The sequence below is a fragment of the Nostoc sp. FACHB-888 genome, assembly GCF_014696655.1.
In the GTDB taxonomy this organism is placed as follows: domain Bacteria; phylum Cyanobacteriota; class Cyanobacteriia; order Cyanobacteriales; family Nostocaceae; genus Nostoc.
In genome coordinates, this window is the sequence record NZ_JACJQM010000001.1 from 57672 (window position 1) to 115342 (window position 57671).

The 57671-nt window shown below is 41.8% G+C and carries 46 protein-coding genes and 1 other RNA gene (2 of these 47 cut by a window edge); 21 read left to right on the top strand and 26 right to left on the bottom strand.

Features of this window, described 5'->3' with window-relative positions:
- The 3 genes from H6G26_RS00235 to H6G26_RS00245 form a co-directional block, all read left to right on the top strand.
- On the top strand, positions 1-166 hold the 3' portion of the coding sequence (locus H6G26_RS00235; protein ID WP_190727348.1) for a DUF2085 domain-containing protein. The gene continues 359 nt to the left of window position 1, outside the view; only the last 166 of its 525 coding nucleotides appear in the window; the start codon falls outside the window, past its left edge; the stop codon is at positions 164-166.
- A 328-nt stretch (positions 167-494) separates the two neighbouring features.
- Positions 495-764 carry a DUF2171 domain-containing protein gene (locus tag H6G26_RS00240; RefSeq protein WP_190727349.1) on the top strand — a complete coding sequence of 90 codons (270 nt, stop codon included), beginning with the start codon at positions 495-497 and terminating at the stop codon, positions 762-764.
- 225 nt (positions 765-989) lie between these two features.
- Positions 990-1769 carry a hypothetical protein gene (locus tag H6G26_RS00245; protein WP_190727350.1) on the top strand — a complete coding sequence of 260 codons (780 nt, stop codon included), beginning with the start codon at positions 990-992 and terminating at the stop codon, positions 1767-1769.
- A 234-nt stretch (positions 1770-2003) separates the two neighbouring features.
- On the opposite strand, the gene H6G26_RS00250 is transcribed toward H6G26_RS00245, so the two are convergent.
- The 3 genes from H6G26_RS00250 to H6G26_RS00260 all read right to left on the bottom strand — a co-directional run bounded on the left by H6G26_RS00250 (position 2004) and on the right by H6G26_RS00260 (position 6450).
- On the bottom strand, positions 2004-2408 hold the full coding sequence (locus tag H6G26_RS00250; protein WP_190727536.1) for a response regulator: 405 nt from the start codon (positions 2406-2408) through the stop codon (positions 2004-2006).
- Positions 2409-3511: 1103 nt separating this feature from the next.
- On the bottom strand, positions 3512-4612 hold the full coding sequence (gene galT / locus H6G26_RS00255) for a galactose-1-phosphate uridylyltransferase (RefSeq protein WP_190727351.1): 1101 nt from the start codon (positions 4610-4612) through the stop codon (positions 3512-3514).
- Entirely contained in the window at positions 4591-6450 is a 1860-nt protein-coding gene (locus tag H6G26_RS00260; protein ID WP_190727352.1) for a glycoside hydrolase family 2 TIM barrel-domain containing protein, read from the bottom strand. Before H6G26_RS00260 ends, galT begins: the two co-directional genes overlap by 22 nt.
- Positions 6451-7389: 939 nt before the next feature.
- On the opposite strand from H6G26_RS00260, the gene H6G26_RS00265 reads away from it, so the two are divergent.
- Entirely contained in the window at positions 7390-8199 is an 810-nt protein-coding gene (locus H6G26_RS00265; RefSeq protein WP_190727353.1) for a phytanoyl-CoA dioxygenase family protein, read from the top strand.
- 207 nt (positions 8200-8406) lie between these two features.
- Positions 8407-9402, top strand: coding sequence for a glycoside hydrolase family 43 protein (locus H6G26_RS00270; protein ID WP_190727354.1), 996 nt, complete (start codon positions 8407-8409; stop codon positions 9400-9402).
- A gap of 94 nt (positions 9403-9496) precedes the next feature.
- Here H6G26_RS00270 and H6G26_RS00275 read toward each other — a convergent pair whose 3' ends face one another.
- A complete protein-coding gene (locus H6G26_RS00275; RefSeq protein ID WP_190727355.1) occupies positions 9497-10225 on the bottom strand; it encodes a DUF4142 domain-containing protein in 729 nt (242 codons plus the stop codon).
- 812 nt (positions 10226-11037) lie between these two features.
- On the opposite strand from H6G26_RS00275, the gene glf reads away from it, so the two are divergent.
- Positions 11038-13494 (top strand): UDP-galactopyranose mutase, encoded by a 2457-nt coding sequence (glf, locus tag H6G26_RS00280; protein WP_190727356.1) that lies wholly within the window; start codon positions 11038-11040, stop codon positions 13492-13494.
- Positions 13495-13579: 85 nt separating this feature from the next.
- Here glf and H6G26_RS00285 read toward each other — a convergent pair whose 3' ends face one another.
- On the bottom strand, positions 13580-13867 hold the full coding sequence (locus tag H6G26_RS00285; RefSeq protein WP_190727357.1) for a hypothetical protein: 288 nt from the start codon (positions 13865-13867) through the stop codon (positions 13580-13582).
- 322 nt (positions 13868-14189) lie between these two features.
- Here H6G26_RS00285 and H6G26_RS00290 point away from each other — a divergent pair, with 322 nt between their 5' ends.
- From H6G26_RS00290 to uvsE, 3 genes are all read left to right on the top strand, one after another.
- Complete coding sequence (locus H6G26_RS00290; RefSeq protein ID WP_347242410.1) at positions 14190-16424, top strand: family 1 glycosylhydrolase; 2235 nt, start codon at positions 14190-14192, stop codon at positions 16422-16424.
- 125 nt (positions 16425-16549) lie between these two features.
- Positions 16550-17536: a UDP-glucose 4-epimerase GalE gene (gene galE, locus H6G26_RS00295; protein ID WP_190727359.1), complete on the top strand. Its 987-nt coding sequence runs from the start codon at positions 16550-16552 to the stop codon at positions 17534-17536.
- Between the two features lie 104 nt (positions 17537-17640).
- Entirely contained in the window at positions 17641-18597 is a 957-nt protein-coding gene (gene uvsE, locus H6G26_RS00300) for a UV DNA damage repair endonuclease UvsE (RefSeq protein WP_190727360.1), read from the top strand.
- 152 nt (positions 18598-18749) lie between these two features.
- Here uvsE and H6G26_RS00305 read toward each other — a convergent pair whose 3' ends face one another.
- Complete coding sequence (locus H6G26_RS00305; RefSeq protein WP_190727361.1) at positions 18750-20057, bottom strand: chloride channel protein; 1308 nt, start codon at positions 20055-20057, stop codon at positions 18750-18752.
- A gap of 202 nt (positions 20058-20259) precedes the next feature.
- On the opposite strand from H6G26_RS00305, the gene H6G26_RS00310 reads away from it, so the two are divergent.
- On the top strand, positions 20260-20457 hold the full coding sequence (locus H6G26_RS00310) for a hypothetical protein (protein ID WP_118166258.1): 198 nt from the start codon (positions 20260-20262) through the stop codon (positions 20455-20457).
- A gap of 965 nt (positions 20458-21422) precedes the next feature.
- On the opposite strand, the gene H6G26_RS00315 is transcribed toward H6G26_RS00310, so the two are convergent.
- Complete coding sequence (locus H6G26_RS00315) at positions 21423-22100, bottom strand: response regulator transcription factor (protein WP_190727362.1); 678 nt, start codon at positions 22098-22100, stop codon at positions 21423-21425.
- A gap of 1 nt (position 22101) precedes the next feature.
- Positions 22102-23205 carry a HAMP domain-containing sensor histidine kinase gene (locus H6G26_RS00320; protein WP_190727363.1) on the bottom strand — a complete coding sequence of 368 codons (1104 nt, stop codon included), beginning with the start codon at positions 23203-23205 and terminating at the stop codon, positions 22102-22104.
- A 323-nt stretch (positions 23206-23528) separates the two neighbouring features.
- On the opposite strand from H6G26_RS00320, the gene kdpA reads away from it, so the two are divergent.
- The 5 genes from kdpA (at position 23529) to H6G26_RS00345 (ending at position 29357) form a co-directional block, all read left to right on the top strand.
- Complete coding sequence (gene kdpA, locus H6G26_RS00325) at positions 23529-25214, top strand: potassium-transporting ATPase subunit KdpA (protein ID WP_190727364.1); 1686 nt, start codon at positions 23529-23531, stop codon at positions 25212-25214.
- A gap of 101 nt (positions 25215-25315) precedes the next feature.
- Positions 25316-27385, top strand: a complete 2070-nt coding sequence (kdpB, locus tag H6G26_RS00330) for a potassium-transporting ATPase subunit KdpB (RefSeq protein ID WP_190727365.1) — start codon at positions 25316-25318, stop codon at positions 27383-27385.
- Between the two features lie 32 nt (positions 27386-27417).
- Positions 27418-27606, top strand: a complete 189-nt coding sequence (locus tag H6G26_RS00335; protein WP_190727366.1) for a potassium-transporting ATPase subunit F — start codon at positions 27418-27420, stop codon at positions 27604-27606.
- Positions 27606-28187: a K(+)-transporting ATPase subunit C gene (gene kdpC / locus H6G26_RS00340; RefSeq protein WP_190727367.1), complete on the top strand. Its 582-nt coding sequence runs from the start codon at positions 27606-27608 to the stop codon at positions 28185-28187. The genes H6G26_RS00335 and kdpC overlap by 1 nt, the downstream gene beginning before the upstream one ends.
- A 48-nt stretch (positions 28188-28235) precedes the next feature.
- Entirely contained in the window at positions 28236-29357 is a 1122-nt protein-coding gene (locus H6G26_RS00345) for a sensor histidine kinase KdpD (protein WP_190727368.1), read from the top strand.
- A 108-nt stretch (positions 29358-29465) separates the two neighbouring features.
- On the opposite strand, the gene H6G26_RS42265 is transcribed toward H6G26_RS00345, so the two are convergent.
- Together H6G26_RS42265 and H6G26_RS00350 are read right to left on the bottom strand one after the other, a co-directional pair.
- Positions 29466-29630 (bottom strand): hypothetical protein, encoded by a 165-nt coding sequence (locus H6G26_RS42265; RefSeq protein ID WP_242053535.1) that lies wholly within the window; start codon positions 29628-29630, stop codon positions 29466-29468.
- Positions 29630-30058, bottom strand: coding sequence for an NTP transferase domain-containing protein (locus H6G26_RS00350; RefSeq protein ID WP_242053536.1), 429 nt, complete (start codon positions 30056-30058; stop codon positions 29630-29632). The genes H6G26_RS42265 and H6G26_RS00350 overlap by 1 nt, the downstream gene beginning before the upstream one ends.
- A 531-nt stretch (positions 30059-30589) precedes the next feature.
- Between H6G26_RS00350 and H6G26_RS00355 the strand changes: the two genes are divergently transcribed.
- The 3 genes from H6G26_RS00355 to H6G26_RS00365 all read left to right on the top strand — a co-directional run bounded on the left by H6G26_RS00355 (position 30590) and on the right by H6G26_RS00365 (position 38610).
- Positions 30590-35953, top strand: a complete 5364-nt coding sequence (locus H6G26_RS00355) for a translocation/assembly module TamB domain-containing protein (protein ID WP_190727369.1) — start codon at positions 30590-30592, stop codon at positions 35951-35953.
- A 469-nt stretch (positions 35954-36422) separates the two neighbouring features.
- Entirely contained in the window at positions 36423-37163 is a 741-nt protein-coding gene (locus H6G26_RS00360) for a cytochrome c biogenesis protein CcdA (RefSeq protein ID WP_190727370.1), read from the top strand.
- Positions 37164-37209: 46 nt separating this feature from the next.
- Positions 37210-38610 carry a cytochrome c biogenesis protein gene (locus tag H6G26_RS00365; RefSeq protein ID WP_190727371.1) on the top strand — a complete coding sequence of 467 codons (1401 nt, stop codon included), beginning with the start codon at positions 37210-37212 and terminating at the stop codon, positions 38608-38610.
- A gap of 213 nt (positions 38611-38823) precedes the next feature.
- On the opposite strand, the gene queF is transcribed toward H6G26_RS00365, so the two are convergent.
- From queF to gorA, 7 genes are all read right to left on the bottom strand, one after another.
- The gene (gene queF, locus H6G26_RS00370; protein WP_190727372.1) at positions 38824-39237 is read right to left on the bottom strand and encodes a preQ(1) synthase; all 414 of its coding nucleotides are present in this window, start codon (positions 39235-39237) and stop codon (positions 38824-38826) included.
- A 143-nt stretch (positions 39238-39380) separates the two neighbouring features.
- Positions 39381-39779 (bottom strand): hypothetical protein, encoded by a 399-nt coding sequence (locus tag H6G26_RS00375; protein ID WP_190727373.1) that lies wholly within the window; start codon positions 39777-39779, stop codon positions 39381-39383.
- A 138-nt stretch (positions 39780-39917) separates the two neighbouring features.
- A complete protein-coding gene (locus H6G26_RS00380; protein ID WP_190727374.1) occupies positions 39918-40304 on the bottom strand; it encodes a phasin family protein in 387 nt (128 codons plus the stop codon).
- Between the two features lie 25 nt (positions 40305-40329).
- An RNA gene (gene ffs / locus H6G26_RS00385) (signal recognition particle sRNA small type) lies at positions 40330-40426 on the bottom strand.
- 37 nt (positions 40427-40463) lie between these two features.
- Positions 40464-40730: a YciI family protein gene (locus H6G26_RS00390; protein WP_190727375.1), complete on the bottom strand. Its 267-nt coding sequence runs from the start codon at positions 40728-40730 to the stop codon at positions 40464-40466.
- 314 nt (positions 40731-41044) lie between these two features.
- Positions 41045-42391, bottom strand: a complete 1347-nt coding sequence (locus H6G26_RS00395; RefSeq protein ID WP_190727376.1) for an erythromycin esterase family protein — start codon at positions 42389-42391, stop codon at positions 41045-41047.
- Positions 42392-42640: 249 nt separating this feature from the next.
- Complete coding sequence (gorA, locus tag H6G26_RS00400) at positions 42641-43984, bottom strand: glutathione-disulfide reductase (protein WP_190727537.1); 1344 nt, start codon at positions 43982-43984, stop codon at positions 42641-42643.
- A gap of 421 nt (positions 43985-44405) precedes the next feature.
- Between gorA and H6G26_RS00405 the strand changes: the two genes are divergently transcribed.
- On the top strand, positions 44406-44924 hold the full coding sequence (locus H6G26_RS00405) for an HAD hydrolase-like protein (protein ID WP_190727377.1): 519 nt from the start codon (positions 44406-44408) through the stop codon (positions 44922-44924).
- Positions 44925-45036: 112 nt separating this feature from the next.
- Here H6G26_RS00405 and H6G26_RS00410 read toward each other — a convergent pair whose 3' ends face one another.
- From H6G26_RS00410 to H6G26_RS00425, 4 genes are all read right to left on the bottom strand, one after another.
- Entirely contained in the window at positions 45037-46482 is a 1446-nt protein-coding gene (locus H6G26_RS00410; RefSeq protein WP_190727378.1) for a PQQ-dependent sugar dehydrogenase, read from the bottom strand.
- Between the two features lie 201 nt (positions 46483-46683).
- Entirely contained in the window at positions 46684-48030 is a 1347-nt protein-coding gene (locus H6G26_RS00415) for a DVUA0089 family protein (RefSeq protein WP_190727379.1), read from the bottom strand.
- Positions 48031-48523: 493 nt separating this feature from the next.
- A complete protein-coding gene (locus tag H6G26_RS00420; protein WP_190727380.1) occupies positions 48524-49330 on the bottom strand; it encodes a pentapeptide repeat-containing protein in 807 nt (268 codons plus the stop codon).
- A 10-nt stretch (positions 49331-49340) separates the two neighbouring features.
- Positions 49341-49982 (bottom strand): hypothetical protein, encoded by a 642-nt coding sequence (locus H6G26_RS00425; RefSeq protein WP_190727381.1) that lies wholly within the window; start codon positions 49980-49982, stop codon positions 49341-49343.
- Between the two features lie 769 nt (positions 49983-50751).
- Between H6G26_RS00425 and H6G26_RS00430 the strand changes: the two genes are divergently transcribed.
- Complete coding sequence (locus H6G26_RS00430) at positions 50752-51744, top strand: DUF1350 family protein (RefSeq protein ID WP_190727382.1); 993 nt, start codon at positions 50752-50754, stop codon at positions 51742-51744.
- Positions 51745-51971: 227 nt separating this feature from the next.
- On the opposite strand, the gene H6G26_RS00435 is transcribed toward H6G26_RS00430, so the two are convergent.
- The 3 genes from H6G26_RS00435 to H6G26_RS00445 form a co-directional block, all read right to left on the bottom strand.
- On the bottom strand, positions 51972-52181 hold the full coding sequence (locus H6G26_RS00435) for a hypothetical protein (RefSeq protein WP_190727383.1): 210 nt from the start codon (positions 52179-52181) through the stop codon (positions 51972-51974).
- 130 nt (positions 52182-52311) lie between these two features.
- Entirely contained in the window at positions 52312-53283 is a 972-nt protein-coding gene (gene argC, locus H6G26_RS00440; protein WP_190727538.1) for an N-acetyl-gamma-glutamyl-phosphate reductase, read from the bottom strand.
- 318 nt (positions 53284-53601) lie between these two features.
- Positions 53602-53781, bottom strand: a complete 180-nt coding sequence (locus H6G26_RS00445) for a hypothetical protein (RefSeq protein ID WP_190727384.1) — start codon at positions 53779-53781, stop codon at positions 53602-53604.
- Between the two features lie 588 nt (positions 53782-54369).
- Between H6G26_RS00445 and H6G26_RS00450 the strand changes: the two genes are divergently transcribed.
- Positions 54370-55656, top strand: coding sequence for an MFS transporter (locus H6G26_RS00450; RefSeq protein ID WP_190727385.1), 1287 nt, complete (start codon positions 54370-54372; stop codon positions 55654-55656).
- A 113-nt stretch (positions 55657-55769) separates the two neighbouring features.
- Here the strand turns inward: H6G26_RS00450 and glpK are convergent, their stop codons facing one another.
- Together glpK and H6G26_RS00460 are read right to left on the bottom strand one after the other, a co-directional pair.
- The gene (glpK, locus tag H6G26_RS00455) at positions 55770-57305 is read right to left on the bottom strand and encodes a glycerol kinase GlpK (protein ID WP_190727386.1); all 1536 of its coding nucleotides are present in this window, start codon (positions 57303-57305) and stop codon (positions 55770-55772) included.
- A 179-nt stretch (positions 57306-57484) separates the two neighbouring features.
- Positions 57485-57671: the 3' portion of a PAS domain S-box protein gene (locus H6G26_RS00460; protein ID WP_190727387.1), read on the bottom strand. 983 nt of this gene lie beyond the right edge of the window; only the last 187 of its 1170 coding nucleotides appear in the window; its start codon lies off the right edge, out of view; the stop codon is at positions 57485-57487.

Below are 57671 nucleotides of genomic sequence, written 5' to 3' on the forward strand. Positions count from 1 at the left end.
GATGGCTTATCCTTTGGAATTGGCAGCACAGATTTTCGGTTTATGGAGTTTTAATAATTATTTGGTTATGCCTTTTGGGTTGATTACGGGTTTGGCGTGGGGATTGTTTACTATGCCGATATTGCATGGGTGGCGAGGTGCTAAAATCAGCTTGGATGAATTGTAGTAAAGCTTTTCCGGCATTTAGTAAATAATTTGGGATAATTTACTTGCTCCAATGCAATGCGTTTGTAGACCACCGAACTTAGTATTTCTTTTTAAGTGCTTTTTTGGGGTTTGTCGTTCTTTCTTTGATGAGTGATTAATGTAACTTCAGCCATCACGGTGACCCCCTGCCTTCTATCCCCAACATCATCTGTCTGTAGAATGAAGCACATCATTAAGAATGCAGCGTATTCTCTAATGTAATTGAATAAAAACCTACCTGCTTACAAACAAAACTATTTAGTAAGATTCAGGTCTAACTTTTTACCAATTCATTTAAGAGGTACAAAATGGATTTATCACAAATTAAAGAACATCTGCCAGTTTATGCAGAAGGCCCAGGCGGTTTATCAGGGGCATCTGACACCCATATTGGGAATATCGACTCCGTGGAAGGAGGTAAATACATCAAATTGACAAAGAATAATGCTCCTGATGGACAACACCACTGGTTTCCTATTGACTGGGTAAGGGCAGTAGATGAACGAGCCGTTTATCTGAAAAAAACAGTGAATGAAGTGATAGAAGAATTGCTTAATGAGCAGCCTGCTGGTGTTTAAAATTGTTAGTTTTTGAGTAGATAGCGCTGCATTATCTTCTATAGAGGCAGCGCTTCCCTATCTAGCATCTAGAATCAGTAAGCTAATCGTCATTTAAATTGCACCATTTTCATAGTAATAAAACCTGCAAACCCTCTCCCTTGCTCCCTGCCCCCTGCAATCTCAATGTGCAAATTAAATGCTTAACAGCTTATCTTATGTCCCCTATCTCACCAGCGAACCTAAATGGCTAATAAAGAGCTAGAAACGCTCCAAAAACTAGCTTTTGGCCAATCTGAACGCAGTTCAGAACAGCCGTTGTCACCAGCAGACTCCAGCGCTAGCTTACCCAAAGAAAAGCCTAAGCGAAATATGAACTGGTGGCTTCTAAAGATAGCGTCTATTACAGGATTATTCTATTTACTCTTTATCGTACTTACTCCTACCCCAGTTTCTCAAGAAAACCGTAGGATTGGAAATACAGAAGTGATTATATTTAGTTTGATTTTGCTGTTTAACTCTGGTTTGCTAGATAACATAGATGATATCTCAATTTCAGGTACAGGAATTGCCTTAAAGAGACTCAAGCAAGAAGTTCGGGACGATATCAATAAGTTGCAAGATGAGCAAATCGACGAACTAAATAGACAACAAAAGCGGATTGACTTGCTTCAAGAGCAACAATCAGCAACATTGCAATTTCTAGTTAGATATTTAATTGATGGTAATGAACTTAAGCATCTGATTAAGCTTAATTCTCAAAAAGAATTTAACTTTAAATTTGACAATGATTTAGCAAGGGAACTGAAGCATCTTCGAGCTATGGGATTTATTAATAATTTCGTGGGCAGAGGAATTGAACAAGTTCAACAACAGGGAGAAGGAGATTTAAAAAACTATTTTCAAATTACAGAAGAAGGTAAATCGTATTTAGCTTTGAGAAAAACCTTAGGAATCAATGAAATTCCTGGGCTGGGTGAAGATGGACGATGGCATCGAGACATTAGGGATTCAGCAAAATATTGAAGTATAGAACTTTTAAAAAAATAGTAAATTATCTGTCTTAAAATGGCGTTGTTGCACCAATCGGGAAAAATAGTAAATTATACTTAATTTTTTTGTTACTTTTACCTAAATCACGAAAGCCAAAGCCAACAAAGTAAGTTCGTAACAGGCACTCTTACAATGCAGCACTCAAGCACCAAAGCAGTCTGACTTTTTGGGTGAGTGAGGAAGTAATTGAACGATGACGCTTCATAATTACCAATTACAAGAACCAACTAAACTAGCCACTATCTCAACTAGTTCTTCAGGATCAATCGGTTTAGATACATGAGTGTCAAAGCCACCTTCCAAGGCACGGATACGATCTTCACTATCAGCAAAGGCTGTTAAAGCAATAGCCGGGACTCGTCCACCATTCTTTGGATTGAGCGCACGAATTTTGCGGATGAGAGTATAGCCATCCTCCCCAGGCAACCCGATATCAGAAATTAAAACATCGGGTTGCGATTCGGACAATACTTTGCGTGCCGCATCTGCTGATATCACTGCGATAACTTTTGCTCCATCCATTTCCAACACAGTAGTGATGAAGAAGCGAGTATCATCATCATCCTCAACTACCAGAATATCTAAACCAGCAAGAGTTCCAGAAGCTTCCATAAATGACATTTTATTCTAACTTTCTGTGACTTTTACCCGCTAATGAAAAAATCAGGGCTTGAGAAACCCTCAAAATGACTTTTTTCAGATGCCCTGAAAAGTCAGAAATATATAATCAATAGTAAAACAAACAGAAGACGACTTCTAATCAATTTTAATAATTTATTGTATCTAAATATACATCTAATTTAAAATAAAGAATCCTCCAAATGGTAGGTATAATTTATATTTATTATTTTTATTCTAGAAGGACTGCCAGAAAACAAGTTTATTTTAATGTATGATTATTCTAATTATAATCGTGAAATCGTTTTAAACAAATGTTGAATTTTAAATAGATTGAATATTGGTTTTACCCATAAACAAATAAAAATTTTATTCAAATATATATATTTATTTACTAACATCAAGCTTTTAACTTAATGGCAATAGATAATTCTGACTCATTTTCTATAACTATTAGTATTATGATTATGTCTCGGATTCGGTATTAAAAAATCTTTGCATAGGTAGTTTTATATATTAAACCATAAGCTCATGCGCGCCTAAATTGTATGAACACTCTTTACGGTCGTTAACTGTTGACGGTTAACGGTTAACGGTTAACGGTTATCAGTTATCAGCATTCATAAAATGTTCAAATTAAATGCGTAACAGCTTATCACTTGGTATTATTTATAAATATAGCAATCTTAAATTATCCGTGAAAATCTCCGATTCCTCTCTCTGCTTTTTCTACACCTCTGCGGTTAATTTATATTTTACAAATGATTTGGGGCTGCTATGAGAAAACAATTCATGAGTCTGTAAAAATTTTGGCATCTTTTTTACTATCTCTAAAAAGCTGTTTGGATTAGTCAAAACAAGGCATAAGCGCCATCGATTGATTGACGATTACACCCAACAAATTTGGGCAAAATCTTCTTAAGTTGATACCTATGGGCATTGCTGTGCCTATTTGTATCATTATTATTAAAGTGAAATGGGATTACAAAAAAGTTAAAACCGTCCCCAATTAGAAGGAACGGTTAAGACAATATGTTGATGTACTAATTCAAGAGGCGGACAAACAGAAATAAATTAAGTTCCAGTTTCAAACCTTGTTATGCCGAAATCGGTTCTTCAATATTTACTATTACAGCTTGTAGCTCTTTAGCTTTCTCTTCTGGCAAAGCATCATTGGCAAACATTCCTGCTGCAAGTTCAGTTCCCGCTAGATACTTTAGCCTTTCACTTGTCCGATATGGTGGAAAAAACTCGGCGTGTAAATGCGCTTCTGGATGGGCTAAACCGTCAGTTGGTGCTTGGAACCAAGCCATCAAGTAAGGAAATGGGCGATTCCACAAGCCGTCATACTTGAGAGTGACAGTTTTTAACGCCTTAGCAAGTCCCCAACGTTGCTCTGGAGTAAGATCCATAAAAGTGCCAACTGGTTCTTTAGGAGCAATCCAAACTTCATAGGGGTAACGAGCGCATACTGGGACAAATGCGATCGCATACTCATCTTGATAAATAATCCGTTGATTATCTGCAATTTCCTCTTGAATCAAGTCTTGCAGTAAACCCCGTTGATGCTCTTGATAATACTGCTGCTGCATTGACAGCATCCGCGCCGGAACAGGTGGGACGAAAGGATAGGCGTAAATTTGCCCGTGGGGATGGTGCAAAGTCACGCCCACCTCTACACCCTTGTTTTCAAAAGGCAACACGTACTGAATTTGGGGGTTTGCTCCTAATACGCGGGTGCGATCGCCCCACACTTCCAACAGCAAATCAAGGTGTTCCAGTTCCAAAGAACTAAGGGAAGCTTGAGCATTTTGAGCAAAAACCACCACTTCACACGCCCCATTAGCAGGCAATGTTTCCACAATACACTCTGGCGGGTCGTGTGCCGTTTGAGCCATTGAGGGGAAGCGATTATCAAACACTGCTACATCATACTTACCTGGGGGTAGTTCTGTAGGAAACTCCGGTTTAGTAGTGGGTGCAAGGGGGTTATATTCCGGGGGCGGCATGAAAGTCCGCCCTTGACGGTGAGAAGCGTAAGCAACCCATTCGCCGCGCAATGGATGCCAGCGCAGGTGGGGATTTGCCTGTACTGGTTCATTACTAGGGCTAGTGGCGATGATATTCTCGGCAATCGGGTATCGACTGTATAAGGTCAGTGGGCGACCATCCGGCTTTAACAGCTTGTGGGAGTACATAATCCTTGTCCTGAAAGGGTCGCAGCGCGGATCGCCTCAATGGGAAATTTAGGTGTGCGATCGGCGTATAATAAACCGTTAGCTTCTTGGAAAGTATCTGTAAATTGGGTGTAGCAAAATCCGCTAAACAACTCGATATCATTAATCGTTTCCAGCAGAGTAGCGTATTTCATTTCTAGCTCGGAAATATTGGAGCAACGCTCATATCCCCAAACTTTATCTGCATCGGGGTTATCAACAGCAGCATAGGCAATGCCACCAAATTCAGTCAGCATCACTGGCTGTCCCTGATGCGGAAAGTTATCCAGTGTCAAAATGCGCCCTCCAGGACGCTTCCGGTCAAACAAATCTGATAGCTTTACTTCTGGCCCATAGCGATGACCTAATCGTTGTGGATGAATGTCGTAGTCATGAATAGCCAGAATGTCTGTATCCGTACTTTCCCAGCCATCGTTGGCAATCACTGGGCGGCTCGGATCGAGAGTTTTAGTTAAGTGAAACATTGCTAAAACGTAGTTTCGGTGAGCCGCAGTCTCAACCAGATTCGGAACTCCCCAGGATTCATTAAACGTTACCCAAGCTACTATACAGGGGTGGCTGATATCCCGCCTAATCACCTCAGCCCACTCTCGCGTCGTGCGTTCCACTGCTTTAGGTGTGAAACGATATGCACTGGGCATCTCCTCCCATACTAACAACCCCAGCTTATCTGCCCAATACAAAAATCGCGGGTCTTCAATTTTCTGGTGCTTACGGACTCCGTTAAAACCCATTGCTTTGGTGAGTTCAACATCGCGCCGTAATGCTCCATCGTCCGGTGCTGTCATTAGCGAATCGGGCCAGTAGCCTTGATCCAAAACTAAGCGCAAATAATAAGGACGACCATTGAGCATAAAGCGATCGCGCTGTATCCCCACAGTTCGCATTGCTGTATAGGATTTTGCTTCATCCAAAAGTTCATTGTTATGCCAAAGTTCAATGTGGGCATCCATTAGGGTGGGCTTTTCTGGACTCCACAGCAATTCGTTGCGGTAGTCGTCGATACCTGGATCGGAAAGGGAGATGCGACGCCCAATTTCTCCGTTAAACACTTCGTAGGTATCGTTTGCCAGCACGTTATTGCCAATGCTCAGTTTTACCTTGATTTGGATACCAGCAGGGGCATCACCTGCGATCGCAGCATAACAACCAACTTCCCAGCGCTCGAAATCGGGACTCCACCGAATACTATCGATGTAAGTTCTACCTACGCGCTCAATCCAGACTGTTTGCCAAATACCACTGGTGCGAGGATACCAAATACTGTGCGGTTCCAATTGCCAATCCTGCTTTCCTCTAGGCTTGGCAAGATCACCAGGATCATCCTGGGCCCAGACTGTTACTTTAGTTATGCCAGTGTCATTCAAAACTGCGGTAATATCCAGCGTGAAAGGAGTATGTCCCCCTTCATGCTCTATCATATATTGACCATTCACCCAAACACGGGCGCGGTAATCCACAGCCCCAAAGTGCAGTAATAATCTGCCGTCACCTTCAGGCGTTTCAAATTCTCGCTCATACCAGCAGTTTGGATGAAAACCTGTATCACCAATACCACTTTTGGTAGATTCGGGAGCGAAGGGAACTTGTATATGATGAGTCCACCCCTGGATATCGCCTGGTTGAACGCATTGCCCTTCATCATCAAATGCGAACTTCCACAGACCGTTTAAATTTAGCCAGTGCGATCGCTGTAACTGTGGACGTGGATACCCTGCTTCTGGAAAGCTAGAAACCCTTTGATTATCAGTATTAGAGGGGAATTCAACCTTATGCTTTTGTATATCCAACAACTTCATTAAAACCTCTTAATGTAACTACAAAAAATAGAACAAATTTTTTTGTGCTTTCGGTTTAGACTAAACTAGGCTGTTTTGAGACATTTCAGGAGTTTTTCTCCTTCCTCTGTAAGCAATATAACTTTATACCTGTACTTGCATCACACTATTTATCGCTTAATAGTAAACATAAAATAGATCAAACGCCCTAGTATTGGAGCTATAAAATTAGGTATAGACTGTTGACTCGTGACATTATGGCACACATATCGTGAATATTTGCCAAGTCGGCAGGAAAAAATCAGGTAAGCTGTTCCATATTTAAATTGCATCTATTGGGCGGGCAAAACGCCCACCCCACAACAGTTATGCTAAATTCGGTTTTACAAGTTAACTCTATTGCCCTATAACGCTGGAATTTTTTTTTAACTAATTCTGGGCGTTTAAGTCAAGATAAATTCCAAGTGGCGGGGTGTGTCTTGCAAAATCTACATTTTAGGAAACTTCTGCTCCGGTTTGGCGCTAAATCTCAGTTACAAAACTTAATTAAATATTACAAATTATTTTAATTTTTGAATTACGGAGTTTTAGCTAATTTTTAGCAGTTATGGTATGGATTTACGGCGAAAACTCCCATCTTGGCAACAAAGGCTGCAATTTTTGCCTTCAGTAGTTTTATCACCTCTTACTAGACTTATAGTATCACAATTTGGGCAGTGAACTAGCTTAAGAACCATTGCTGTATTTCCGATTCAGCACCTTACCTCACAATCGGAAAACCCTGGAAACTAATCAACATAAAGCCTTATCTATAAAGAGATTTGGATAACCTAAATCTACAAAAACTGATAAGTCAATTCCAGAAATGGTGCGCTATTATCGACGAACAATTGCAAAAACTGCTATTGAGAGTCCGATTTAAATTCGACTTTAACATGATGAATTGACGAGGATAAGAAAATGGTTCAAAGTATAGGTAGAGTAACTAAATATACAGATACTGATCTAACCCGATTTGCCGAAGACCTGAATCGAGACGGAATTTGTGTGATTCCCAGTCTTTTTGATAAAGAATTAATTGGCGAGTGGGCAAAAGCTTTTGATAATTTATTTCGAGAGCGTCAAAATCAACCAGGTGGACTGGCTCCCCGTGAAATTGCTCGTTACTATCTAACATTGCCTTGGGTTTCCCCCTTTGCCAATGTGGAAGTTTTCGCTAATCCCGTGATTATGGGTGTGCTGGAGCGAGTATTTTTTCAAGAATATGTGATGGTTCAGTTGGGAGTTGATCTCCCAGTGGAAGGTTCGGATTATCAGGAAATTCACCGGGATTATCGCCCTTTATTTTCTGACCAAATAGTAACGCCACTCTACGCCCTAGCAGTTAACTTCCCACTTGTGGAAGTAACGGCAGAAAACGGGCCGTTCCAGATGGCGCGTGGTACGCATATCTTGCCGCGTGAAGAGGGACTAAGGAAAATTGCCACTGGTGAAATTCCGATGGAATCTTTTCATATGCAGCTAGGGGATGCGATGATTCGGACACCTTTGGCGCTGCACCGGGGTTCACCAAATCGGACTAATCAGCCAAGACCAATGGTAGTTATGGGCTATGCTATGCATTGGTTGCATACGCCGAAGGTGGATTTAACTCTCCAACGGGACTATTATGAGAGCCTGCCAGAGAATTTAAGGCAGATGATTCGGTGTCAGGTGGTGGAACAGTTGCCAAAAGAGAAGGTTGAAACTTACGTGAATTTCAAGTATTAGGAACTTTCAAAAAAAATTATCCAGCAGGGTGCATATAATTTGTAAGGGCACAGCATTGCTTGTGCCCCTACAGTATGGTCTATTTATGTAGTTTACCGCCGTAGGCATCGCAGAAGAATTAAGAAAAGCCGAACCAGCATAAAGATAGTTGTTTTTACGAGCGCACTTCTTCAAAATTTGAGTTAACACGCTATAGCGATCACCGAAATGTTAACTTATACCAATCCAGTCTACAAAGGCTATTTTGCCGATCCTTTTGTTTGGGAATTTGAGGGTGTATACTATGCGATCGGCACTGGTGCAGCCGAAGCGGAAGGAACAGTAGACGAAATCGCAAAACTACATGTTTTCCCTCTATTACGCTCCTTTGATTTCGTAAATTGGGATTTTGTAGATAACGCACTGTTGCGGCCAGACCCCTCCCTTGGCGATAATTTTTGGGCCCCGGAAGTTGCTTATTGCAATGGCAAATTTTACCTTTACTACTCTGTAGGACACGAGGATAAAAACCATCAGTTACGTGTTGCCACGAGCGATAATCCTTTGGGGCCATATAAAGATGTTGGTGAGCCACTTGTAGACCCCAAATCTTGCTCCTTCGCCATCGACCCCCACGCATTCCGTGATGACGATGGGCAGTGGTATATATTTTATGCTCGTGATTTTTTAGACACTGAGGGCGGTGTGCGGGCTGGTACTGCCCTTTTTGTAGATCGGCTCCAAGATATGACCAAACTTTGCGGTATCGGCAAAGTCGTCTTACGGGCACGTTCCGACTGGCAAAGATTTCTAGCTAATCGATTGATGTATGGTGAACATTTTGATTGGCATACCTTGGAAGGCCCCTGTGTCCGTAAACATGCAGGTAAATATTATTGCTTTTATAGTGGTGGGCGCTGGGAAACAGAGGACTATGGCGTAGATTATGGTGTTGCGGATAGTGTAATGGGGCCTTACTCTGATGTGGGTAACGAAACGGGGCCGCGGGTGCTGCGATCGCTTCCTGATCGTGTCAAAGGGCCTGGACACAATTCAATCGTTGTAGGCCCCGATGGTCAGACTGAGTACATTGTCTACCATGCGTGGGATGTAAACATGGATGCGCGGCGAATGTGCTTGGATAAACTCATTTGGTCGGCAGATGGGCCATATTGCGAAGGCCCCACCTGGACACCACAGGCGATCGCTTGCAAATCAATTTAATTTCTTTAACACCAATTCACGAAAACCTTAATACATAAAAATTTATCGTAGGGGCATGGCAATGCCATGCCCTTACTTTGTTGCACTATTCTACCTATTTATTCTCTAGAGGTAGCCGAGTGCCTCCTCCTGTAGGGGAAGGATTGTTTTCAGGTAGGCTATCGCCTCCTTCTGTACGTCTAGTATTGCCTTGAGGGGTTGATACACCAGAATTATTAGGCAGATTATTGTATCTCCGCGCAACCTGGCCAAATTGATATTTTGTGATGGCGCTAGCAGTGTTAAAGTGTTTTCTGATGGTTGGTAATCCTCGATTCGCTAGTGCTACAAGGTCGGGGTTTTGCCCAAGCGCGGCTTCGCGTTGGAAAAGGGCTGCGTTTTCTAGATGAGCATTTACACCGCCCTCATCCATATACGCTTGCTCAAAGCGATCGCCCTCTAACTGAGACAGTCGCGCCAGTGATGCTTGAAATTTTGGTGCAGGAGTGCTGGGAGGAGTTACACCCAATCGTGAACCAATCCGTGTCAAGTCATTTTTCACCTGTGTTTGCTCTTGAATCTCTGCTGTGGCAAATTGTTTGACTTGAGGATTAGTCGAACGCTGCAATGCTAATTCCCCCAGCGCGATGTTACCTAAGCCTGCTTGACCTGCATCTATAAAGAACTGCCGATCAACCTCGTTAACTTGAGTATTTTGGGTTGGGGTTGTTCGATTTGTTTGAGCGTTCACAAACTCACTATTTGGAAGTAATGCTGAGTATCCCAATGAGACGAAAAATCCGACTGCAAGGAGAGCAATAGTAACTAAGGTTCGTTTAATCATGATCAATTCCTAAGAAAGCTTGGCTCAACCGACGTGTATTTCCATTAGATCATTTGCTCAAAGTTTTTTTGGCAAGATTGATGAGCTTGCAAAGAACTTGATATGTCTAGAAAAGTACACTATCTCCAATAATCTTCTCCTTGCGATAAATATCCATCTTTCTTGAGGTGTGTTTAGAACCCTAAATAAAAAGTAATTTTTTCTTAGATCGGCTTTATCCAATCAAACGATATAAACCATAATATTGAGCAATTGCTCAATATTTACACTCTAAAGCCGGAAATTTGTACAATTCTAGTTAGTTTAGGTGAGCGGCAAAAAGTCTAAAGCTTTGATAAATAAGATTTAAATGTCTTTAATTTTGAATTGTTAATCTTCTATTAGTTGAAGGATAAATATAGTGAGAACCTTGGCTAAACTGGTTTGATATCAGAATTATATTAATAATTTTTGGACTCGACATCATCAGATATTTCTGAACAGTAACTATAAAACGTCTATAGTAGATACTTGAGTAAACTACATTTTTTATCTTTTTAATTTAGTTTGTTTTAATCTTTACTTACAAAATTAAGACTGATGTAAGCCTTTTGGCGTATATCTAATTATATATTTAGCTAAATTTGACACGTTCAGACACATAATTAAGTGTTGCTAACGTTATAAATTTAATACTTAAGAATAATACAACAATTTTGAATTACTATATTTAGATAGATGAATATGTAATTAAAAAAAGCAAATAATAAGATTAATTCTTACGAAAAAGATAACTTGTTAGTCCAACATTCTGCAAGTTGAGTTAATAATCTATGTCAAGTAATAAAGTGCAACAAAACAACGGTGTGAGTCATAGCGTGTCACCAACGGTAAATGAAGCAAAATCATCCGAGACAGCGAAATCGCAATCTCTAGGGACATCAATAAATTTATCCTCATTTAACAAAAACTCTCGGTCAACAAAAGCTTTTACCGATACACCTGATATAGTTTGCTTATCTCATCTGCGTTGGAATTTTGTATATCAAAGACCACAACATCTTTTAAGTCGCTGCGCTCAAAAAAAGAGAGTGTTCTTTATCGAAGAGCCAATTTTTAGCCGGGAACCATTGGGGCGATTGGACGTTAGTGAAGACAAAAGTGGAGTGATAGTTGTTGTTCCATATCTACCTGAAGGTCTAAGTGAAGAAGCAGTAAACGCAGATATCAAAGTACTGCTTGATAGGTTATTTGCAGAACATAATATTTCTAAGTACATTTGTTGGTACTATACGCCAATGGCGATCGCATGGGCAAGCCATTTAGAACCGGAAGCTGTTATCTACGATTGCATGGATGAATTGTCTGCCTTTAAAGGAGCATCGCCTACTTTAAAGAACTACGAAGCAGAGCTATTTCGTCGGGCAAACCTAGTATTTACAGGCGGGCAAAGCCTTTACGAAAGTAAGGTAAACCAGCATCCAAACGTTTATGCCTTTCCTAGCAGTGTAGATGTACCCCACTTTGGACAAGGAAGAAACGTTAAAGAAGAACCAGCAGACCAAGCAAATATTCCTCATCCGCGCCTTGGGTTTTATGGTGTAATTGATGAGCGGATGGATATTGAATTATTAGCTGGGATTGCCGAGGCTCGTCCTGATTGGCATTTAGTCATAATTGGGCCAGTTGTGAAAATTGACCCAGCAACTCTGCCACAGCATGAAAATATTCATTATCTCGGTAGTAAAGACTATAAAGACTTGCCTGCATATCTAGGGGGTTGGGATTTGGCAATGTTGCCGTTTGCGCGAAACGAGTCAACACGTTTTATTAGCCCAACTAAAACACCAGAGTATTTAGCCGCAGGTAAACCTGTAGTCTCTACCACGATTCGAGATGTGGTACGTCCTTATGGAGACTTAAAGCTAGTACGAATTGCAGACACTGCTCAAGAGTTTGTCGCCGCCGCAGAACAAGCGTTGCAAGAAGATACTCCAGCATCAGGATGGTTGAGTCGGGTAGATGCATTCTTAGAGCAGATTTCTTGGGATCGGACTTGGGGATCGATGATGCAGTTGATAGATTCTGCGATCGCAACCACACCAGATACCACAACTAATGGTAATGGTAAAAATGGGAAATCTCCCATCTCAACAGATATCCCAGAAGCACCAAGCATCATTACCAGAGACTTCATATTTGATTACTTAGTTGTTGGTGCAGGTTTCTCTGGTAGCGTTCTCGCGGATCGCTTGGCGAGACATTCCGGTAAAAAAGTATTGGTTGTAGACAAGCGCAATCACATCGGTGGTAATGCTTACGACCATTATGACGACCACGGAATTCTCGTACATAAATACGGCCCTCATATCTTTCATACCAGTTCCCGCGAAGTATTTGAATACCTCTCACAGTTCACTGCCTGGCGTTCTTACGAGCATCACGTTCTAGCCAGCGTAGATGGACAACTCGTCCCCATCCCCATTAACCTTGAAACCATCAATAAACTCTATGGAATGAACCTCAACTCATTCCAGGCGGAAGAGTTTTTTCAGTCAGTTGCAGAACCGAGAGAACACATCCGTACCTCTGAAGATGTAGTAATTAGTAAAGTTGGTCAGGAACTTTACGAAAAATTCTTCAAAAACTACACTCGTAAACAATGGGGACTCGATCCTTCAGAACTGGACAAAACAGTAATTGCCCGAATTCCTACCCGGACAAACCGCGACAGCCGATATTTCACAGATAGTTACCAAGCAATGCCATTGCACGGCTTTACTCGGATGTTTGAAAATATGTTAAATCATCCGAATATTAAGGTAATGCTCAACACCGATTACCGCGAAATCGAGAAGGCTATACCTTGCCGCGAGATGGTTTACACTGGGCCAGTTGATGAGTTTTTTGATTGTCGCTACGGTAAACTACCCTATCGCTCATTGGATTTCAAACACGAAACGCATCACACCCCTGTGTTTCAGTCAGCGCCAGTGATTAACTATCCTAACGAACAACTGTATACCCGTATTACCGAATTTAAGTACCTAACCGGGCAGGAACACTCCAAAACTAGTATTGTTTACGAGTTTCCCAAGGCAGAGGGCGACCCCTATTATCCAGTGCCACGTCCTGAAAATCAGGAAATTTACAAACAATACAAAGCCCTAGCTGAGTCAACACCAGGTGTGCATTTTGTGGGACGGCTAGCTACATACAAGTATCTCAATATGGATCATTGTGTGGCGCAGGCTTTAGCAACGTACAAACAAATAGCGGTTAAGGCTTAAGTTTGTTGATGTTGATCGTGGGCAGGTGCTGCCCAGCCTACAATTTTTTAAAGTAGAGACGCAATGGATTGCGTCTCTACAAAAGTCAGGTTGGCAATTTTATGTGACTGGCAGATGATTTAGTGGTTACTAAGCACAGCATTTCATTAATTCGTAGCGAATTAAATTTGGCAATACCCTGCAATGCCAACGCATCGGCTGACAATGCCAACGCATCGCCTAACAATGGCAATGTATCGACTGACAATGCCAATGCATCGCCTAACAATGCCAACGCATCGGCTAACAATGCCAACGCATTGGCTAACAATGCCAATGCCTCGGCTGACAATGCCAATGTATCGGCTGACAATGCCAATGCGTCCCCTTGCATTAAAAACGCAACGCTACGATTTTACGCAAAGCTGTACTAAGCGACTGTTGGATCTGAGTATTCCACTAATTGATTTTAAATTCTGTATTTTTCTTCATGCTTTTGTGGTCAACGATCCGCAAATACTAGATATTATATCTGCGTTATCACAATGTGGAAATATTCAAGTAGAACTTACGCAAAATTACACGCGCTCTGAGGCAATTCAAGAATGCTCCTACCTGAAAAAAGGTTTTGGCTATTGTTTGCGTAAGTCTTGATAAAGGTAATAAAAGCTTTGGTTGTGTAAATAATGTCTTTTTTCTTTAACTCAAGTAAAGACGTGACAAATAACGTTTTGAGAGAGAATAATTCACAACTCCCCTTGGAAGTGTGGGCTGGTGTAGAGTGTACAGTTAATCGCGTGGGTGATGAGTATTTAGACCAGTTGGAACGCAACGGTCATGCAACGCGCTTAAATGATTTAGATTTGTTTGCAGAACTAGGGATAAAAGCCATCCGCTACCCTGTATTGTGGGAGAAGATAGCACCTAATGGGATAGAAAATGCTGATTGGTCGTGGGCGGATGAGCGATTGGGGCGCTTGCGTGAACTCGGCATCCTTCCGATTGTAGGATTAGTGCATCATGGTAGCGGTCCGCGTGATACAAGTTTGGTAGACCCAGAATTTCCAGAAAAACTAGCAGTGTTTGCTCGTGCGGTTGCCGAACGTTATCCTTGGGTAACACATTACACGCCTGTAAACGAGCCACTGACAACGGCGCGATTCAGTGGAATGTATGGTCACTGGTATCCTCATGGACGGGATGATTTAACTTTTGCTCGTGCTTTGTTGGGAGAGTGTCGCGCAGTAGCCTTGGCAATGAAGGCAATTCGAGAAGTCAACCCTAGCGCTCAACTAGTGCAAACCGAGGATTTAGGTAAAACTTACAGTACACCTAAACTAGAATATCAAGCAGAACTGGAGAACGATCGCCGTTGGTTGAGCCTTGATTTATTATGCGGTCGAATCAACCCAACTCATCCAATGTGGGGTTACTTAAAGAAGTGTGGTATTAGCGAGGCTGAACTTGAGACATTTTTGCAAAATACCTGCCCCCCTGACATCATTGGGATTAACCACTATTTAACCAGCGAACGCTTTTTGGATGAACACACAGAAAATTATCCAGCTTGGACGCATGGGGGTAATGGGCAGGATAAGTATGCAGATGTAGAGGCGGTGCGAGTTTGTGCTGAGGGATTGGCAGGCCCACGCACATTGCTACTAGAAACATGGGAACGCTATCACCTGCCTCTTGCTGTCACCGAAGCTCATATTAGCTGCACCCGTGAGGAGCAGCTACGCTGGCTTTATGAGGTGTGGAATGCGGCGAAGGAATTACAAGCTGAGGGTGTAGATATCCGCGCTGTCACTGTTTGGGCGCTCCTTGGCAGCTACGATTGGAATAGTTTAGTTACAAAAGCTAACGGCTACTACGAGCCAGGTGTATTTGATTTGCGATCGCGTAGCGTCTCCTCTGGAGAATCGCCACATCCTCGACCAACAGCGATCGCAAAAATGGTGCAGGATCTAGCAAATGGGCTTCAACTAAATCATCCGCTACTTGAAACCCCTGGCTGGTGGCATCGACAAGAGCGCCTGTTATACCCTGCAATAAGTTGCAGTGCAATGATAGGAGAAGCAAGGAAAAAAACTTCCCTAATGCCCCTTACCTCCCCTCGTCCCCTAGCGATCGTCGGTGCCAGAGGAACTCTCGGAAAGGCTTTTGCTCGGTTGTGCGAAGTCCGCGGAATTTCATATCACCTGCTGACGCGCCAAGAGATGGATATTACCGATCCTGCCTCTGTGGATGCGATATTTACCCAGTTGAAGCCGTGGGCGGTTGTGAACGCTGCCGGATACGTGCGGGTAGACGATGCCGAACGGGAACCCCATGTTTGTATACAAGTGAACGCCGAAGGCCCAGCGATTCTAGCTGCTGCTTGCGCTCAACATAACGTACCGCTATTAACTTTCTCGTCAGATTTGGTATTTGATGGTGCTGTGTCTAATCCTTATGTCGAAACTGATACCGTTGCCCCTCTTAATGTATATGGGTGCAGCAAAGTTTTGGCAGAAAAGCTGGTATTGCAGGCTTATCCCGCATCACTGGTGATTCGCACAAGTGCATTTTTTGGACCGTGGGATGAGTATAATTTCGTCACGATCGCTCTGCGTCAGCTTAGTGCTGGTAATAATTTCATTGCCGCCGAGGATGGAATTGTTTCACCTACGTATGTACCAGATTTAGTTCATGCCAGCCTAGATTTATTAATTGACGGCGAGTCTGGGCTGTGGCATTTGGCGAATAAGAGTGCGATCGCCTGGGCTGATTTCGCGCGATTAGCGGCTAAACAAGCTGGAGTTAGTGTCACCAATCTGATTTCTGTACCCACAGAACAGCTTGGTTTAACTGCTCCCCGCCCAACTTACAGCGTTCTTGGTAGCAGCCGAGGTGAATTTATGCCATCCCTTGACAATGCAATTTCTCGCTACCTAGAAGAAAGAATCTAGTCCCGCAAGGCGGAAGTCAAAAGTCAAAACGATTACACTGTAAGCGTTTTGTTCGTTTGGAATGGGTTGTTTATTTCCGCCGCCCTGTACTAGTAACTAAATCTACATATCCCCAATCCCCAATTATGTCTACCATTTTAGTAACAGGAGGAGCCGGATATATTGGCTCCCATGCTGTATTAGCTCTGAAAAATGCAGGTTATGGAGTAATTGTTCTGGATAATCTTTCCAATGGACATCGCGAACTTGTAGAAGAAGTTTTGCAGGTTAAGTTGATTGTTGGCGATATGAGCGATCGCGCCCTGCTTGATAACATATTTTCAACTCACAATATAGAGGCAGTAATGCATTTTGCTGCTTATATTGCCGTAGGTGAATCTGTCACCGATCCAGCTAAATATTACCAAAATAATGTTGCAGGCACTTTGATACTTTTAGAGGCAATGGTTGCTGCGTCAGTTAAGAAATTTATCTTTTCTTCTACCTGCGCCCTTTATGGTGTGCCAAAGTTTGTTCCCCTTACCGAAGAACATCCACAAGATCCCATTAGTCCCTATGCTACTAGCAAGTGGATGGTAGAAAGAATTTTATCTGATTTTGATACAGCTTACGATTTAAAATCTGTACGTTTCCGTTACTTTAACGCTGCCGGTGCTGACCCCAATGGATTGCTAGGTGAAGACCATGAACCTGAAACTCACCTTATACCATTAGTACTATTAGCTGCTTTGGGTAAACGCGAATCTATCTTTATTTTCGGCACTGATTACCCTACCCCAGACGGTACTTGTATCCGAGATTATATTCACGTAACTGATTTAGCACAAGCTCATATTTTGGGTTTAGAATATCTGCTCAAAGGCGGAGAAAGTGAAGTATTTAATTTGGGAAATGGTAGTGGTTTTTCAGTTCGAGAAGTGATAGAAACTGCTCAGGAAGTGACAGGGAAAGAAATCAAAGTTGAAGAGCGCGATCGCAGACCAGGCGACCCTCCTATTTTAGTTGGCAGCAGCGACAAAGCAACTGAAGTTTTGGGTTGGCATCCCCAGTATCCTAACGTTAACGAAATCCTCACCCATGCTTGGCAATGGCATCAAAAACGACATAAATAAAGGCACGTATGGTAAAAACTTCATTCTTTAGGTACTCGTAAGGCAGTGGCAGAACTTGTTTAAATTAAATAATGGCTCAAAACAGCAACAGTTAGTATTAGTTAATGACCGCAATCGAGTTTCAAAATTTACCTAATGCACAACAGTGCCAAAAAAGTACACTGCCCTATTTGGGGCTAGTTTGCATCACCTCTGACAAACAAGTGCGCTTTCGGACAATGACACGCACTCGATACTTAAAACTTTCCCAAAGCGATCGCGAAAGTGCCCTGAGTGAACTGTATCGGCATAACTTAGAACGCTTGCATGACGCTCTCTCCTTTTGTGAGCAGAATAAAATTCTGCTTTATCGGATGTCTTCTGCTTTATTTCCCCTAAGTGACTTAGAAGACGAAATCGGCGCAAATATATTAGAGGCAATGAGCGCTGATTTAGCAACAATCGGTGAACGAGCGAATGCATTGAGCATAAGAATGGTGTTGCATCCAGATCAATTTGTAGTGCTGAGTTCTGATTCTCCTGAAGTGGTACAGGCAAGTATAAATAATTTAGCAGGACATGCACGTATACTTGACTTACTGGGCTTACCGCGATCGCCTTGGTCATTGATGAATATTCATGGTGGCAAATCTCAACGTCCTGAACAACTAGTAAAAGTAATTTCCGAGCTACCAGAAAATATTAAAAGCCGCTTGACGCTAGAAAACGATGAATACGCCTATAATGCCGATGAAATTTTAGCAGTATGTCAGCAAGCTGGTGTGCCGATGGTATTTGACGCCCATCACCATATTTGCCACGAAAATTTAAATAGCTACGATCATCCAAGTGTAGCATCCATGTTTTATGCAGCACGAGAAACTTGGACAAATCCCGATTGGCAATTAGTCCATATTTCCAATGGTGAGCAAGCTTTCAACGACAGAAAACACAGTGACTTGATTACCGATATGCCCAACGTATACCACCAAGCACCGTGGATCGAAGTCGAAGCCAAAAAAAAAGAAGAAGCGATCGCACTTTTGCGTTCTAATTGGCTAGTGGAAAATAATTGTACATAAATTAAGGACTTATAGTTAACTTAAACCTAAGAAATGGAATTCGCGGTTACACAGGCAAAGTCCGCCTCCGCGAACTAAGAAAAATTAAGGCTTTGAAACCCACGGAGGTGGGTAAAGTTTACTGTAGACGCGGTTTCTAACCGCTTTTTTAACTAGCTACCCTTTAATTCAGTAGCTTCTATTTGGGATTTTAATTGAGATGCAATCAGGGGAACTTTGGGCGCGAGAAAAAATCCAATTAAACTGGCAAAAAGGATTGGCGTAAAAGGACTCAAATTAGCCAGTTTTGACAGTAGCAAAGTCGTACTTATAGGTGTACGCGTTACGGCAGCATTGATAGCCGCCATTGTACAAATCATGGCAAGGGCCGGGTTAAGTCCCGGAATTAAGATTGCTACTGCTTTACCAATACAAGCACCAGTGAAAAACAGGGGAATAATGAATCCACCGCGCCACCCACCTGTTACCGTAATACTAATGGCAGCCATTTTACCGAAAGCAAGAGTTAAGAGAAAAACAGCACCAAAGTTATTAGTGAGGACTGACTCTAATTCTTCATGTCCAAAATAACGGGTTAGGGGTAATAATACCGCTAAAGTCCCAAGCCCTAACCCTGTTAATGTTGTGCGTATATAAATGGGGCCGGGAATTCGAGCAAACAAATAATCGCAGCCCCGAAAAATGCCCATAAAAAGCCATCCCGCCACCGCCCCAATGATGCCGAACATGATAGCGATCGCAAAATCATCAATCTTGTCTAGGTGGTACTGGGGAAAATGCCAAGTCGGCGCAATTCCTAATTGTGTAATTGCTGCAAATACCAAATAACTAGCGCAACTTGAAACAATAGCTGGCATCAAGGCTTCGTAATATTCCACAATATGCTGATGATGCAAAATCTCTAAGGCGAACATTGCACCGCCAAGAGGTGCGCCAAACAAGGCAGTCAAGCCAGCCGCCATCGCTGCTAAACTCATGGTTCTGAGGTCTTCACCTTGGAGATTTAGGCGATCGCCAACCCAAGTACCAAAAGAACCTGTTACCTGTACCAGTGGCGCTTCTGGGCCAGCACTACCGCCTGCCAATATGCTGATTAGAGAAGCAAGAATCATTGAGGGATTTTTGCGAGCATCTAAGCGTCCACCACGAAAATGGATATTATCAACAATCACGGCGATTTCACCGGGATTTCCCAAAAAATGAATCACCAGCCCGATAACTAAACCGGCTAGTGGCATGACTATCAGAAGGCTAAAACCTTCAAATCGTTGCAGGTGGTGAGTTAAAAGTTCTAAAACATTCCAGTATAAGGCAGCAAATAGACCACCAGCAGTGCCCACAACTACCCAACGGAGTACCCACCGCGAAATCATGAAGGGATTACGTTTTACCAGTCCAAAAAGTTGAGCAAATGTCCAGCGTTGAGTTTGATTAGTAACGTGGGGCTTCTTTGGTAACACTGCTTATTTCCTATTTATGAAACGGAGAATACAGAATATTTACGTTTTTTATAGTAAAGGCTATTTAGTTTAGTGAATCATTTTTGGTCTACAAGGGGCAATCGCCTTTTTTACTTACCTCTGGATGAAATTAAGTCTCAAGATAGTGTGTACCTCACCACAGAAGAACTTAAGCTTGGCGTATAAGTTTGGGGAAATAGTAATGAATAAGGAAACAGTTCCTAGTCAAGCTGAAAAGTCTAGTCCAGAAGGCGATCCATCGCAACTAGATCCAGAGGTACTGGACAAAATCAAACACCCTGCGAGAATAGACGATGTTATTCGGGAGCAATCACCAGAAGAACGTAAAAGTAACCCAGCTTTAGTACCAGAAATGATCGATGATCCAACTGATGATTGATTGGGTTTGCGAAAGAGTAATCGAAACGTCAAGATTGCCAACTTCTCTAAAAGGGTGTTTATAACTAAATTTCTCCTTGAGAATTTGTACTCGCAGTGTCACAGTAGTATTTATAGTGTTTGCTTGCTCGGATCAAAAAAGTATTTTATGGACGAGTAAGCTTTTTCTAACTACAAATTACCCATAAAAAAGAACCCCACCCCCAACTCCTCGCCACTTGCGGGGAACTCGGTTCCCGTCTGGGGATTCTACGGTGTACACACAAGTATGACCAGCATAGGTTTCAATTCTAGGAGTTTCGTCGTGGCGTAACAAGTTCGCCGAAATAACAAATGGGTACCCCGAAATAGCAAATGGGTACGCCGAAATAACAAATGGGTACGCCGAAATAACAAATGGGTTCGCCGAAATAACAAATGGGTTCGCCGAAATAACAAATGGGTACGCCGAAATAACAAATGGGTACGCTGAAATAACAAATGGGTACGCCGAAATAACAAATGGGTATGCCGAAATAACAAATGGGTACGCCGAAATAGCAAATGGGTACGCCGAAATAGCAAATGGGTACGCCGAAATAACAAATGGGTTGGCGTAGACTGCTCGCTGTAGGCATCGCCATGATTGCAGCAATTTAGCTTTGTCACGCCAGCGTAACGCACAGCAATTCTTTGGTGGATGAAGTTTTTCCGACTTGTGTGTACACCGTAGCTCTGGGGATTAGGGGCAGGGAGACAAAGCACAGCTTTGGCGGGGTGGGGTTCTTCGGGTTTAATAAGTAATCAAGCGAACATGATATAAAAACTTTGTGGACAACCCCTGCACTCTTTCCGCATCCATTACATAGTACCTGATCATTTAAGAGCGCACCCTGTCCACTGCTTCATGGCCATTAAGACAGACCTGTAATGCTTGTCTTTCTGTACTTTGAGCTTTTCTTAGTGCTATTGGATTCAAGGTGATTACTATTCTTCTACAATCAAGTCGCTTTTAATTAGGCGTTTTTGTAAACCAACAACAACAGCCTGAGCGCGATCGCTCACTTCTAGTTTATGTAAAATAGCATGAACATGAACTCTGACAGTTCCAGGAGTAATATATAGTTCTAGGGCAATTTGTTGGTTAGTTTTTCTCGCGGCCAAAAATGACAAAATTTCTTGTTCACGCTGAGTCAAAGGATTGGCAGATTTAGATATATTTTCTGAATACGGCTCAGAGGCAAAACTAGAACGAATTTCATTTGTTGCTGTTTGATCCCACCAAGATGCTCCGGCAGCCACAGAACGCAGTGCTAATACTAATTTTTCCGCAGCAATTCCTTTAAGGCAATAACCTTGAGCGCCAGCCGCAATCAACTGTGCAATCAGGGTCTTTTGGGAATGAGAAGTTAAAACTAAGATTGGTAAATGGGGATTTTGCTGCTTGATTTGTTTACACGCCTCAAGTCCGCCAATTCCTGGTAATCCCATATCTAACAGCACCACGTCCAGAGCGTGTTGACTAACTAACTCAATAGCTGTTTCACCATCTTCAGCCTCAGCAACGATTTCTAGCCCAATTTCTTCTTGCAATCGCACACGCAAGCCTAAACGAAATAGTTCATCATCCTCAACTAGGAGAATTTTAATGGGGGTAGACAGCATCTCACACAGTTAGAGAGGAGTGGAACGGGCATACAGGGAGCTTAAAAGCAAACATAGCTCCAACAGGTAATCTATTTTCTGCCCAAATTATACCGCCGTGGGCAACAATAATTTGGCGAGATAAATAAAGCCCCAATCCTGAGCCTTTAGTTTGGCGTTGGCTATGTCCTTGGTAAAATCGCTCAAATAAATGAGAAAACTGTTCAGGCTGGATACCCGCACCTGTATCCAAAATTTTTACCACTTGATAGGCAGGTTGCGATTCTAACACAACTTCTACATGACTATTGCGCGGCGAATGGTTGATGGCGTTGACTAAGAGATTGATTAAAACTCGTTGCAGTTGTAAAGCATCACCTTTCACCCACAAAGATTGTCTCCAATCAGATTCACCATAGTTAAGCGAGAGATATACACGCCGATTTGCTGCTAACTCGGTGAGAGTGCTAGCCGCTTCTTCTGCCAGGACAGTTAAATCTATAGGTGCTAAATGAAGGTCTAAACCTTCAGTATCATTACGGTAGATATCTAATAAAGTTTCTAACAATTGCAGTGAAGTTTGATGACTACGCGCCATTGTGGCTAAGACTTTTTGCTGTGCTGGTAATATGGGGCCAAACTTTTCGCCTTCAAAAGCTTTGAGAGTTTCAATTGCTCCTAATAAGGGCGTTTTCAGATCGTGGGTAAGCGTGGAAGCAAAATCTTCTCGGACTCTGACTAATTCTTCTTGTGCTTCTAATTTGGCATGAGTTAAAGCGATCGCTTCCTCAGAACGACGCAAGCGATCGCTCAACACACCTGTGACAATCAAAGCCATTGCTGCGATCGCTCTACTAGCAATTGTCGAAGCCTTCATCACTTCACCTCCTGGTACTACAAGATTCAACATAGTTAAAAACACAGCTACAAAAGTGGCTTGAAAAGTTGCACGCCTACCCAACCAAGAATTTGTCAATAAAAGCGGGCCTGTGTAGAGATATCCAAAAACGTAAGGAATTGGTGTACAAAATTCCAAAACCAGTACAAATATATATAAACCAGTGATGATGAAACGTTTGCCCCAAAGCGATTCCTGATTAAAACCTTTAGCTATAAAGTGTTTCATCCATTAACTTAACTATTACTAATTAAAAAACTCTTTTTTAGTTCGTAGTGAATGGTTTAGTACTCATTATGATATACGCGTTGCATTAGAAATATTTTAGGATATTTCTTCTGTTCATAGAATTTATTACAACGTTTAGCTAAAAATAAACGCTTGTTTAGTCTTATAGATAAACACTAAGTATACCAAGATAAACTCCATTTTATATCCTTCTATTCCTTGTTCTAGTTGAAAAAATAATTAATTATATAAATTATTCCCAACTACTGTTGCATTTTCTTAATAAGCCATTCAAAAACAACAGATAAGGAGCTTTTTACTTCATGTTAGAAGGATGGATGCAAATAGCCTTAACCTTGCTAATCATCATCGCCATAACTCCTTTGCTAGGAAGCTATATGGCACAGGTTTTCATAGGAGAACAAACACTAATTAACCCAATAATTAATCCTATAGAAAGAGTAATTTTTGCCATTAGTGGAGTGCGTACTCAGGAAAATTTTACAGGCTGGCAATATGCCAAAGAATTGCTGTACAGCAATCTTGTTATGGTAATTTTCGTGTACTTAATCCTGATGTTTCAGGGATGGTTACCACTCAATCCCACCGCATTAAATGCACCTAGTTGGGATTTAGGACTGCACACTGCTATTTCTTTCCTCACCAACACTAACCAACAGCATTATTCTGGTGAAACGACTTATAGCTATGGCAGCCAAGTCTTCGCCCTCGGTTTTCTAATGTTTACCTCGGCTGCAACTGGTTTAGCAGTAGCCATAGCTTTTATTCGTGGTTTAACTGGCAGACCATTAGGCAACTTTTACACTGACTTCACCAAGTCAATCACACGCATCTTATTACCAATATCAATAGTTGGCGGATTGTTGTTGCTATTAGCAGGTGTACCGGAAACCTTAGCAGGGCCAGCAACAGTAACCACTTTAGAGGGCGTGACTCAAGTAATTGCCCGTGGCCCAGTCGCGCATTTTGAAATCATCAAAGAACTGGGAGAAAACGGTGGTGGCTTTTTTGGAATTAACTCAGCACATCCCTTTGAAAATCCCAATGGTTTTTCTAACCTCTTAGAGACTTGCATCATGATTGCCATCCCTGCATCACTAATTTATACCTATGGTGTCTTTACTAATAACCGTAAGCAAGCATGGTTAATATTTTGGATGGTGTTTATCATTTTCGTCTTTTTAGTAGGCATTGCAGCAGTAGGCGAGTTTCAAGGAAATCCCCTAGTTAATCCTTTATTAAAAGAACAACAACCCAACTTAGAAGGAAAAGAAGTGCGATTTGGTTGGGCGCAAACGGCACTTTGGGCAGTCATGACCACAGCTACAATGTGCGGTGCTGTTAACGGAATGCACGACTCCTTAATGCCTCCGGGTGGATTTGTCACGCTGTTTAATATGTTTTTGCAAATCATTTGGGGAGGTCAGGGAACCGGCACAGCTTACCTCTACATTTACTTAATTTTGGCAGTATTCCTGACTGGCTTAATGGTAGGGAGAACACCAGAATTCTTAGGACGCAAAATCGAGAAAAAAGAAATAGTCCTCGCTAGCGTTGTCTTATTAGTTCATCCCTTTGCCATTCTCATTCCTTGGGCAATTGTTTTTGCCTTTCCTGATAACCTCTCAGGTATTACCAACTCAGGATTTCATGGAGTTTCCCAGGTTGTTTACGAATACGCTTCCGCAGCATCTAACAACGGTTCTGGTTTTGAAGGATTAGGTGATAACACACTTTGGTGGAATCTCAGCACCACAGTCAGTATGTTGGCGGGGCGTTACATCCCCATTATTGCGCTGCTACTTTTGGCAGATAGTATGTCTCGTAAACAACCAGTACCAATGACTACTGGCACCCTCAGAACGGACACCAGACTCTTCACAGGAGTTACAAGCGGCGTAATTTTAATCCTTGGCGCTCTCACTTTCTTACCCGTACTAGTATTAGGCCCCATAGCAGAAGCATTCCAACTAGCCGCAGGACGGTAAAAGATTAACGCCGATAAATTCTTTTTTGCACCTAACGCACTTCGTGCTAGAGCTTCTACCACGCTGCTTGAGATAAAAAAATCTAATTCATTCACCCAAAAATGGAAACAACTACAAAACCGCGAAAAAAACGCAAACATAAATCCGAAGCCAAACCAAGCGGACTCTACATGCGAGCATTTCAACAAGCATTTGTGAAACTATACCCGCGTAACATGATTAGAAATCCGGTGATGTTCGTAGTTTGGTTAGGTACTATTGTCACAACACTGATGACAATTGCACCGGACTTATTTGGGCCAACGCCAGGGGAAAATCCACGATTATTCAACGGACTCATCACCCTGATTTTATTCTTAACTATTGTCTTTGCTAACTTTGCCGAAGCTGTAGCCGAAGGACGAGGTAAAGCTCAAGCTGATGCCTTGCGATCGGCAAAATCCGACGCCAAAGCCAAAAAAATTCTCCCTGATGGTTTTCTCCAAGAAGTAAGTTCTACAGCCTTACGCCGCGGTGACACAATCAAGGTAACTTCTGGTGATATCATCCCTGCTGATGGGGAAGTAATTAAAGGTGTGGCTTCTGTAGATGAATCAGCAATTACAGGTGAATCAGCACCAGTATTAAAAGAACCAGGTTCAGACATTGCCAGTTCAGTCACCGGAGGAACGCGCATCACCTCCGATGAATTAATCATTAGAGTGACTAATGACCCAGGACAAGGCTTTCTTGACCGGATGATTGGTCTAGTAGAAGGTGCTTCTCGGAGCAAAACACCTAATGAAATTGCCCTGACAGTTCTGCTGGCAGTTCTCACGCAGGTGTTTTTAGTTGTGATTGCCACACTACCTACAGTGTCAGTCTATGTCAACTCACCCCTAAGTATTGCTGTACTCATTGCTTTACTTGTGGCATTAATTCCCACTACCATCGGCGGATTATTAAGTGCTATTGGCATTGCCGGGATGGATAGAGTCGCCCAATTTAATGTGATTGCCACCTCTGGAAGGGCGGTGGAAGCCTGTGGAGATATCAATACCCTCATTTTAGATAAAACAGGTACGATTACCTTGGGAAACCGCTTGGCAGAAGAATTTATTCCGGTCAATGGTCATGCAATGGCAGATGTAGCGCAAATTGCCCTGGCATCGAGTGTATTTGATGAAACACCAGAAGGCAAATCAATTGTCAAATTAGCAGAGAAATTAGGAGCAAAATTAGATTTCGATACCAAGCAAGCAGAAGGTATTGAATTTTCTGCCAAAACCCGCATGAGTGGCACTGATTTATCCAATGGGGTAGAAATTCGTAAAGGTGCGGTAGATGCCATTAAAGGATTTGTTCGTTCTCGCCAGGGACAATTAACGCCGGAACTTGATACCGCTTTTGAGCGAATTTCTCGATTAGGTGGTACTCCCTTAGCACTCTGCAAAAATAATGATATTTACGGTGTAATTTATCTCAAAGACATTATTAAACCGGGAATTCGGGAACGCTTTGATCAAATGCGACGTATGGGAATTAAAACCATCATGCTCACAGGAGATAACCGCATTACTGCATCTGTAATTGCCGCAGAAGCAGGAGTTGATGACTTTATTGCCGAAGCCACACCCGAAGACAAAATTGAAGTAATTAGAACTGAACAGGCCCAAGGAAAACTCGTAGCCATGACTGGAGATGGCACCAATGATGCCCCAGCCTTAGCTCAAGCAAATGTAGGTGTGGCAATGAATACAGGTACTCAAGCAGCCAAAGAAGCCGCTAACATGGTAGACCTAGATTCCGACCCGACCAAATTAATTGATATCGTCACCATTGGTAAACAATTACTAATTACCCGTGGCGCACTCACCAGCTTTTCTATTGCCAACGATATTGCCAAATACTTCGCCATTCTCCCTGCTATCTTTTCTGGTATTGGCGTTGGCGCTCTCAATATAATGGGTTTAGCAAGTACCCAATCTGCTGTTTTATCAGCCTTAATTTATAACGCCTTAATTATTCCTGCACTCATCCCCCTAGCACTAACTGGCGTAAAATTTCGACCACTAACCGCCGACCAACTCCTACAACGCAACATATTCATCTATGGATTTGGCGGCATAGTAGCTCCCTTCATTGCCATTAAAATCATAGACCTTTTAATTACATCCATAGGACTAGCGTAATCAAAAACTCCGCGCCCCTTTGCGTTTAAATCATGAAAAAATTCTCTCTCTCCCTCTTTCTCATCCTTTCCCTCAACCTATTTTTAGCACAAGCCATATACGCAGCCACCCCTGACAAAATATCACGCGCTGCATCCTACACCATTGCGCTTTTAGGACTCGCAACTCTCAGCGTCAGCATTTATCTATTCGCTGTCATTTTTCAACCGGAGAAATTCTAATGAGCCAATTGAATAAAGCTATTCGTTCCACCTTCGCTTTGTGGATACTCACAGCCTTCCTTTATCCTTTATTCATGCTGATTTGTGGACAGATAGCCTTTCCCTTCCATGCCAACGGTAGCTTAATTACCAATAATCAAGGTATAGTAGTAGGTTCAGCATTAATTGGTCAATCTTTTGCAAGCGATCGCTATTTTTGGAGCCGCCCTAGTGTTATTAACTACAGCACCAACCCAGAAGTAGCTAGCACTGGTGAGTCAGGAGCTAGCAACCTAGCACCCAGTAATCCCAAACTTCTCGAACGCATTCAAGCAGAAATAAAACGGCTACAACAAGCTGATATTCAACCCACTGCTGACCTAATTTATACCTCTGGCTCTGGTTTAGATCCACATATTAGCCCTGAATCCGCCCAAGCACAGTTGTCGCGGATTGCAACTGTCCGCAATGTGGATACCCAAAAAATTCAAAGCCTGATATCTCAAAACACCGAAGGTAGATTTCTGGGTATATTTGGTGAACCTGGAGTTAATGTTTTGAAGCTCAATTTGGCTTTGGATGCTTTACAGCCTGCAAATTAACTTTTGGAGGGAGTTAATAATTTATATTTAACTCCACTTATCTTAATCATGATTTATTCCCATACCCCCTCCCCCGATAGTTCCTATATTCGTCCTCACCGACGTGGGAAGCATAAAATTTTTATTGGTATGGCTCCCGGTGTCGGCAAAACTTATAAAATGCTGGAAGAAGCATATCAACTTAAACAAGATGGTATTGATGTAATTATCGGTATGCTAGAAACTCATGGACGCAAAGAAACGGCCATGAAAGCTAACGGATTGGAGATAATTCCCCGCAAAGCCTTTATCCACCAGAATATCGCCCTACAGGAGATGGACACAGATGCAATTGTGCAACGCGCTCCCCAACTGGTTTTAGTGGATGAACTCGCTCATACTAATATTCCTGGTTCCCCACGAGAAAAACGCTATCAGGACGTAGAGGTAATTTTAGCAGCCGGAATAGATGTCTATTCCACTGTAAATATTCAACATTTAGAAAGTTTAAATGACCTAGTAGCAAGAATTACAGGTGTCGTGGTGCGAGAGCGAATTCCTGATTACTTACTAGATGAAGCTGATGCTGTTGTTGTCATTGATGTTACCCCAGAAACTCTAAAAGAGCGCTTGCAAGAAGGAAAAATATATGCACCTGATAAAATCGAACAATCTCTAAAAAACTTTTTTCAGTATCGTAATCTCGTCGCTTTAAGAGAATTAGCATTAAGAGAAGTTGCAGATACAGTTGAGGAAGCAGCAAACACTTCTAACTTAATAGGAGAAAATTGTAATATTCATGAACGAGTTTTAGTGTGTATATCTACTTATCCTGATTCAGTCCAATTATTACGTCGAGGTGCGCGTATTGCTAATTATATGAATGCGCGTTTATATGCGGTATTTGTGGCAAATCCTGAACAATTCCTCACTAAAGAAGAAAGTTTACATATTGATACTTGTGAGAGATTATGCCGAGAGTTTGGGGGTGAATTTTTATATGTTAAAAGCAAAAGTGTTGCTAAAGAAATTGCTCAAGTGGCAGCAGTTTATCACATTACACAAATTATTATTGGTGAAAGCCAGCAACCCTCATGGAAAAGATTGTTCAAAGGTTCTTTCACCCAACGATTGATGGAGCTAATCAGATATCAAAAAATAGATTTACATATTATTGCCACCGATAAATAATTTAAGAAGATTGCAAAACTATGGCAGAACATAAGTATAAAAAGATGAATGCTTTTTTTATTTATAAACACTATCTCAGAGGTCGGGAATATTCTTAGCGATCTGTCGCTACCTAAAATTATGCAGTTGTTCTTGATATAGTTCTGGTGTGTTAAAGTCTAATAGCACATTTGGAGTTTCAAATTCCACTTGATGAATTACTGGATAAAATTCTCTGATAATTTGGCGTAAACCTAAAGTTTCTTCACGGATATTTTGTAAGTGCGTAGGCATCACATTCTATTATTGAATAAAAGTAGATGCCCTATTTTACCTTGATATGTAGGCGCAGTAATCAATCCTGAATTGCTTTTATGCGCTAGCAGTAATCTCTGATAAATATCTAATTTTCTCGTTTGATCAACTGCTGAAATTGCTAAGATTTCAAAGTTATGGGGAATATGTTGTAACCCTGTAAGCAAGGGAGTAGTTTTCCCAGAATTGGCATGAGGATTAATTACAGCTAAACTGCCAAGTGGGCAATATTTTTGTTTATCGCTGTTTTGTGAACCTAGCACTACCACAGGGGTAAAACCTACACTTAACCACTGTTCTAGTTGATAAGTTAATAATGTTTGACCATCACCCCAAGGTAGCGAAGTTTTGCAAGTACCGATGCGAGTAGATGCACCTGCTGCGAGGACAATAGCAAAGTGTGACAATTTTAAAGGTATGCTATCCGTAGCGTGTGCAATTGCTATAACAAAGTCGTCACTACTAGGTAAGATTCTACAGGGTTAAATTTTCTAACTAGCATGGTACATACAGAAGTTCTCATGGAGTAGTTTAATATTCAATAAATTTATTATCTCAACTCTAAGGTATAATACCCAAGCAAAGAAAATCTATCTAAAGATATCAATTATTTATACATAAAGATAGTTGATGGCAATATACGTATTGTGAGAGAAAGCATATAATCATCTACTTTGCCTCACAAAAAGGAGACAAAATTTATCAAACAACTATTTCGATGACTGTAGACTTTCAAAGGTAAAGCAGAGAATAAATCTAATTACTGCTTAGATTAAGGAAGTGCTAATTAAGTACCATACTCTAGATGAAATCTCCAAATTGAAAGGCGAGAACAACTAAATACTGGGTAAAAATTGTTACTCAAAATATATTATAAAGCCGCAACTTGCAACTAGCCTGTTTTTTGGCTTATTCCATATAAAAGTACTGTAACGATAATGACGCACTCTCCAAATTCAGAAAATAACCAGAAACCACCTAATCATCGTTTATGGCTCCTCCTCTTAGGACGTACCAGTTTGGCTCTCGGTGTCATTTTGCTGGTTGGAATTGCAGTCGGTGCCTGGTGGGCTAGAAGCTATATATATAAAGATTTAGCTCCATTAGTGCAACAAAATCTCGAACAATTGCTTGGACGTCCAGTAAAAGTTGGGAATGTTGAACGTTTTTCGCTTTCTAGCCTAAGATTTAGCTCTCTATCAATACCAGCAACTCCCACCGATCCAGATCAGGTGGTAGCAAAAGCTTTGGAGGTGCAGTTCTCGCCCTTGCAGCTTCTCCTCAGCCGAAAACTGGCATTAAATGTCACGTTAGTTCAACCCAATGTTTACATCCAACAGGATCAGGATGGTAGCTGGGTTACAGCCCAAGTCAAGGCTGGAGAAGGAAAAGGTGCTATTCAAACTGACTTGGAGACACTTCAAATTCAAGATGGGAATGTAGAGTTATCGCCAGCCTCCGCACCAACTAGACCGAAAGGCTCAGTAATATTAAATCAAGTTGGTGGTATTGCCCGATTTTTTGATCAAAATCAACGCATTGGTTATGATCTCAATGGTCAACTCACCAGGGGAGGCACGGTTAAAATCTCTGGTGAAACACAAACAAAAGCTCAACAAACTAACCTCAAGCTGCAAGCACAAAGTTTACAAGCATCTGATATAAGTCGATTAATTGAGTTACCAATTGCTTTACAAGCAGGGCGTTTAGATGCTGATTTAGGGGTTCAAATTCCACCCAAACTGTTAGAAACAGCCGTTACGGGAACAGCCACTGCTAATCAAGTCATTGCTAAAATTCCAAATATTCCTCAGCCAGTTTCTAATTTTAATGGGAGATTTATATTTAATGGTCAGACAGTTGCTTTAGAAAATCTAAATACAAACTTTGGTAAAGTTCCTATTCTGGCTAATGGAACAATTAATACCCAAACAGGTTTTAATGTCTCTGCTCAAATAAAACCTGTTAGTGCGAAAAATATTTTAGACACGCTGAATGTAAATTCGCCAGTTCCAGCTAGTGGCGAAGTTCAAGCAAATATTAAGGTAGGCGGCGCACTACAGCAACCAGTCGTTAGCGGCACGGTAAGCAACACAAAACCTATTCAAGTTGACCGTATTCTCTTCAAAGCGGTCAATACTGACTTTCGCTTAAATGCATCTCAAACTGCATCTCAACTTACCGTCTCCAATTTGAAATTAGTCCCCGCAGCAGGTGGCCAAATCACAGGTGGCGGTCAAGCTAATATAGGAGCCAAAGACAACGTAATCTTTAATGCTCAAGTTGATGGTGTATCCGGGGATGTATTAGCACGTAACTACGGCATTAATCTACCGATCGCAGTTGGCAATGTTTCAGCAAAAGCACAAATTACTGGTTCACTTGGCAAACAGCCATTGAACCTTGATATTACTAGTGTTCAAGTAACGCCGCCAACTGGGGGGCAAATTACAGCCAATGGACAAATTCAACTGGCTCCCCAAGGTCAGGTAGGCGTAAATATTCAAGCTCAAAATTTACCAGGAAATGCGATCGCTCAAAGTTACGGCATCTCAACTCCCATTAATATTGGTGGTATATCTGCAAACGCTAAAGTTTCTGGCTCTCTGGGTAAACCCTTAAATGTCAATATTGCTAGCATTCAGGCAAGTCCAGAGGTAGGAGGGCAAGTAACAGCTAGTGGTCAACTTCAGCTTGCACCCCAAGGGAGGGTGGCGCTGAATGTGCAAGCACAAAATTTACCAGGGGATGCGATCGCAAAAGCATACGAATCCTCACCCGGTATTACCATTGGGAATGTATCAGCAAATGCCAATATTTCCGGTACTCTGAGCAACCTGCAAGCAGTAGCGCGGGTGCAAGCACCTACCGCCACCTATCCCACTACCGGACGAGTTGTTGTTGATCAACAAGGAGAGAATATCGTCTTTCCAAATGCGGTTTTTAACGTGGCAGGCGGGACAATCAGAGCTACAGGTCAACTTGCACAACAACGCTGGGAAGGGACTGTCAACACTTCTCAAATTCAACTCAACCGTTTCTCACCACAACTGCGAGGACGGCTTAATAGTAATATTCAGTTAGCAGGTACAACAGAATCTTTCCAGCTTGCAGATATTCGCGCCGCCGGACAAATCCGCCTTTCCCAAGGGGTAGCGCTACTGGCAAAACCGCTCACCGCTCAATTTCAGTGGAATGGACAGCAGATTATAGTTGAAAACGCAAGTACCGCAGGATTGAGTGCTAACGGTGCGATCGCAGTTCAAACTCCACCAACTGGCACACCCACAATTGCAGGATTTAATTTAAATGTACTAGCGCAGAATTTCAACTTAAAAAATACTGGGTTTCAAGTTCCTGGAGACGTAGCATTAGCGGGGGTACTTGATTTTAAAGGACAAGTTACAGGGACTCCAGATGTTCCGCAAGCTACTGGCAATATCCGACTGCGGAATTTCCAGGTTAGTGACTTGGCGTTTGACCCGCTTTTAACTGGAAACGTGAATTTTCAAGGAGGACAGGGAGCAAGTCTGCAATTAGCTGGTAAACAAGATAGGATTGCGCTCAACCTGGGTGCAAATTATCGTCCCACTTCATTTTTAGTCAAGCGGGATGATGCAGTTACCACAGGTAGAACTGAGGGAGATAACTTAATCATTAACGCTCAACAGTTTCCCATCGCTCTGATTGGAGGCTTTTTACCGAACAATCAATTGCAACCACTAGCGGGACAATTATCGGGAGATTTAGTTGTTAATCTGAATAATTATGCCATTGCGGGAGACGTTGCGATCGTTGGGCCTCGTGTTGCCAGAGTAGCAGCAGATGAATTTCGCGGCACTATTAATTATGCTGATGGTACTGCTAGCTTGGCTAATGGTCAATTGCGGATTGGAGATAGCAACATAGCTCTGAGTGGAAATGTAAAAGCAGGAAACGACCCGCAATTTCAATTCCAAGCTAATTTTGACCAAGCAAGAATCCAGAGACTTTTACAAGCGTTTAATATCTTTGATTTTCAAGACTTTGGTACCGGGTTGCAGCCTCCAACGTTAGCTGGAGCAGAGGTACTTGATACCAACGCTATCAGTTTGCCCAATGCAGATTTGCTAACACAGCTTGCATATTTCTCAAAAATTAGAAGATTGGTAGCACAACAACAGCAAGAAGAGAGAAATGAAACTGCATCTTTACCTATCCTTGCAGAATTAACGGGTGCTTTGAGTGGAGGAATTACAGCTAATGGCTCGTTAAAGTCTGGGTTGAATGTCGGCTTTAATTTCCAAGGTGCTAACTGGCAATGGGGTGAATACTCCATTAATCAAGTCGTTGCTCAAGGTACTTTTGCCGATGGAATCGTCACACTTTCGCCGTTGAGTGTCGGTATAAATCAAGGGCTGGTGGCTTTTTCAGGACAGTTAGGAACTGAGCAAGTGTCTGGAAATTTGAATGTAGCAAGTTTACCTTTATCACTTTTACAGCCTTTTATCGAACAATACCCCATAGATATCACTGGTAATGTAAATGCTAATGCCACATTGGGAGGTAGTTTACAAGACCCTAGTGTTAGAGGGGAAGTGACGTTAGCCAATGCGACTCTTAACCAGCAACCTGTGCAAACAGGACAAGTGAACTTTGATTACAACGATGCTCGTTTGAATTTTGACAGTAGCTTACTAGTGACAGGAACGCAGCCAGTTATCATTACAGGTAGCGTACCTGCTCCGTTACCTTTTGCCGAAGTGCAACCGGATAGCAATCAAATCAGCATCAACGCCAATGTGAACAATGAAGGATTAGCACTGTTAAACCTGTTTACTAACAATCAAGTCGCTTGGGTAGACGGTCAAGGACAAGTAGATTTAAATGTTCAAGGTACTTTAAACGAACCAATTATTAACGGCAATGTCACACTTAATGATGCGACTTTTAGCGCTGAAGCCTTATCTGAACCCCTAACGAATGTCACAGGAACAGCGCAATTTAATGGCAGTACGGTGAATGTCCAAGGTATCCAAGGCACTTACAATGAAGGGCAAGTAAGTGCATCAGGCATACTCCCGATTCTTCAGCCTCAGCAAGCCGTAGCAAATCCTCTCACAGTATCAATAGCAGACAAACTCAACTTTGAAATTGCAGGACTGTATGAAGGCGGTGTTGGCGGCGATATTGTACTTCGCGGAACAGCGCTAAAACCTGTAATTGGTGGAGAGATTGAATTGAGTGATGGTCAGGTGATTATTGGAAACTCGGCTACTGGTCAGAAAAAATCAGCAGCTACAGCAGCGACTAACGCTAACGTCATAAATAGGGAAGAGTTTAACATTAATGTCACACCTACAGCAGAGAGTAATCCTAGCCCAGTGATTAGACCAGAAAGTAACACTAGCACAGCAACTCCACCCAATTTACCTATAGAGTTTGCAGATTTAAGGTTAATTCTAGACGACGATGTTCGTGTTACCAGTCAATCCTTTCTCGACTCAATACCAGGAGCAGCCGTCTTTAATCAGCCCCTATTGAGCTTTGAAGCAAAAGGCGACTTGACCATTAATGGTACATTAGGCAAACCGCGTCCTGAAGGAGTCATTCGTTTGACAGGAGGACGAGTAAGTTTATTTTCCACTGAGTTCGCCTTGGAACGGGGCTATGAACAAACCGCGCGGTTTATTCCAAGTCAAGGACTTGACCCTACTTTGGATGTCCGACTGCTCGCAATTGTACCTGAAGCATCGGCAACGAATAGTCGAATTTTGGAATCACCATTGTCTGCTGAAATCAGCGATGTTTCTGCTAGCAACTTTGGGACTTTACGTACAGTTCGCGTTCAAGCCAGAGCCAACGGGCCAGCTAGTGAATTGGGCGAAAATCTGGAACTGACGAGTGAACCTAACCGTAGTAAAGGAGAAATAGTTGCTTTACTAGGTGGCTCAATTCTTGGTTCTTTCGGTCAAGCAGATGCAGGACAAGGACTGACTAATTTCGCTAGCTCTACCATTTTAGGTGGTTTGCAAGGAACTATTACTGCGATCGGGCAGGCTATTGGTTTCAGCGAATTTCGGATATTTCCCACCCCTACCACTAATAATGAAACAACGACAGCTTCAGTTCTGAATTTATCAGCAGAAGGTGTGTTTAATATTAATAGAAATTTCTCTGCTTCTTTATCACGCCCTCTTTCTAGCGATGAGTCTTTCCGTTATAACGTGCTTTATCGACTCAATGACGAACTTTTGATGCGAGGCTCAACTAATTTGGGGGATGAAAATCAATTCCAAGTTCAGTATGAAACCCGATTTTAGATTATAGAAATAGGTACATAACCTCCAAATTACCCATCACGGGCATATAAAAAACCCTACAATCACCTGTGACCGCGATTGTAGGGTTAGAGCTTATGAGGTGTCGCATTATGAAATCTTTTAAATTGTATGTAAAGATTTGAAACGGGTTAAACAACTGTGGGGAGATATCTAGGTATGCCATTGGTCATATGATGTCCAGTTAACTAGTTATAATTCCAACATCTGTCCAAAAACCGGAAAGTCCTTTTTCCCCCTGCTCCCTATGGTCTTCATGATAAGTCTCTAAGTGGACATGAGATCAAGTTCTGGAATTACGCTGCTAAAAGGGTTTTAAGCCTCTAAATTTCTAAATTTATTTATGGGGTCTTCTCTCCTGCCCCCTGACCCTTTTCCTCTTCAATGACTCACAAAGCAAAAATAAGCTAAAATTCAAGCAGAGTAAGCATTTCCCGCTCAAAAACTCCCTATGTTTGATAACCTGCAAACCCAAATTTACCAACTAGAACAATTTGCCAACAGCCTCGTTTCTAACCAACTGACACACCTTAGCGTGGTGAGTGTTGGTATTATCTTTGCGGCTGGCTTGCTCACCAGTCTCACACCCTGTATGCTTTCTATGCTACCAATTACCATTGGTTACATTGGTGGTTATGAAGCCAAAAGCCGCCTCCAAGCAGCTGCCCAATCAACTTGGTTCGCTTTAGGATTAGCAACTACATTAGCAGGGTTAGGAATCATAGCAGGTTTGATCGGAAAAGTCTACGGGCAGGTGGGAATTGGTTTGCCGATTATCGTCAGCATTATTGCCATTCTTATGGGGTTGAACTTACTAGAAGCACTACCTCTGCAATTTCCATCCTTGGGTGAAACGAATTGGATTTCGCCAGATTTACCAGCAGGATTGCGTTCCTATTTGCTGGGTCTGACTTTCGGCTTAGTCGCATCTCCTTGTAGCACGCCTGTTTTAGCTAGTTTGTTGGGTTGGATTGCCAATACACAAGACTTAATTTTAGGGGCTGTTTTGCTACTTTTTTACACAGTCGGTTATGTAGCTCCATTGATTTTGGCAGGTACTTTTACAGCTTCAATTAAAAAGTTACTAGAATTGCGTCGCTGGTCTGGTTGGATTAACCCAGTTAGTGGGGCGCTATTAGTAGGATTTGGTGTATTTTCCTTAATTTCTCGGATTCCTCTTGGCAGTTTTTAATTTCAATCTTTGATATTATCAATACCTTTGTTAGATTTTACACATAATGACTATAGAAGATTCAGCTTCCAAAGAATTAAAATGGTGGGCAGTACCTGGGCAGTTTTTACGCCAGGAGCTTTTGCCCGTACTGACTAACTTACGACTAGCGATCGCACTACTGCTATTGATTGCAATCTTTAGCTCTACTGGTACTGTAATTGAGCAAGGCCAGTCACCCGCATTCTACCAAGCCAACTACCCAGAACATCCAGCTTTATTTGGTTTCTTAACTTGGAAGGTAATTCAGGTAGTTGGGTTAGACCACGTATATCGTACCTGGTGGTTTCTGGCATTACTCATCTTATTTGGCACTAGCTTAACTGCTTGTTCTTTTACCCGGCAGTTACCAGCCTTAAAAGCTGCCCAGCGCTGGAAATATTACGAAGAACCACGGCAATTTCAAAAGTTAGCTTTAAGTGCAGAACTAGATACTGGTTCTCTGGATTCTCTCAGTCAAATATTACAGAAACGCCGCTATAAAATTTTTCCAGATCAAGATAAAGAAAATCTCCTTTACGCTCGTAAAGGAATAGTCGGACGCATCGGTCCAATTATCGTTCATGTTGGCATCGTAGCTATTTTGATAGGGGGAATTTGGGGGGCGATGACTGGGTTTCTTGCTCAGGAAATGGTTGCCAGTGGCGATACATTTCAAGTGACAAATATTGTAGATGCTGGCCCTTTAGCAGCACCTCAAGTTCCGAAAGATTGGTCTGTTCGCGTCAATCGTTTTTGGATTGACTACACTCCATCTGGCGGCATTGATCAATTTTATTCGGATCTGTCTGTCTTGAATAAGCAGGGGGAAGAAGTTGACCACAAGAAGATTTTTGTCAACGAGCCTCTCCGCTATCATGGTGTAACTTTCTACCAAACTGATTGGGGAATTGCAGGTATTCGCGTCCAATTTAACAACAGCCCGATTTTTCAGCTACCAATGGCGCAATTGAACACTAATGGACAAGGGCGCATTTGGGGAACGTGGGTTCCTACGAAACCGGATTTGAGTGAGGGTGTCTCCCTGTTAACCAAAGACTTGCAAGGGATGGTATTAATTTATGATCCTGCTGGTAAACTTATTGATACTGTCCGCGCCGGGATGTCTACCCAAGTCAATGGCGTGAAGCTCAAAGTTCTAGATGTAATTGGCAGCACTGGCTTACAAATTAAAGCTGATCCAGGTATACCAATTGTTTACTCAGGGTTTGGTTTATTAATGCTGGGTGTGGTGATGAGTTACTTTTCTCATTCGCAAATATGGGCATTGCAAAAAGGCGATCGCTTATATGTGGGTGGTAAAACTAATCGCGCCCAAGTTGCTTTTGAACAAGAGGTTTTGGAAATTTTAGATCGGCTGAGTTCACAACCAAAAGTTGAGGAAAAAGAGACGGCGATTGAAGTTTAAACGCAGAGGCGCTTCTCTACGAGACGCTACGCGAACGCTTTCCCGCAGGGTAGGAACACAGAGTAATCCTCCGCGTTCCTCTGCAATTTCCTTCTCTGCGTTCGCGCAGCGTGTCGCAGACAGACGCTGACGCTCCTAACGTCGCTACCGCTTCTCTACGAGACGCTGCGCGAACGCTAATGCGAATGTGTCCCTTTGCGTTTAAAACTTATGCTACTTTTGATGACGCACTTCAACCACAGTATGCACATTCCCGCGAGGCGTAAAATCTGCTTTTACAGTCACTTCCAACGGATCACAAGCAGCCACAAAATCATCCAGAATTTGATTGGCAGATTCTTCGTGGGAAATGTAGCGATCGCGGTAACTGTTAATGTAAAGCTTAAGCGCCTTCAATTCCACTACCCGTTCATCAGGCACATAGGTAACGTAAATTGTCGCAAAGTCAGGATAACCAGAAAACGGACATTTACAAGTAAATTCCGGCAAAGTAATGTTAATGTCATATCGCCTTCCCACGCGCGGATTCGGAAAGGTAATTAGTTTACCTTCGGCAATGTCGCGTTCGCCATACTTCATTTCTTGGCTTGGCTGGGTTACACTTTGAGATAATTTGTCAGTTGTCATTAGTTGTTTTACTGATTTTTACGTCCTTTATTAAATTTTGTAGCTTCTTAACTCCTAACTCTGCCAATTTTGGATTTTAAATTTTTCCTCCAATCCAAAATTCAAAATTCAAAATCTAAACTTGAATGACTCCCCACTCCCCCTCAATACTCTTTCTTCTCCCAGTCTGGACAATTTTCATCTTCACAACCGTGGGGATGCATGGCACAAACTAACAAATTACCACTATAAACTTGACCGTGGTAGTGAGTACAACCGATACAGGCAGGATTCTTCTCAGCCGTGGGTTCAACCGAATAAGGAAAACCTGCATCTACATCTGTTACAAGGTCTTCCAGTTCCCAGTAAGCTTCAAACATTGGTTCGGTCAAATCCTGTAAATACTGATCGACTTCAGTAGCAATGTTAGGGACTTGCTCGGTGATTTCTTCCGTTAGCTCAAAAAAAGCGTCTACTATTTCACTCATTCCCAGGAAGAAACGCTCTACTTCATCAGCCACTGTTTCAACAATTTCTGCTAAATCTTTTTGCCACTGTTCCATAAACTTGATGCCTTTACAGGCTATAAACAGGACGAGTTATGCTATCTGGCTTGAAGCACTATACACACTAGGCAATGTATCTTATCAACTTTCTCTCTGAAGTGCCACTTATACTGGTATTATATCAAACAATGTTTTTTATTGATCGCGTTGCAATCGTTTTAACTCGTTTTGCAGGTCTAGTACTTCTTGGCGTAATTTCTCCGTGTTCTCATCAGTTGATCCCTGTTTCACCGTTGGTTCTTCATCTTCCTCTAAAATTTCAATGCGGCGAGGTTCAGAAGGAGGTGTTTTTTCAGACGTTTCACCAGATGCTTGGGACTGTTGGGCTTGCTTCATCATATCTTCAACGAAGCGGCGGGCTTCTTCTGTGTTCATTTCGCCCTTTGCCACCATTTCATCTGCCAGTTTTTGGACTTGCGATCGCACTTCGGCTAATTTTCCCCCTGCTTTCTCACCTGCGTAAGAAGCTAATCCAACACCGAGGTAAAAAGCTTTTTGAACAATATCTCCAAAACCAGCCATTGTCTCAGACCGCTCCTACAAATAGGGCGACCCGGAGACTACGCCTATCACAAGCCTCCCGTGTTGCTGCTACCTTCCGGTTCTGACAAGATTTGGGTGTTGCGATCGCATAGATCCAGGTCTTTTAAAAGCATAACATTAAAAACCAGTAAATGTGTGTTATTCCATAACAATCCGCCATTCATAAAGTTGATAGTTGACGCAACCGTGTTTCACCAAGGGGTCATCAGCTACAATTGCTTCTGCTTCATTCCTTGAGGCAGCCTCAAACAGCAACATTCCGCCTCTTTGCTCTGCCCAATAGCCTGTTCGCGCTTTGTGTCCTTTAGCAATCAAATCCTGAATGTAGGCTTTATGGGCAGGTACATATTGGTCAAAAGTCGGTTTATCGACTTTGCCTTCTTCAATCTTTACAAACCACGGCATTAGCTTCTTAACTCCATTTACAACAGACATCCTGCCTTAGTTATGACTGTTTTTGAGTAGCATTTGAGTAGCATTTTGATCAAAAATCTGGGCACTCTGCCTCGATTGCGTTCGGGTGGCGTATGGTTTTAGGTAAGGGACTAGTACCGCAAGGCGGAAGTCAAAAATCAAAAGTCAAAAGTATTAAATAGGCTGTTTGGGGCTTTTCAATGGTCTGCCCCGATAACTATGGCAGAATTTGTCACAACAAGATTCCCGACTTTTTTAAGAAATCGAGAATCTGAGCAGGCGTGATTTTCAAACTAACTATTGATTTAGACAGCGAAAGGAAATGTCTCTGGTAGGTCAGTTGTATCTAGATGAGAAGTGCGATCTAGTGGTTGTACTCCTCTACTGTCATCAATGTGGATTACAGCGTCAAACTGATCGGGTAGTCGAGCATAGAAGTAGTGACTCTGACGTTCAGTTTCTGGCTGATAAATTACGCCGATCGCTCGCTCTAATCGCGGTTTTTCTAGTCCTGTAACTGCTTGATTTTCTTGTCGTAAATTCAGTAAAAACTGAGGTAAACCTACCTCATGAAATAAAGCTTCGTAACTGTTAGATAATGCTGGACGAACTTGTTTAAGTTCAGGTACACCACCCCAAAGAGAAGCAGGCGTAACTGTACCCGTATAAGTTGTAAAACCCACAAGTACGGTATCATCACCATATTTATCTCGTACCAATTGCCCGACGTTGAGTTCACCCGCAATTCCCATATCGGTTGCTCGCACATAGCCCAAGTGAGAATTGTGCGCCCAAACCACAATTTTTGAGCGGTTTCCTTGCTTATCTAAATGGGTGGCGAGGTGATCTAGGGTTTCTGCCATGTGGCGATCGCGTATGTTCCAAGACAACACTTGTCCCTGAAACATTGAACGGTAGTATTCCTCGGCATTCTTCACCAGTCGGGCGTTCTGTTGGGCATAGAAAAACTCGTCTTCTGCAACCTGGCCATCACGCCCTGCATATTCCGTAATCCGGCGTTGCAATTCTATCAATTGATTAATAACTTCTTTCTCACAAGACTCGCTCATACCAAAAGCAGCCGCATACCCATAAGCTTTGGTATCTTTTTCAAAGTGTTCTAAGCAAGAATATCGGCGGCGTGCTTGTTGTGCGGCTTCTGGGTCAACTTTGTCCAGGTAAGCAATAACCTCGCTTATTGAGGTATACATACTGTAAAGGTCAAGCCCGTAAAAGCCAACTTTGTTTCCATTCTGCGGTAATGCATCATTATTCTGACGTAGCCAACCGATGAAGTTCACTACATCTGTGTTGCGCCACATCCAAGCTGGAAAATCCTCGAAGCCTACAAGCGCTTCAGCAGGAGTAGGAATATCATTAATTCCCCGTACATATCGATTAACACGGTAGGCATCTGGCCAGTCTGCCTCCACTGCTATAGCCGTAAAGCCTTTTTCTTGAATCAGCCGCTTGGTAATTTCAGCCCGTTGTTCATAAAATTCATGGGTGCCGTGGGAGGCTTCGCCAATCAGCACAAAGCGGGCATTACCAATTAAATCCATGAGTGGATCGTAGTCTTGGGCAGTACCCGTCAGTGGATGAGCCGCTTCATGTAATGCATCGGTTAGCTGTGTTGCTGTTGCATCTGACATGATAATTAGTTATCAAAAGTTTGTAAACTTGACTATGATTTTAGGTATTGTCAAACGAACAGGAATTTTAGCACAATAACAGGCAATGAATCTAATACTTTCAAATTCCTGTATTATACTTTTATCTTAAAATTTACTAAGTATATTATTCTCTAACTATAGTTATGTAATTTAAACTATCAGCTTGTCAAAAGGTTTAATGAAGTTTGAATGTTCAATGTAAGTTTCACTACAATTAAGCATTAATACTCATAAAGAGAAAATCTCTTCAGCACTCGATGGATGAATACCAATATTATTATCAAAGTCAGTTTTGGTAGCGCCTAATTTTATAGCTAGAGCAATGCTTTGAATAATTTCTGATGCTGATTCACCCACCATATGAGCGCCCAAAACTCGCTCTGATTTCCCTTCTACTACTAATTTAATCAGAGTTTTTTCATCTTGCCCATTCAGGTTATAAAAAAGTGGTTGAAACTTCTCACGGTAACACTGCACCGATTCACCAAATTTTTCTCGTGCTTGAGCTTCAGTCAAACCAACTGTAGCAGCTTCAGGTATGCAAGAAACGGAGATGGGCACTAATTCATGACTCAAAATTTGAGGTTTATTACCAAATACAGTATCAACAAATGCACGAGCTTCAGCAATAGCAACAGGTGTAAGTTGTAGCCTGTCAATACAATCGCCTACAGCAAAAATATTAGCTTGTGTAGTGCAGCTATATTCATCCACCATAATTGCACCTTTTTGAGACACCTCAATACCAGCTTTATTCAAATATAGGTTATTTAAGTTTGGTGACAATAACGTTAAATATAAAACTGTATCACAGCTTAAAGTATTCTTATCATAATTAGAATAAAACAAATCTAATTCATTTGCTATTTTTTTAATAATTTCTACTTTAGTATTAGTCAAAATTTTAATGCCATGCTGATCCATAATATCTGTAATGCAGAGGATCACATCTTGGTCACAAGCAGGCAATATTTGAGGCAAATCAGTAATTAAAGTGACTTTAACACCTAGCTCATTCAAGCTACCAGCAGTTTTTACAGCAGTATAATCTCCTCCAATAATAGCGATGTCTTTGGGTAAGATTTTCATCTGAAAGAGTTCTTTAGGAGTAATAGTATGTTCTATCCCAGGTATATTTGGCTTGAAAGGTTGTGCGCCTACCGCGATCAAAATTTTATCTGCTGTTATTTGCCTTCCGTCAATATCCAAGGTATGAACATCTAGGAAACTAGCACGACCTCTAATAAAATCTACTCCTGATTCCTTAAGATACTTAATGTGTAATTGATGGAGTTGTTTAACTTTCTGGTCTTTAGCTGCTATAAATTTCGACCAGTCAAAGCTGCTATGAAATTCGCTCCATCCATAAGATATTGCATTAGAAAAAAGGCTGGAAAAATTAGCAGCATAAGCCATTAGCTTTTCAGGAATACAGCCGTAATTTATACAAGCGCCACCCACGTCTGCTTGTTCTGCAATTCCTACATGGGCACCATAAGAAGTAGCTCGTTTAGCAGCAGCAAGACCTGCTGAACCTGCACCAATAATTAAAAGGTCGTAATCGAAGTTCATAAATGCTGCTCTCAGTCGTTCTTCTTTGTCATCTACTTCTTTTGGCCCTGTCCAGCCCCTTGGCGATCGCAAAATGTGAAATTAAAAAGACTTATCCAAGAGGTCTAATGACTTGGATATCGCCACTCAGCTAGGTTTCACTTAAACCGTAGCTATTTCTATTTCATTCACTCTCTATCTAAAGCAACGGATTCGTATTAAGTGTGTATGTAACAAGCGCTTCCCTTTGCCTAAAAGGGGCAGCTATTTAGGAAACCTGTCACTATTTCTATTGTTGTTGTGTTTTAACTAATCCATCACATCTACAATTCAATCTGGAGGAGGATCAGCCACTCGAATAGCGCCTTCCGATAGCTAGAGGAGAAGTAATGATTACCAGCTTAGGATGTCGAATATAAGGGGAGAATTCAACACAGAAAAGATGAGCCTATTATTAGTAGACTTAGACGGCACAATTCGAGAACCACTTAGCGGTAAGCAATACTTTCAACATCCTCAAGACCAGAAAATTATTTCGGGTGCTGAAGTTGCTATTGGCGCTTACAAAGATAATTGGATTATTGTCGGCATTACCAATCAAGGTGGCGTTGCCGCGGGACACAAGTCTATTCAAGAGTGTATTACCGAACAGCAGTATACGCTTGAGCTATTTCCAGAATTAAGAGAAATCTACTTTTGCCCTGACTTTGAGGGCAAGAAATGCTTCCGCGTTACTCGCCACAATGTGCATAACCACAGTAAAACCAAATGGTCAGGGTACTATCGCAAACCCAAAGCCGGAATGTTGCAGCTGGCAATGGTTCGGCACGAGCATACTCGCGAAAATACAATCTATGTAGGCGATCGCCCCGAAGATGAAGCTGCCGCCCGTAGTGCTGGGGTACGGTTCCAATGGGGAAGAGATTGGATTGAACAACATCAGGGAGCAATCATTTCTTAGAGGATGTTTGAAAAGTATTTTTTTCTAGTATATTTTACGAGTTTTCAAACATCCTCTTAATGTCCAGATGTCCTGTTACCTAGAGTTTGACAACAAAAATACTCAGTCTCCTTCATCTAGTCGGCATAGTGATTTCCCAAATTCCTTGATTTCCACCATATTCGATAACATAAATTTTATTGCCGATAATCGCAGCGTCAATGGGATTACTAAAACCTTCAACAATGCGGGTAGCATTAAATTTATAGCTATTTCCAACTTTAGTTAAGTTTAAATGCAGTAAGTCTTGGCCGGAATCTTTAAAAGGGCCTGCTAATGTTTCGCCAGTGGGATCGCCTGTTGTAAAACTCAGCATGAATCCATCTCTGTTGAATTCTGGACTCAGTACTCCTTGTGTATCAAAAACTAAGCCCAAAGGAGAACGGTGTGATGTAAAACTGCTAAAAGGTTGCCCAAGAAGACTGGCGTCTTTAACTTTGCCATCTACAGGATCACGGAAATTGTCTGCGTCCGGCCCCAAATTAGGAATTGGTTCAATCAAGTTTCCAGTAGGCCGAGCAGGAAAGGTTGGATCGTTACGAAAGTAGCCCCTTTGGACGGCATTAAATTTGGGGCTTAACAAAAGGTCTTTGGCAGGATCATAATTGGGAAATTGTTGTGGGTTGTCTGTCCCGCCAATCCGCCAGGGAAAGCCGTAATTACCACCTCGACGGAGCCAATTTAATTCTTCTGACATGTCGCGATCGGGGCCATTTTCTGTGCCAAATAAATCCCCATTGGGTGCAAAGGCCATATCGAAAGTATTACGTATTCCTTCTGCAAAAATATAGCCAGCTGCCTTTAAAGTTGCTCGATTATTTGCAAGAAAAAGATTTTTGCCATTAGTAGGAAGACGGAGTATACAGGCGGTTAATCCTACTTCGCGAGTATTAGGATATAGCCCATTAGCAGATTGAACCTCACCGTGATCGGTACGAGAACCGCTATTCACATAGATAAAATTACCATCCGGGCTAACAACCACGCCGTTGAAGCGATGGTCATAGGCTGTTCTGCTTTTGGGATAGCCTGCACTCTTAGCTAAGACAGACCAGACGCGCTGTTCTGTACCCGACTTAATTTCACCTTTAACAATAATTCCTTTGGTCTGGTTATTCACAAGGTCTGCATTGCCAACTAAATAAATTGTGCCGTTAGGGCCAATGGCCATACCTTGAGTCTCACCGACATTATGATTATTAGAGTTGTACACAAGTGTACTATTAGACAAGCCTAAATTAACTTGATAAATATCACCATTTTGTTTGAGGTAATAAAGAGTATTATTTCGTGGATCTTTTACAATCCGAACCGAAGCAGAGACCGATATGGTATTCGTAATATTACGAATCTGAATATCAGGACGCAGGGCTTTAGGTTCAGCATTTACTCCAGTAGTGCCATAATTTAATAGAACTATTGTAAATAACAATGTTTTAGCAGCAACAAAGTAGCTTTTGAGAGCTAACTTACTGATAAATTTGCGTTGCTCTTGGTTGGGGGAGTTAATGTTATTCATTATTTTGTTCATAAAATAATCAGATGATTTTATTGCTAAATCTTCTTGAGAAAGGAAAAAGTTTTAGAGATTATGGGCTGAAATGATCAATGGGTACTAGCTTATAAATATTCTGTTGTTAGGCAAGGTGGGCATATAATTGTGTTCCTTTAACTAGCACTAAAAGTATACTTAAAGTCAGCTTTTTAATGCAATACTATCTTAAGTCGTCAAACTGATTTTCAGCGTGTAAGGAGCAGGGTTGCTATCACTAGAGCCAGAGAAAGTTCCGCCATTTTGAGGGAAGAAAGCATATTTACTCACTGATATTGAGTAAGTTCCAGCACCCAGTGAAGCGGTGATTAATGACCCAAAGTCGGGGCCACTATCGTCGTCACTTTGCAGTAAAATCCCAGTATTGTTAAACAGTCCAATAACTGTATCATCGGTTGTAGCCGCACTAATAGTGACAGTTTTTTGATTTGCTAAAGAGAATGTAAAAAAGTCGAAATCGGGATTGTCTCCCGGTTGAACTGTGACTAACTCACCTGAAATATTAACGTCTGAACCTGATGATAAAGAACCCAATTCTTGAGCGCTGGCTAGTGTATTGTTTGTAGCTTGTCTAGCGTTTTCCTGCTCATAGAAAAGGAAATCGTCACTATCAAGTCTGAGATTTACTACCCTCTGCACAATACCTATGATCTCGTCTGGCTCTGCTCCAGGTTTGTCTAAAAATATTTGTGTAGTGGTTCCAGCAGATTGCAAGCGGTAGTTTCTTGTGGAGCCTTTGAGTTCTATTCGATCTTCACTAGTGTTGAAGTCAGTAATAGTAGCCAAGTCCCCAAAACCAGCATTAGTAGTGTTTTTATCGTCGTAGTAGACATTTACAGCGTCCCCAAGGATAAATCTATCTAGCCCAACACCGCCAGTTAAGGTATCAGTCTCTCCTAATCCAGGTGAGAGTGGACTACCGGGCCAAACACCGATGAGAATATCGTTTCCAGACCCCCCATTGAGTCTGTCATTGCCGGGTCCGCCTTGTAAACTATCATTACCGTCATCACCATTGAGGGTATCATTGCCCAAATTACCATCTAGCGTGTCATTGCCTGCTCTGCCATTCAAAGTGTTGTTAACAGTATTACCAAAGACTATGTTATTAAAACTGTTACCTGTCCCGTTGATGGCGCTCGTTCCGGTCAGTATCAGGTTCTCCAGATTGGCACCTAGTGTGTAGGCGACAGAAGACCGGACGGTATCTGTGCCTGAATTGGTAGCCTCTGTAATGGTGTCGGTAGCACTGTCAATGGTGTAAGTGTCGTCGCCTACTCCCCCATTTAAGCTATCGATACCCAAGCCGCCATTAAGTGTGTCATTGCCAAGACCACCAATTAAACTGTCGTTTGCCGTCCCGCCAAACAAATTATCATTACCATCTGCACCATTGAGGGTATCGTTACCAGACAAACTATTGGCATTACCACCATTAGCCCAACCATATATTGTGTCATCTCCCGAAGTCCCATTTCTTGTGTCAGGAGATGTAGTGCCGTAAATAACTGCCATATTATTTTTCTTGAATTTCTAATTAATGCCTAACTTCGGCCTCAGTCAAAGAACTTTTTATAAGTTTAATGCAGATTATTTAAAACTCTGAGTTTAAATACAGGTGCCTTTGTTAACCTAATTAACACTAATACTACTTAGGAAATATTAATTATTGATTTGGTTAATTGATTATGCAAATGCTAAGTAGGTATGTAAAAAATCATTTAGTTTAATTATTTTTCTACTTACTTGTAACTACTTAATTATCATTAACGCTTACGGTTACGTCAACTTCTTTAGCAAATCTTAAAAATGTAAAATTTTTAATTTCTAATTTTATATGCTTTTTTTAAGTACTAAAGCTTATTTTGGCAAAAATGCCCCAAAATGCATAGTGCTAAATTTAAGCTTAATTAACCTAATTAAATCAGCAGTGCCGAGTGATTTTACACTGCTAACTAGTTTAAACTTCAGCAAATGAATCTAAATGTTAATTAATTAGAAAAATTAATTAATCGTGCCTTGAAGCGTCAGGCATAATTGCCTCCTGAAGATTTACGCCGCTGAGGTTAGCTCCCCTAATGTCGGCTCCTCTAAGATTAGCTCCTCTAAGATTCGCCCCTGCCAAATTCGCGCCTCTAAGGTTAGTCCAACTCAAATCAGCTTGACTCAAATCAGCTTCACTTAGGTTAGCCCGGAACAGGTAAGCACCACTAAGGTGAGCCTTGTTCAGATTAGCTTTGTACAGCTCAGTTTTATAAAGATAAGCCCCCAACACTTCCGCTTCGTACAAACTAGCTTCGCTGAGGTCAGCCGCAATCAAGTTAGCTTCAATCAGGTTGGCAAAAGAAAGATTAGTCCGAATTAGTTTTGCTGCACCTAAATCGGCATATCTTAGGTTAGCGCCTCTTAAGTCAGTTCCAATTAGATTAGCATGAGCGATCGCAGCGCCTCTAAGATTTGCCTCACTCAAGTCAGCACCAATCAAATTGGCATGACTCAAATCTGCTTGCGTAAGTATAGCACCACTCAAGTTAGCCACACTGAAGTTAGCATCACTCAAGTTAGCTTCAACGAGCAAGGCTTTGTAGAGGTTGGCACTACTGAGGTCAGCGCCACTGAGGTTTGCTCGCACGAGTAAAGCATTACCTAAATCCACCTTTCTCAAATTTACCCCCTGGAGGTTTGCGCCTCTGAGGTTATCTCCTTGCAGATTTGCGGTGCTGAGGTCTGGTTCAATCTGAGGATTTTTCTTTCTCCACTCAATCCATGTAACTGCACCTGCTTTGAGTAAAGTTAGATGCTCTCGATTTGCCATTTTCTCTCCTTTACTCCTTACGCATACCTAGAGGATTTGCCCGACCAGCTACACTTTCAATTGCCGTTAATGCTCCCGCCGCACCTGCTAGAATATCTCGTTCATGTCCACCTAAGTAAAGCCTTCCAAAGCTACCTACAGCTTGAACCTCAAGGATATTAATCGATGCTGCTTTTTCAGCTTCATTTGCAGCCAGTGCGGCGTAAGCAGCAGGCTCTACTTCTAATACATACAGCGTTTGCCCTGCTAGTAGTAGCTGTCCCCGTCGCGTTCGATTAATAAGTTGTGTTTGGTAAGCATCAATGTTGCGAATAATTTGGCTAGAAACAACACGTGGTTTGAGACATTCCTCTTTTCGGACTCCCAATGAAGCCAAAATGGCTTGCCCAGCAGCTCGCGTTTCCCCTTGGGAGCTAGAATGAACTTCCAATAGTCCGTACAGTCGTTCAACTACCTGTACTCCCGGACGGACAGAAGCAGCTTTGAGGGCTACATCCGTAATTTTATTAATTTCGATACCAGGAGAGATTTCAATCCACAGTGATGTATCCCCTGGTAATGGTAAGAAGCCTTGGGCTACTGTTCCCATATATGCTGCATGTTGAGGTTGCAGGCTGTCGAGAAATACGAAACTACGTAGTTCTATTCCCAAGATTTTGCTCTCCAGTCATAAGGGTAAAAGTTATCTATTGCAAGATATGAGCTACTAACTTGGGGCATTTTTGCCACAAGTGAAGGATGGAAAAACACAAAGTATAAAAATTTTGCTGTCGATAAATCTTACACCTAAGAAGTATTCTGGCAGGAAAAACCGCCTTGACAATTGTACAAGCTTTATTACACACAAATTGCTGCCTGCAATGCCCAACTGGTCTTGATTTATTGATAAAGTCGATGTTACAAAAAAGTCCAATAGCTAAACTGAAGCAGGAAAAGTCCACTGGATTCGTAAAATAAGATTGTTTTTTCTCAGCGCTCTCTCTGCTTGGAACGTTAAAAAAGTAATTTATTTAACCACATAGACGCAGAGGACACAGAGAGAAGAGAGACAGAAGAGCTTTTTGGAGTCATCTTGAAAGGGCTGGGTAATCACAAACTCAGTGTCTTAACCTGAGATTGAGTTAATTGCGTAGCTTGCCGCCGTAGGCATCGCTCCTCATGCTTTTTTACCACAATTTGACGAGCGATGTCTGATGATATTTAGCTTGTTTACAACAGGAGTAAGCTAAATGTTAACAGTAACAGTGCTTTAATCTTTCAAAGTACAGTGTCTTTAAAAAAATGATGGATACATTCAAATATTCACATATCTTTAAAAATTCCTATTGCAAAAAAATCTTTTAAAGAATCCGAAAAGCAGCAACTTTGGTTTGGAGATTAATTATACACCTACCAAAATGAGACGCACTCATTGCTAAGTCATGGGAAATACAAATTTAAAACTGAGATTTAAACCCGTTTCTCATAGCTGGGTTGCTCTGCATCCACAGCCTAAAGGAGTAATTCAATTTATTGCAGGGGCTTTCTTTGGTACATTTGGCCCCATGCTTTTTTATCGCTATCTGCTTCAATGCTTATATGAGCAGGGATATACGATTATTCTTCTGCCTTTCAATTTTAGTTTTAACCATTATGTAGAAGCTGGTTACCTAATGAGAGAGCAGTATGAAATTCTGCCAGAGCTTGTAAGGATGGCAAGTGTTGCAGGATATGATTATGAAGCTTATCTAGATGATAAAAACTTTTCTTGGATTGGACATAGCCTCGGCTGTAAATATATCTCTATGTTAGAAGGATTTACTGCTTTGCCTCCTGAGGCTCAAGATAGAGAAAAGTTTATTCGGAATTTGCTATTTTATACTTCGGATGAGTCACAGATAGAAAGGGTAATTGCAGACGTTAACATTCTCTTTGAGGAGCTTAGACGGAAAATTTTAGAAGATCGCAAACTAATTTACACTTATGTAAAGCGAGAAATCAAAATTAACAGTGTCTTCATTAAAGGGCAAGTTTCTATCCTATTAGCACCTGCTATTGCTGATACAGGGAGCGCAATCCGTCCTCAGTTTTTAGCAGATATCATCGATAATCTTGGTTGGGGTGTGAAACCAACTGTTGAAGAAACTCAGAACTTAATCAAGGATAGTGGGCTATTTAATATTATGGGTTTAGTTTGTTTTAAATCCGATAATATTGCTAAACTAACCTGTGAATGGTTTACTAATATTCTAAAAAAACCACCCCAACAATTTCTGGAAAATCTAAAGGGTGGACATTTAAAACCTTTAGGTATTCAACTAGGCAAGTATGTCATTAATCTTTTTGATAAACCTTTGATTGAATCAGTTCAAGAGCGAAATAGAGGTTTTGAACATCATGTAATTCAATTGCTTGAGGAACTGAAAAAAAAATAAGCAAAAACAAGTACTAAAAGTTTTAAAATTATTAAGTCAATAATATCAGGTTAGTATATAGCGGTTCTCGTTTACATGAGATACACCCGTGGAAGCAAGGGTTTGAGTCCCCCACTGAAATTTCTGATTCAGTGGCACTTATTTGGTGGGGATCTGAATCCCCCACCAAATTCTTCCCTTCTGCCTCCTGCCTTCTGCCTTCGTTTCAAGTCTATTTCAATAAGCATTCAAGCAAATTGCTTTCTCAAAATGCTTGATTGCTTTCTCATTTCAGTAGATTTAGCAAGTAAAAAGGCAAATTGCTTTCTCAAAATGCTTGATTGCTTTCTCATTTCAGTAGATTCAGCAAGCAATAAGGCAGATTGCTTTCTCATTTCAGTATATCGCGCATTCATTTCGGTAGATTCAGCAAGCAAAAAGGCAAATTGAGAAAGCAATTTGCCTTTTTACTTTTTCAAATAAGCAATTTACGTACTCATAATAGTTATTACTGTCTAGCACAAGCCATTAGTTATTGAGCATCGAGTAAAAGTTCTACTCCCTTTTCCGCTATTGCTTAACGCTCTTTCATAACAATCCCAACTCTTCTGGAAAGCCTAGCATGATGTTTAAGTTTTGGATTGCAGCTCCTGATGCGCCTTTGCCTAAGTTGTCGAGACGAGCAACTAGCAACGCTTCTTTAGTAGTGTCATTGGCGAATACAAAAACCTGAACAATATTGGTGCCGTTCATTGCGATCGCATCCAAAAATATTCCGTCTCGCAGCAGAGTAGAATCTTGGTATGGAGCAACCTGGACAAATTTTTCACTTTGGTAGTAGTTAACAATTGTTTGATGAATAACCTCGCCTGATGGTGGATTATCCAAACTCCCCAGAGGCAAAGGCACCTGAACTAGCATTCCTTGCTCAAAATCCCCTACAGCCGGTACGAATAACGGCGGCGATGCTAACTCTGAGTAATAATGCATTTCCTTGACGTGCTTATGTCCAAACTGCAAACCGTAGATGCCATATGGATATAGCGACTCTGTTCCAGCTTCCTGTTCGTGGAAGGTGTGGTATTGTTTGATGAGATTCTTTCCGCCACCAGAGTAACCTGATACTGCGTTAACGGTGATCGGAAGATTACTCTTTAAAAGTCCCTTGGCAATCAATGGACGGATACAAGCCAAGAATCCTGTAGGATAACAGCCTGGATTGCTGACAAACTGCGCGCTGGCAATTTTCTTTCGCTGTTCTGGATTTAGTTCAGGAAAACCATATACCCAGTTATTAGCTGTGCGATGGGCACTACTAGCATCAAGGATCTTAACCGTAGTACTACTTACTAAGCTCACAGCTTCGCGGGCTGCATCATCAGGTAGACAGAGAATAACAACATCGACGGCATTGATTAGTTTAGCTCGCTCACTTGCATCCCTACGTTTAGATGCCTCAATGCTAACTAACTCGATATCATCCCGTTGATTGAGACGTGAGTAAATTTGTAAGCCTGTGGTTCCTGATTCGCCATCAATGAAAATCTTAGGTTTAGTAATCATGCGTTCAGCATCCTTAGATGTCAGTGGTATTTTAAAACAGCTATCAGTTATCAAACTTTAAGATGAGAGTTTACACCCCAAATCAAACTTACCACGCAATAGTTGTAGGTAACTCTGACTCGCAACTTTTTACACCTTCTGAAGGATTTTCAAAAAGGCTTGAAATGGCTCTTGCCCTATGCATAAAACAGATGGCTTCAATGCCTTGATTTCTAGGGCGAGAAAAAATTAGATAATTACCTATTAAAAAACTCCGCAGATTTGACACTTAGGAGTCACACTTTCTTACCATACTTAAGTTTATACACCAGTATCTTATCGCTTTCTATCTTTTGCGATCGCTTGCATAAGTGCTGCGTCAACATTAAATCTCTCCTCTCCCACTCCTGAGAAGCTTTGCTTCTTGCTACCCTTCCGTTGGCACAGCCTGTTGTAGAAAAGGTAGGGAAGGGGGAGGGGTTGAGGTTGGGTTTGAGGGAAAGTTACACACGGCATAGAATTTGTTCCAAGTTGTTGGAGCGTAAATTACCAAAAATATTGCAAACGCATAGTCTAGGCTTTTTTTATAAAAATATTCTCTAATGATAATTTAAGTGTGACATCTGGGAACTATCTATGGAAGCAACTCAGGTTTTTGTTCGGTACTTACCACTTAACTAAGCACCTAAAAAAGAATATAAATCGGTTTAAAATGCTGCCCAAACTTTCCCAAATCACCAGTGAGTAAAAAAATAGAAAATTTAAAAGTATAAATCCAATTCGCAATTCGCTTTTTCGCCATGACGCTCCTACGTCGCTAACGCAATTAAACTCAGCCCGACACTAGGGGTGAGGTTTTTACCTACCTTGAGATACAAGGATTTTTTCTCTACGAGACGCTACCGCGAACGCGCCACTTGCGGGCGAGGTTTTGAACATGAAGCTTTTTTGATAAATAACAGAAGCATTTATCGCTCGTCAGACTGAGGTATTGATTCCTCACAGCGTTATTTTTCAAATTTTGAATTATCTAAATGTGGCTTGAACAAAGCCAGACTTTGACGTGCAAAAAATTACTTATTTACATTTGCGATATCTATAAAAATGCTTAATTCTGAAACTCAAAAAGACCTTCGCCATAACTTGACTGTCAATGTTACTGAAAGTGCATTTTTTGGTTTGGCAACTGGTTTTGCCTCCTACATCACGATTATTCCTCTATTTGTTAGCGGTTTTACCCATTCTGCATTGCTCATCGGTTTGATTCCAGCTATTCCGCGTTTAGGCTGGCAACTACCTCAGCTATTAACAGCTGAAAGAATAGCTCGACTACAGTATTACAAACCAACTGTAATGTGGTTGACAATTCACCAGAAATTTCCTTTTTTCGGTTTAGCACTGGTTGCTTTGTTACAGCTACAACTCAATAGCCAAATTATTTTATATCTAACATTTGCCATACTAATTTGGCAGGGAATAGGTGGCGGATTAAGTGCTACTGCTTGGCAAAGCATGGTTGGTAAAATTATTCCCCCCGGAAGGCTTGGTATTTTTTACGGTGCTTTATCGGCGGCGGCTAATCTGATGAGCATTTTTGGTGCTTTAATAGCAGGTTTACTGCTTAAGCAAATTGCCCAACCATTTAACTTTGCTCTCTGTTTTTTGTGTGCTAGCGTTGCGATGGCTCTATCTTGGTTTTTTATGTCTAAGACGCGAGAGCCAGTAAGCAACTCATTATCTACCATTGGAACTAGAAGTGAATTTTGGGCCAGTCTTAGTGTGATTCTCCGGTGCGATAAGAACTTCCGTTGTTTTGTGATCACACGTATGCTTTCACAATTAGCATTAATGCCACTTCCGTTTTATACACTCTATGCCGTACACAAACATGGCATGGGAGAAGAATCTATTGGGTTAATTACTGGTCTGCTGATGTTAACGCAAACTATTGCTGGATTGGTTTTGGGTTGGGTGGGCGATCGCTGGGGTAATAAGTTGGTTTTGGAGGCTGGTTCTATTATTTGTGCGTTCAGTTCGGTTTTAGCTGGGCTAGCACCCAATGTAAACTCTTTTTACTTGGTGTTTATAGGAGCGGGTATAGGTATGAGCGCTCTGCAAAATATTGCTGCGGTAATGACCTTAGAGTTTGGTAACCAGCGCCAACGACCAGCCTATATTGGTCTTGGCAATACTCTTGTTGCCCCTGCTACGATCCTGGCTCCCCTTTTAGGTGGATGGATAGTGGACAATGTTGACTATAAAACTGCTTTCTTAGTAGCAGCTATAGGTGGATTAATTACAGCACTTGTTTTGCACTTAGGAGTAACCGATCCACGCTATCTCGAACAAAATTTTACTAACCATTCAGTTAAAGCCTTGCCTGAGCAGTAAGCATTTAGGGAACTCCGAAAAATAAATTATCTAATTTCTGAACTTCACTACGACTTTCCCTCCCCTTGCCCCCTGCTCTTAAAGCAATAGGATATTTTTTATTTAGAATTCCCTTACTCGCCCCAAGCGAGAGTGCGTTTCACTGCCTTTTGCCAAATAGCAAAGTTGGACAATGGGCGATCGCTCCTCGGCTCAAACACACGTTCAATTTGCCGTTGTTGCACGAGTGCTTCATAGTTCTCCCAAAATCCTATAGCTAAACCTGCCGCAAATGCTGCCCCCTGAACGGTCGTATCGCGCATTATCGGCCGTTCAACTGGGATACCTAATACATCAGCTTGGAACTGCATCAGAAAATTATTCTCGCAAGCACCACCATCTACGGTTAACCGACCAACTGGAGTACTGCTAGATGCATTAATTGCTTGCACCACTTCCACAACTTGATAAGCGATCGCTTCCAATACGGCGCGTACTAGATGCTCTGGTTGTACACTGGCGGTAATGCCGAAAAAGGCTCCCCTAGCACTCATATCCCAATAGGGTGCGCCTAGCCCACTAAATGCAGGCACAAAGTAGACTCCGCCATTATCTGTTACTTGATTTGCCATCGCTTCACTTTCAGCAGCAGTTTTAATCAGCTTCAGGCGATCGCGTAACCATTGAATACAAGCTCCACTCGTAAACATACTCCCTTCTAAGGCATAGCCTACATCTAAAGTTCCCCTGGAATTTGCTTGTGTCCATGCCACCGTGGATATAAGTTGATGGTGCGATCGCACAATTTGCTCGCCTGTGTGAGCTACTAAAAAGCTACCAGTTCCGTAAGTACATTTCACCAAGCCAAGGCGATGTCTACGACGGGCTACGCCTACGCAGCCATGACCAAATAGAGCAGCTTGCTGATCTCCCAAGATGGCAGTAATAGGAATTTCAGCGCCCAACAAAGTAGCATCAGTAACTCCAAATACTCCTAAACTAGGCTGAATCTGGGGCAAAATATGCGCCGGAATCTGAAATAGTTCTAGTAATTTCTCATCCCACTCACAGGTTTTGAGATTCATCAACATTGTCCGGCTGGCGTTGGTGTGGTCAGTAGCATGGACTTTCCCACCTGTGAGGTTCCACAGCACCCAGGTATCAATAGTACCTACTAAAATATTGTTCAGGTCAACATTTGTAAACTTGTCTAATAGCCACCTGAGCTTGGTAGCAGAAAAGTAGGCATCGATAATTAATCCGGTGCGATCATAAATTTCATTAGCATAACCTTGCTCTTGTAATTGGTGGCAAAGGGGAGCAGTGCGGCGATCTTGCCAGACAATCGCTCTATGGAGTGGTTTACCAGTGGTTTTGTCCCAAATCAAACAGGTTTCACGCTGTACAGTTAGCCCCAAGGCTGCGATCGCTGATTGAGCAATCTGGGCATTATTAATGGCGGTTTGCATCACCAAACACGTATCTTCCCAGATTTGTTGAGGGTCATGTTCTAACCATCCGGGTTGAGGATAATACTGAGTTAGTTCTTTGTATGCCTGCCCAACAATCTTGCCGTGTGCGTTAAACACAAAAGCGCGGTTGCCTGTGGTACCTAAGTCCAGTGCTAAAATGTAGCCTGATGATGGAGTTGTGTTGCCAAGTGTGTGCATAGCTGGTTTGACATGCTGCGATCGCGATTTTAGCAATACACGTCAAATTAGATATACATTATTTTGGGTACATTTTAAATTCTGCGATACCTACGGCGGGTTACACCTACGCGTCGCCTCTTTGCGAGATCAGAAGATAAGAATGAGGTGACATTTTCTCATGGGATACCCATAAGTAATTAATCAAAATCTTTTAATATCATGTGTTTATTTAAGTCAAAACTGATTTTACCTTCCTCTTGTAATTTACCAAGCAATCGTGTAATTGTTACCCTGGTAGTGCAGCAAGCGCTAGCAATATCTTCGTGAGTAAAGCGAACATTTAGGCGAGTTCCCGCCGCCACAGTTTCACCAACTTCCTGTTTC

Excerpts from the sequence above, each read along its gene's own strand:
- H6G26_RS00335 (WP_190727366.1), top strand. The coding sequence starts at position 27,418 with ATGAAAAAATTCTCTCTCTCCCTCTTTCTCATCCTTTCCCTCAACCTA.
- galE (WP_190727359.1), top strand. The coding sequence starts at position 16,550 with ATGTCTACCATTTTAGTAACAGGAGGAGCCGGATATATTGGCTCCCAT.
- kdpC (WP_190727367.1), top strand. The coding sequence starts at position 27,606 with ATGAGCCAATTGAATAAAGCTATTCGTTCCACCTTCGCTTTGTGGATA.
- queF (WP_190727372.1), bottom strand. The coding sequence starts at position 39,237 with ATGACAACTGACAAATTATCTCAAAGTGTAACCCAGCCAAGCCAAGAA.
- H6G26_RS00270 (WP_190727354.1), top strand. The coding sequence starts at position 8,407 with ATGTTAACTTATACCAATCCAGTCTACAAAGGCTATTTTGCCGATCCT.
- H6G26_RS00275 (WP_190727355.1), bottom strand. The coding sequence starts at position 10,225 with ATGATTAAACGAACCTTAGTTACTATTGCTCTCCTTGCAGTCGGATTT.
- kdpB (WP_190727365.1), top strand. The coding sequence starts at position 25,316 with ATGGAAACAACTACAAAACCGCGAAAAAAACGCAAACATAAATCCGAA.
- H6G26_RS00415 (WP_190727379.1), bottom strand. The coding sequence starts at position 48,030 with ATGGCAGTTATTTACGGCACTACATCTCCTGACACAAGAAATGGGACT.
- H6G26_RS00315 (WP_190727362.1), bottom strand. The coding sequence starts at position 22,100 with ATGCTGTCTACCCCCATTAAAATTCTCCTAGTTGAGGATGATGAACTA.
- uvsE (WP_190727360.1), top strand. The coding sequence starts at position 17,641 with ATGACCGCAATCGAGTTTCAAAATTTACCTAATGCACAACAGTGCCAA.
- H6G26_RS00380 (WP_190727374.1), bottom strand. The coding sequence starts at position 40,304 with ATGGCTGGTTTTGGAGATATTGTTCAAAAAGCTTTTTACCTCGGTGTT.
- H6G26_RS00430 (WP_190727382.1), top strand. The coding sequence starts at position 50,752 with ATGGGAAATACAAATTTAAAACTGAGATTTAAACCCGTTTCTCATAGC.
- glf (WP_190727356.1), top strand. The coding sequence starts at position 11,038 with ATGTCAAGTAATAAAGTGCAACAAAACAACGGTGTGAGTCATAGCGTG.
- glpK (WP_190727386.1), bottom strand. The coding sequence starts at position 57,305 with ATGCACACACTTGGCAACACAACTCCATCATCAGGCTACATTTTAGCA.
- H6G26_RS00375 (WP_190727373.1), bottom strand. The coding sequence starts at position 39,779 with ATGGAACAGTGGCAAAAAGATTTAGCAGAAATTGTTGAAACAGTGGCT.
- H6G26_RS00310 (WP_118166258.1), top strand. The coding sequence starts at position 20,260 with ATGAATAAGGAAACAGTTCCTAGTCAAGCTGAAAAGTCTAGTCCAGAA.
- H6G26_RS00405 (WP_190727377.1), top strand. The coding sequence starts at position 44,406 with ATGAGCCTATTATTAGTAGACTTAGACGGCACAATTCGAGAACCACTT.
- H6G26_RS00445 (WP_190727384.1), bottom strand. The coding sequence starts at position 53,781 with ATGCCGTGTGTAACTTTCCCTCAAACCCAACCTCAACCCCTCCCCCTT.
- H6G26_RS00265 (WP_190727353.1), top strand. The coding sequence starts at position 7,390 with ATGGTTCAAAGTATAGGTAGAGTAACTAAATATACAGATACTGATCTA.
- H6G26_RS00245 (WP_190727350.1), top strand. The coding sequence starts at position 990 with ATGGCTAATAAAGAGCTAGAAACGCTCCAAAAACTAGCTTTTGGCCAA.
- H6G26_RS00260 (WP_190727352.1), bottom strand. The coding sequence starts at position 6,450 with ATGAAGTTGTTGGATATACAAAAGCATAAGGTTGAATTCCCCTCTAAT.
- H6G26_RS00345 (WP_190727368.1), top strand. The coding sequence starts at position 28,236 with ATGATTTATTCCCATACCCCCTCCCCCGATAGTTCCTATATTCGTCCT.
- galT (WP_190727351.1), bottom strand. The coding sequence starts at position 4,612 with ATGTACTCCCACAAGCTGTTAAAGCCGGATGGTCGCCCACTGACCTTA.
- H6G26_RS00390 (WP_190727375.1), bottom strand. The coding sequence starts at position 40,730 with ATGCCGTGGTTTGTAAAGATTGAAGAAGGCAAAGTCGATAAACCGACT.
- H6G26_RS00450 (WP_190727385.1), top strand. The coding sequence starts at position 54,370 with ATGCTTAATTCTGAAACTCAAAAAGACCTTCGCCATAACTTGACTGTC.
- H6G26_RS00240 (WP_190727349.1), top strand. The coding sequence starts at position 495 with ATGGATTTATCACAAATTAAAGAACATCTGCCAGTTTATGCAGAAGGC.
- H6G26_RS00420 (WP_190727380.1), bottom strand. The coding sequence starts at position 49,330 with ATGGCAAATCGAGAGCATCTAACTTTACTCAAAGCAGGTGCAGTTACA.
- H6G26_RS00320 (WP_190727363.1), bottom strand. The coding sequence starts at position 23,205 with ATGAAACACTTTATAGCTAAAGGTTTTAATCAGGAATCGCTTTGGGGC.
- H6G26_RS00355 (WP_190727369.1), top strand. The coding sequence starts at position 30,590 with ATGACGCACTCTCCAAATTCAGAAAATAACCAGAAACCACCTAATCAT.
- kdpA (WP_190727364.1), top strand. The coding sequence starts at position 23,529 with ATGTTAGAAGGATGGATGCAAATAGCCTTAACCTTGCTAATCATCATC.
- H6G26_RS00360 (WP_190727370.1), top strand. The coding sequence starts at position 36,423 with ATGTTTGATAACCTGCAAACCCAAATTTACCAACTAGAACAATTTGCC.
- H6G26_RS00250 (WP_190727536.1), bottom strand. The coding sequence starts at position 2,408 with ATGGAAGCTTCTGGAACTCTTGCTGGTTTAGATATTCTGGTAGTTGAG.
- H6G26_RS00395 (WP_190727376.1), bottom strand. The coding sequence starts at position 42,391 with ATGTCAGATGCAACAGCAACACAGCTAACCGATGCATTACATGAAGCG.
- gorA (WP_190727537.1), bottom strand. The coding sequence starts at position 43,984 with ATGAACTTCGATTACGACCTTTTAATTATTGGTGCAGGTTCAGCAGGT.
- H6G26_RS00365 (WP_190727371.1), top strand. The coding sequence starts at position 37,210 with ATGACTATAGAAGATTCAGCTTCCAAAGAATTAAAATGGTGGGCAGTA.
- H6G26_RS42265 (WP_242053535.1), bottom strand. The coding sequence starts at position 29,630 with ATGCCTACGCACTTACAAAATATCCGTGAAGAAACTTTAGGTTTACGC.
- H6G26_RS00410 (WP_190727378.1), bottom strand. The coding sequence starts at position 46,482 with ATGAATAACATTAACTCCCCCAACCAAGAGCAACGCAAATTTATCAGT.
- H6G26_RS00285 (WP_190727357.1), bottom strand. The coding sequence starts at position 13,867 with ATGCAAGGGGACGCATTGGCATTGTCAGCCGATACATTGGCATTGTCA.